The organism is Streptomyces sp. NPDC059957 (assembly GCF_042730015.1).
In the GTDB taxonomy this organism is placed as follows: domain Bacteria; phylum Actinomycetota; class Actinomycetes; order Streptomycetales; family Streptomycetaceae; genus Streptomyces.
In genome coordinates this window covers 1-50684 of record NZ_JBHWMB010000029.1, presented here as the reverse complement: position 1 = coordinate 50684, position 50684 = coordinate 1, and the positions used below count along the sequence as shown (strand labels likewise).

General features: G+C 69.9%; 47 protein-coding genes and 3 pseudogenes. 17 read left to right on the top strand and 33 right to left on the bottom strand.

Translation table 11 applies throughout. The features are described from left to right. Window positions 1-107: 107 nt before the first annotated feature. Window positions 108-800: an N-acetylmuramoyl-L-alanine amidase gene (locus tag ACFWBW_RS20675; protein ID WP_385374459.1), complete on the bottom strand. Its 693-nt coding sequence runs from the start codon at window positions 798-800 to the stop codon at window positions 108-110. A 1525-nt stretch (window positions 801-2325) separates the two neighbouring features. Here ACFWBW_RS20675 and ACFWBW_RS20670 point away from each other — a divergent pair. Next, window positions 2326-3666, top strand: coding sequence for a D-alanyl-D-alanine carboxypeptidase family protein (locus tag ACFWBW_RS20670; RefSeq protein ID WP_385374457.1), 1341 nt, complete (start codon window positions 2326-2328; stop codon window positions 3664-3666). 30 nt (window positions 3667-3696) lie between these two features. Here the strand turns inward: ACFWBW_RS20670 and ACFWBW_RS20665 are convergent, their stop codons facing one another. The 8 genes from ACFWBW_RS20665 to ACFWBW_RS20630 form a co-directional block, all read right to left on the bottom strand. Next, complete coding sequence (locus ACFWBW_RS20665) at window positions 3697-4794, bottom strand: sensor histidine kinase (protein WP_385374455.1); 1098 nt, start codon at window positions 4792-4794, stop codon at window positions 3697-3699. Further along, entirely contained in the window at window positions 4787-5494 is a 708-nt protein-coding gene (locus tag ACFWBW_RS20660) for a response regulator transcription factor (protein WP_385374453.1), read from the bottom strand. The genes ACFWBW_RS20665 and ACFWBW_RS20660 overlap by 8 nt, the downstream gene beginning before the upstream one ends. Before the next feature lie 63 nt (window positions 5495-5557). Further along, window positions 5558-6280 (bottom strand): VanZ family protein, encoded by a 723-nt coding sequence (locus ACFWBW_RS20655; RefSeq protein ID WP_385374451.1) that lies wholly within the window; start codon window positions 6278-6280, stop codon window positions 5558-5560. 64 nt (window positions 6281-6344) lie between these two features. Next, on the bottom strand, window positions 6345-7088 hold the full coding sequence (locus ACFWBW_RS20650; RefSeq protein ID WP_385374450.1) for a class I SAM-dependent methyltransferase: 744 nt from the start codon (window positions 7086-7088) through the stop codon (window positions 6345-6347). A gap of 24 nt (window positions 7089-7112) precedes the next feature. Further along, the gene (locus tag ACFWBW_RS20645; RefSeq protein ID WP_385374448.1) at window positions 7113-8060 is read right to left on the bottom strand and encodes an ADP-ribosylglycohydrolase family protein; all 948 of its coding nucleotides are present in this window, start codon (window positions 8058-8060) and stop codon (window positions 7113-7115) included. 118 nt (window positions 8061-8178) lie between these two features. Then, a complete protein-coding gene (locus ACFWBW_RS20640) occupies window positions 8179-8460 on the bottom strand; it encodes a hypothetical protein (RefSeq protein WP_385374447.1) in 282 nt (93 codons plus the stop codon). Window positions 8461-8497: 37 nt separating this feature from the next. Next, entirely contained in the window at window positions 8498-9238 is a 741-nt protein-coding gene (locus ACFWBW_RS20635) for a DUF2993 domain-containing protein (protein ID WP_385374445.1), read from the bottom strand. Continuing rightward, window positions 9235-9909 (bottom strand): TetR/AcrR family transcriptional regulator, encoded by a 675-nt coding sequence (locus ACFWBW_RS20630; protein WP_385374444.1) that lies wholly within the window; start codon window positions 9907-9909, stop codon window positions 9235-9237. The genes ACFWBW_RS20635 and ACFWBW_RS20630 overlap by 4 nt, the downstream gene beginning before the upstream one ends. Window positions 9910-10122: 213 nt before the next feature. Here ACFWBW_RS20630 and ACFWBW_RS20625 point away from each other — a divergent pair, with 213 nt between their 5' ends. The 8 genes from ACFWBW_RS20625 (at window position 10123) to ACFWBW_RS20590 (ending at window position 20230) form a co-directional block, all read left to right on the top strand. Next, entirely contained in the window at window positions 10123-12324 is a 2202-nt protein-coding gene (locus ACFWBW_RS20625; RefSeq protein WP_385374443.1) for an MMPL family transporter, read from the top strand. A gap of 7 nt (window positions 12325-12331) precedes the next feature. Further along, complete coding sequence (locus ACFWBW_RS20620; protein WP_385374442.1) at window positions 12332-13084, top strand: ribonuclease H; 753 nt, start codon at window positions 12332-12334, stop codon at window positions 13082-13084. Between the two features lie 133 nt (window positions 13085-13217). Continuing rightward, on the top strand, window positions 13218-14345 hold the full coding sequence (locus ACFWBW_RS20615; RefSeq protein WP_385374440.1) for a substrate-binding domain-containing protein: 1128 nt from the start codon (window positions 13218-13220) through the stop codon (window positions 14343-14345). Window positions 14346-14460: 115 nt separating this feature from the next. Further along, window positions 14461-15768: an ABC transporter substrate-binding protein gene (locus ACFWBW_RS20610; RefSeq protein ID WP_385374438.1), complete on the top strand. Its 1308-nt coding sequence runs from the start codon at window positions 14461-14463 to the stop codon at window positions 15766-15768. A gap of 108 nt (window positions 15769-15876) precedes the next feature. Next, window positions 15877-16806: a carbohydrate ABC transporter permease gene (locus ACFWBW_RS20605; RefSeq protein WP_385374436.1), complete on the top strand. Its 930-nt coding sequence runs from the start codon at window positions 15877-15879 to the stop codon at window positions 16804-16806. Beyond that, the gene (locus tag ACFWBW_RS20600; protein ID WP_385374434.1) at window positions 16803-17786 is read left to right on the top strand and encodes a carbohydrate ABC transporter permease; all 984 of its coding nucleotides are present in this window, start codon (window positions 16803-16805) and stop codon (window positions 17784-17786) included. The genes ACFWBW_RS20605 and ACFWBW_RS20600 overlap by 4 nt, the downstream gene beginning before the upstream one ends. An 86-nt stretch (window positions 17787-17872) precedes the next feature. Further along, window positions 17873-18850, top strand: coding sequence for a hydroxyacid dehydrogenase (locus ACFWBW_RS20595; RefSeq protein ID WP_385374540.1), 978 nt, complete (start codon window positions 17873-17875; stop codon window positions 18848-18850). Window positions 18851-18964: 114 nt separating this feature from the next. Further along, on the top strand, window positions 18965-20230 hold the full coding sequence (locus tag ACFWBW_RS20590; protein WP_385374432.1) for an alpha-L-fucosidase: 1266 nt from the start codon (window positions 18965-18967) through the stop codon (window positions 20228-20230). Here ACFWBW_RS20590 and ACFWBW_RS20585 read toward each other — a convergent pair. From ACFWBW_RS20585 to ACFWBW_RS20560, 6 genes are all read right to left on the bottom strand, one after another. Continuing rightward, window positions 20227-20640, bottom strand: a complete 414-nt coding sequence (locus ACFWBW_RS20585) for an SgcJ/EcaC family oxidoreductase (RefSeq protein ID WP_385374431.1) — start codon at window positions 20638-20640, stop codon at window positions 20227-20229. The two genes, ACFWBW_RS20590 and ACFWBW_RS20585, sit on opposite strands and share 4 nt — an antisense overlap. A gap of 105 nt (window positions 20641-20745) precedes the next feature. After that, window positions 20746-21792 (bottom strand): hypothetical protein, encoded by a 1047-nt coding sequence (locus ACFWBW_RS20580; protein WP_385374429.1) that lies wholly within the window; start codon window positions 21790-21792, stop codon window positions 20746-20748. Next, complete coding sequence (locus ACFWBW_RS20575; RefSeq protein WP_385374428.1) at window positions 21789-23150, bottom strand: MFS transporter; 1362 nt, start codon at window positions 23148-23150, stop codon at window positions 21789-21791. Before ACFWBW_RS20575 ends, ACFWBW_RS20580 begins: the two co-directional genes overlap by 4 nt. Then, window positions 23150-24496, bottom strand: coding sequence for a discoidin domain-containing protein (locus ACFWBW_RS20570; protein ID WP_385374426.1), 1347 nt, complete (start codon window positions 24494-24496; stop codon window positions 23150-23152). The genes ACFWBW_RS20575 and ACFWBW_RS20570 overlap by 1 nt, the downstream gene beginning before the upstream one ends. Before the next feature lie 274 nt (window positions 24497-24770). Further along, window positions 24771-25496, bottom strand: coding sequence for a hypothetical protein (locus ACFWBW_RS20565; protein WP_385374424.1), 726 nt, complete (start codon window positions 25494-25496; stop codon window positions 24771-24773). A gap of 78 nt (window positions 25497-25574) precedes the next feature. After that, window positions 25575-26144, bottom strand: a complete 570-nt coding sequence (locus ACFWBW_RS20560) for a DinB family protein (RefSeq protein WP_385374422.1) — start codon at window positions 26142-26144, stop codon at window positions 25575-25577. A gap of 189 nt (window positions 26145-26333) precedes the next feature. Between ACFWBW_RS20560 and rox the strand changes: the two genes are divergently transcribed. After that, a complete protein-coding gene (gene rox / locus ACFWBW_RS20555; protein ID WP_385374539.1) occupies window positions 26334-27758 on the top strand; it encodes a rifampin monooxygenase in 1425 nt (474 codons plus the stop codon). Window positions 27759-28176: 418 nt separating this feature from the next. After that, window positions 28177-28503 (top strand): hypothetical protein, encoded by a 327-nt coding sequence (locus ACFWBW_RS20550; protein WP_385374420.1) that lies wholly within the window; start codon window positions 28177-28179, stop codon window positions 28501-28503. 275 nt (window positions 28504-28778) lie between these two features. On the opposite strand, the gene ACFWBW_RS20545 is transcribed toward ACFWBW_RS20550, so the two are convergent. Beyond that, complete coding sequence (locus ACFWBW_RS20545) at window positions 28779-29135, bottom strand: hypothetical protein (protein ID WP_385374418.1); 357 nt, start codon at window positions 29133-29135, stop codon at window positions 28779-28781. Window positions 29136-29220: 85 nt separating this feature from the next. On the opposite strand from ACFWBW_RS20545, the pseudogene ACFWBW_RS20540 reads away from it, so the two are divergent. Then, a pseudogene (locus ACFWBW_RS20540) lies at window positions 29221-29499 on the top strand (pyridoxamine 5'-phosphate oxidase family protein); the annotation flags it as partial. A 123-nt stretch (window positions 29500-29622) separates the two neighbouring features. On the opposite strand, the gene ACFWBW_RS20535 reads toward ACFWBW_RS20540, so the two are convergent. The 3 genes from ACFWBW_RS20535 to ACFWBW_RS20525 all read right to left on the bottom strand — a co-directional run bounded on the left by ACFWBW_RS20535 (window position 29623) and on the right by ACFWBW_RS20525 (window position 30891). After that, complete coding sequence (locus tag ACFWBW_RS20535; RefSeq protein WP_385374416.1) at window positions 29623-29790, bottom strand: hypothetical protein; 168 nt, start codon at window positions 29788-29790, stop codon at window positions 29623-29625. Further along, window positions 29787-30284, bottom strand: coding sequence for a GNAT family N-acetyltransferase (locus tag ACFWBW_RS20530; protein ID WP_385374414.1), 498 nt, complete (start codon window positions 30282-30284; stop codon window positions 29787-29789). The genes ACFWBW_RS20535 and ACFWBW_RS20530 overlap by 4 nt, the downstream gene beginning before the upstream one ends. 109 nt (window positions 30285-30393) lie before the next feature. After that, window positions 30394-30891, bottom strand: coding sequence for a hypothetical protein (locus ACFWBW_RS20525; protein ID WP_385374412.1), 498 nt, complete (start codon window positions 30889-30891; stop codon window positions 30394-30396). A 368-nt stretch (window positions 30892-31259) separates the two neighbouring features. Between ACFWBW_RS20525 and ACFWBW_RS20520 the strand changes: the two genes are divergently transcribed. Next, a complete protein-coding gene (locus tag ACFWBW_RS20520) occupies window positions 31260-32060 on the top strand; it encodes an alpha/beta fold hydrolase (RefSeq protein ID WP_385374410.1) in 801 nt (266 codons plus the stop codon). A 121-nt stretch (window positions 32061-32181) separates the two neighbouring features. Beyond that, window positions 32182-32381: pseudogene (locus ACFWBW_RS20515) on the top strand (ABATE domain-containing protein); the annotation flags it as partial. Between the two features lie 114 nt (window positions 32382-32495). Here ACFWBW_RS20515 and ACFWBW_RS20510 read toward each other — a convergent pair. From ACFWBW_RS20510 to ACFWBW_RS20495, 4 genes are all read right to left on the bottom strand, one after another. Then, window positions 32496-33764 (bottom strand): DUF2716 domain-containing protein, encoded by a 1269-nt coding sequence (locus tag ACFWBW_RS20510; protein ID WP_385374408.1) that lies wholly within the window; start codon window positions 33762-33764, stop codon window positions 32496-32498. An 835-nt stretch (window positions 33765-34599) separates the two neighbouring features. Beyond that, window positions 34600-35796: an SAM-dependent methyltransferase gene (locus ACFWBW_RS20505; protein WP_385374407.1), complete on the bottom strand. Its 1197-nt coding sequence runs from the start codon at window positions 35794-35796 to the stop codon at window positions 34600-34602. Window positions 35797-36405: 609 nt separating this feature from the next. Further along, complete coding sequence (locus tag ACFWBW_RS20500) at window positions 36406-36828, bottom strand: hypothetical protein (protein WP_385374405.1); 423 nt, start codon at window positions 36826-36828, stop codon at window positions 36406-36408. A 29-nt stretch (window positions 36829-36857) separates the two neighbouring features. Continuing rightward, window positions 36858-38495, bottom strand: coding sequence for a cell wall-binding repeat-containing protein (locus ACFWBW_RS20495; RefSeq protein ID WP_385374403.1), 1638 nt, complete (start codon window positions 38493-38495; stop codon window positions 36858-36860). Window positions 38496-38965: 470 nt separating this feature from the next. Between ACFWBW_RS20495 and ACFWBW_RS20490 the strand changes: the two genes are divergently transcribed. Beyond that, window positions 38966-39202 carry a hypothetical protein gene (locus tag ACFWBW_RS20490; RefSeq protein WP_385374401.1) on the top strand — a complete coding sequence of 79 codons (237 nt, stop codon included), beginning with the start codon at window positions 38966-38968 and terminating at the stop codon, window positions 39200-39202. Between the two features lie 157 nt (window positions 39203-39359). On the opposite strand, the gene ACFWBW_RS20485 is transcribed toward ACFWBW_RS20490, so the two are convergent. The 8 genes from ACFWBW_RS20485 to ACFWBW_RS20450 form a co-directional block, all read right to left on the bottom strand. After that, window positions 39360-39872, bottom strand: coding sequence for a TnsA-like heteromeric transposase endonuclease subunit (locus ACFWBW_RS20485; protein WP_385374399.1), 513 nt, complete (start codon window positions 39870-39872; stop codon window positions 39360-39362). 283 nt (window positions 39873-40155) lie between these two features. Beyond that, the gene (locus ACFWBW_RS20480; RefSeq protein ID WP_385374397.1) at window positions 40156-41304 is read right to left on the bottom strand and encodes a TniQ family protein; all 1149 of its coding nucleotides are present in this window, start codon (window positions 41302-41304) and stop codon (window positions 40156-40158) included. Further along, complete coding sequence (locus ACFWBW_RS20475; protein ID WP_385374396.1) at window positions 41301-41873, bottom strand: hypothetical protein; 573 nt, start codon at window positions 41871-41873, stop codon at window positions 41301-41303. Before ACFWBW_RS20475 ends, ACFWBW_RS20480 begins: the two co-directional genes overlap by 4 nt. Then, the gene (locus tag ACFWBW_RS20470; RefSeq protein ID WP_385374394.1) at window positions 41870-42238 is read right to left on the bottom strand and encodes an AAA family ATPase; all 369 of its coding nucleotides are present in this window, start codon (window positions 42236-42238) and stop codon (window positions 41870-41872) included. Before ACFWBW_RS20470 ends, ACFWBW_RS20475 begins: the two co-directional genes overlap by 4 nt. A gap of 324 nt (window positions 42239-42562) precedes the next feature. Further along, window positions 42563-42718 carry a hypothetical protein gene (locus ACFWBW_RS20465; protein WP_385374392.1) on the bottom strand — a complete coding sequence of 52 codons (156 nt, stop codon included), beginning with the start codon at window positions 42716-42718 and terminating at the stop codon, window positions 42563-42565. A 7-nt stretch (window positions 42719-42725) separates the two neighbouring features. Next, window positions 42726-44792 carry a transposase gene (locus tag ACFWBW_RS20460; protein WP_385374390.1) on the bottom strand — a complete coding sequence of 689 codons (2067 nt, stop codon included), beginning with the start codon at window positions 44790-44792 and terminating at the stop codon, window positions 42726-42728. Window positions 44793-44836: 44 nt separating this feature from the next. Then, entirely contained in the window at window positions 44837-45673 is an 837-nt protein-coding gene (locus ACFWBW_RS20455) for a TnsA-like heteromeric transposase endonuclease subunit (protein ID WP_385374388.1), read from the bottom strand. 239 nt (window positions 45674-45912) lie between these two features. Then, window positions 45913-46422, bottom strand: coding sequence for an SUKH-4 family immunity protein (locus tag ACFWBW_RS20450; protein ID WP_385374386.1), 510 nt, complete (start codon window positions 46420-46422; stop codon window positions 45913-45915). A 286-nt stretch (window positions 46423-46708) separates the two neighbouring features. Between ACFWBW_RS20450 and ACFWBW_RS20445 the strand changes: the two genes are divergently transcribed. Further along, window positions 46709-47149, top strand: coding sequence for a transposase (locus ACFWBW_RS20445; protein ID WP_385374384.1), 441 nt, complete (start codon window positions 46709-46711; stop codon window positions 47147-47149). Between the two features lie 83 nt (window positions 47150-47232). Here the strand turns inward: ACFWBW_RS20445 and ACFWBW_RS20440 are convergent, their stop codons facing one another. Together ACFWBW_RS20440 and ACFWBW_RS20435 are read right to left on the bottom strand one after the other, a co-directional pair. Then, on the bottom strand, window positions 47233-49212 hold the full coding sequence (locus tag ACFWBW_RS20440; RefSeq protein WP_385374538.1) for a WD40 repeat domain-containing serine/threonine protein kinase: 1980 nt from the start codon (window positions 49210-49212) through the stop codon (window positions 47233-47235). Window positions 49213-49538: 326 nt separating this feature from the next. Continuing rightward, window positions 49539-50122 (bottom strand): annotated as a pseudogene (locus ACFWBW_RS20435) (IS630 family transposase); the annotation flags it as partial. Between the two features lie 258 nt (window positions 50123-50380). On the opposite strand from ACFWBW_RS20435, the gene ACFWBW_RS20430 reads away from it, so the two are divergent. Further along, on the top strand, window positions 50381-50684 hold a 304-nt coding region (locus ACFWBW_RS20430; protein WP_385374382.1), incomplete at its 3' end, for a PHP domain-containing protein.

Sequence of the window (50684 nt, the reverse complement as noted above, 5' to 3'; positions counted from 1 at the left end):
GGGGGGGGGGTATTGCGGGGGTTGGGGATTGAGTTCCGGGGTCGGGGTGCGGGTCCCTCCCCCCGCCCCCTCCTGTCCGCGGCCCTTCTCCTCCCCCCCGGGCCGGCTCACTCCACACCGGGCAGCCTCTCGCGCGCCCGACGCATGATCTCCGCGCGCTGGCCGGACCGGAGGGTGCCGGGGCATTCGTGCCCGCCCCATGCGGCGCCGCCCATGGCGTGCACCCCCAGACCCGGTTGGTCCGGGCGTTCGCTGACGGCCGGCGGCCAGCCGTGCGAGCCGGCGCCCCAGGCGTAGATGCGGGCGACGGCGTCGACCTGCGCCTCGGTGAGCGACCGGGTCGCGAAACCGGAGGTCTCGACCGAGGCCCACGACCCGTTGCCCTCCACCTGAGCCCAGGCCCGGTCCAGGACGGACACGTACTGCTCCGTCTCCCCGTCCCGGGAGACCCAGAAGTGCGAGGAGGTCTTGATCCCGGGGGTGTTGAACCGCTCGTACAAGGAGCCCTCGCCCTCCTGGACATGGAGCACGAGCCCGCGCTGCGCATCGCGGTCGCCGGGAACGAAGTTGCGCTCCAGGGGGATCTTCGACACCCCGGGCATCCATCCGGACGCGGGAGGGACGGTGGGCGAGGCCGCGGGCGGTCCCGCCCCCGGGTCGCGCTGGTCGCCGGGCCGTCCGGAGCCGCCGGACCGGGCGGCCAACAGGGAGCCGGCGGTCGTCGTGAGGAACAGGGCGCTGCCGCCGGCGAGCAGACGTCGCCTCGACGGAGCCGGGGGGCCGGGGGTGGTGGGGCTCATGAGCGGTGTCCGGTTCCTGGTGGTGCCTTGCGTGGGGGAGAGGGTGATTCTTCGGGGCGCTCATGATGGAGGCGTGATCGTTTGATGATCGTTTGACTACGGGTGCCCACCCGGGCCGCGCCGGACGGATTGTGACCAACTGGTCATCCAGTGCGCATCACCTGCGCATATGAGGCACGGAGACTGGCTGGTGATCCAGAACGGCAAGAGCAAGGCGGTGTACGGCATGACGGCGGTACCGGTGGAGGGCGAGACGCCCGGCGCGACGAAGGACGAGCACCCGGCGAGGACGCCCGGCGCACACACACCGCCCCCCGCCCAGCAGCCCACACCCGACCCCGCACCCGCGCCCCGGCCGGGTCCGGAGCCGCGCAACGTGCCCGCTCCGAGGGCGGCTCCCGGGTCGCCGACCGCGCCCGACGCCGCGCCTGCGACCACTTCCGAGCCGGATCCCGCGCCCGAGCCCCTGTCCGAGCCGGCACCAACGCCCCGGGCGGCGCGCACGACTTCGTCATCCCCCGTGTCCGCGCCTCCGGCGATACCCAAGCCCCCGGCCGGGGCTGGACCCGCAGCTGAGGCCGCGTCCGGGCCCGAGCCCATCCCACCGGTCAGGGCAGTGCCCGCGCCTTCGTCCGCTTCCGAGCCCGCGTCTGGCGGCGGGCCCGAGGCTGCGTCCGACCAGGAGCCCGTGCCCACGTCGGAGGCCGTGCCCGCGGATGAGACCGTGACCGGGGGCGAGCGCGAGACCGCGTCCGAGCCGGCGCCGAATGCCGATCCTGAGGCTGCGTCCGCTACCGAGTCGGAGCCTGGGGCCGAGGCGAAGGCAATGCCTGCGTCTGCGTCTGCGCGTGCAGCCGAGGCAGAGGCCATGCCTGCGCCTGCGCGTGCAGCCGGGGGCGAGGCCGAGCCTGTGTCTGGGTCCGGGGCCGTGCCCGTCTCGGGTCGCGTGTCGTGGCCGGTGCGGGAGTCCGGATCGGATCCGCGAGTCGTTGAGGAGGGGGCTTCTCGGGGCTTGCCCGCTCCCGGCCCGCTGTCGCGGCCGGAGGCGGAGGCGGAGTCCGGTCCGGGTTCCGGCCCGGTGCCGGACGCGATGACGGCAGCCGGTACCGGTACAGGTACCGGGGTCCCTCCTGAGTCGGACTCCGAGAGGACGAGCACGTTCATCGCGCTCAAGCCGCTGGACGAGGCCCCCTCGCCTTCGGTGCCGGCATGGGCGTCAGGGGCGGTGGCAGCGCCAAGGCCCGCGCCGGTACCGGTACGACCCGCCCCGGCTCCGGGAACCGTGCCGGCTCCGGGTGCCGTCCCGGTTCAGGGACCGGCGCCTGTCCAGGCTCCGGGAGCCCTCCCGACTGCTCCGGTAACCGCCCCGGCCTCAGACTCCGCGTCGGTTTCGGGAACGGCTACCGGGTCGGGAACCGCGGCGGCTCCGGTAGCGGCTCCCGCCTCGGGAAGGGCTCCCGCGCCAGGGGCCGCCCCCACCCAGGCGCTCGCCCCCTTCCCGTCCCCCTTCCCGTCCCCCTCCCCCTTGCCCGCCCCCGAGGGGACCACCGAGCAGCCGTTGCCCGCGCTCGATCTGCTCGCGCAGCTCACCAACACCCCGCCGCCGCCCGCGACCCCCGGTCGGACCGTGGCCCGGCGGGTGCGGATCTGGGTGCCGCCGCTGCTCCTGCTGGTCGCCGTACTGGCCGTCGTACAGGCGCTGCGGCCGCTGCCCGACGCCGTCCTCACCCGTGGGGGCGCCGCGTCCTCCGTCACCCTCGACGGGCGTTTCGACGTGCCCTGGCCGGAGAAGGGCCAGGCCGCCGTACGGATCGGCGGCGCGGGCGACGTCGGCACGTTCGGGGAGCAGAAGCCCGTGCCGACGGCCAGCGTCGCCAAGGTCATGACGGCCTACGTGATCCTCAAGAACCACCCGCTGAAGAAGGACGAGGACGGCCCGCAGATCGAGATCGACGCCAAGGCCGTCGCGGACGGCACCTCGGTGAGCGAATCGCGCATCCCGGGTCTGACGGCCGGTACGCGCTTCTCCCAGCAGAACATGCTGAAGATGCTGATGATCCCCTCGGGCAACAACATCGCTCGCCTGCTGGCCCGTTGGGACACCGGAAGCGACTCCGAGGCCGCGTTCGTGGAGAAGATGAACGCCGAGGCCAAGGCGCTCGGCATGACCTCCACCACGTACACCGACCCGAGCGGGCTCGACGCCAAGACCGTGAGCACCGCCGTCGACCAGCTGAAACTGGCAGAGGAGGTCATGAAGTTCGACGCCTTCCGGGCGATCGTCCACCTTCCCAACGCCACCGTACCGGGGCTGCCGGACAAGCTCATCAACAACAACGACGACCTGCTCATCGCCGGACTCAGCGTCAAGGGCATCAAGACCGGCTCCAGTTCGGCGGCCGGCGGCGCGCTGATGTGGGCGGCGTACAAGACGGTGGGCGACAAGACCCCGATGATCCTCGGCACGATGCTCGACCAGCACGTCACCGGCGCCGACCCCGACGGCGCCAACAGCCTGAAACTGGTCAAGCGGAACAGCAAGAAGGTCATCGAGGCCGTCCGTGAGGCACTGACTTCGGCCGGCGCGGTCAAGAAGGGCCAGGTCGTCGGCTACGTGGACGACGGGCTCGGTACCCGGACCCCGGTGGTCGCCACCCGGGACGCGGCCGTCGTAGCCGTGCCGGGCCAGCAGCTCGAACTGACGCCGGCCGTAGGAGAGAAGGGGCTCCCCGAGGAGGCGCGGGCCGGCACCGAGATCGGGGTCCTGACCATCGGCACCGGGCCGGGCGCCCAGACGGTCCCGGTGGCACTCCAGACGGACCTGTCGGCCCCGTCCCTCGGCGCGAAGCTCGTACGCCTGCGCTAGTGCAGTGGCCGTCCCGCGTACGGGCGTTGCCTACCGGGTGCCGGGGAGGCGGACCGTGACCAGGAGGCCACCGGCGGGGCCGGGGGCGAGGTCCAGGGTTCCGGCGTGGGCGCGGACGATGCTGTGCACGATCGCCAGGCCGAGGCCGACACCGGCGTGCTCGTCGGTGCGTACGCGGTCCGCCCCGCGCCGGAAGGGTTCGGTGAGCGTCGGGAGCAGTTCCGGTGGGAGCCGGGGGCCCGTGTTCTCCACCCGCAGCACGCTGGTGTCGCCGTGCTCCTCCGTGTGGACCGTCACGGTCCCGCCGGTGGGGAGGTTGTGGACGACGGCGTTCTGGACGAGGTTCGTCACCATCCGCAGCAGGAGCTCCGCGGAGCCGTCGGTCCGGGCCGCCCCGCCGGTGACGTCGAGGGTGATCCGGCGCTGCTCGGCGAGGGGAAGCAGGGTTTCGGCCGCTTCCTCGGCGAGGAGCGAGAGGTCGACGCCCTCGCGGGTGAAGTCCGCGCGGTCGCCGTGGCTGAGCAGCAGGAGCGCCTCGGTGAGGTCGATCGCCCGCGCGTTGACGGCGTGCAGGCGTTCGATGAGCTCGCCCCGGTCCCGCGTCGGGTCCCTGCGGGCGACGTCGAGGAGCGTCCGCGAGATGGCCAGGGGGGTGCGCAGCTCGTGGGAGGCGTTCGCGGCGAACCTCTGCTGCTCGGCCACGTGGGACTCCAGCTGCTCGAGCATGGAGTCGAAAGCGTCGGAGAGTTCACGGAATTCGTCCTGGCGGCCCCGCATGCGGATCCGGTGGGACAACGACCGGTCTCCGGCCGTCCGCGCCGCATCCGTGATCCGGTTGAGGGGGGCGAGCATCCGGCCGGCGAGGACCCACCCTCCCACGAGGCCGAGCACCAGCAGGAACGCCAGTACCGCGGCCGCCCTCGGCGCGAAGACGCGCAGGAGGTTGGACCGGATCGGAAAGACGTCATGGATGGGCTTGTCGGCGGAGACGATGAGCGCCCGGTCGGGGACGTACCGCAGGAGGAACAGCCATACCGCGGCGAGCAGCAGGACGCCGGCGACCATGAGGAATCCGGCGTAGCTGAGGGTGAGTTTGGCGCGAACGCTCAACCCGGGTGCCCTATCCACGGGCTGCTCGCCGGTTCGTGTCCTCGTGTCCGGCATCGGGCCGGGTGTCGATCCGGTAGCCGACTCCGGGGACCGTGGCGATGATCCACGGTTCGCCGAGCCGCTTGCGCAGGGCGGAGACGGTGATGCGCACGGCGTTGGTGAAGGGGTCGGTGTTCTCGTCCCAGGCCCGTTCCAGCAGGTCCTCGGCGCTGACGACCCCGCCCTCGGCGGCGACGAGGACTTCCAGCACGGCGAACTGCTTGCGGGTCAGTGCCACGTAGCTGCCGTCCCGGAAGACCTCCCGGCGGAAGGGGTCGAGCCGCAGGCCCGCGATCTCGCGGACCGGCGGCCGGGCGTACGCGCGCCTGCGGTCGAGCGCCCGCAGCCGCAGGACGAGCTCCCGCAGCTCGAACGGTTTGGTGAGGTAGTCGTCGGCGCCGAGTCCGAACCCGGAGGCCTTGTCGTCGATCCGGTCGGCAGCGGTGAGCATGAGGATCGGGATGCCGCTGCCGGAGGCGACGATGCGGCGGGCGACCTCGTCACCGGAGGGGCCGGGGATGTCGCGGTCGAGGATCGCGAGGTCGTAGGAGTTGACGCCGAGCAGTTCCAGGGCGGAGTCGCCGTCGCCGGCGATGTCGGCGGCGATCGCCTCCAGCCGCAGACCGTCGCGGACGGCCTCGGCCAGGTAGGGCTCGTCCTCGACGATCAGTACGCGCATGCCCGAAGCCTAGACACCAGGACATATCGCCGCCGTATGCAACGTGCGCAGCGGGTACGCGAGTCAGCCGGCCGGTACCAGCGCGGGGCCGGGCCGGTCCGACGGCTCCGGCGCCGCGGTGCGCCACCAGCGGGGCGAGGCCAGCGCGGCCAGGGCGGCGCCGGTCGCGTTGACCAGGACGTCGTCCACGGAGGACACCCGGTCCAGTCGCAGGACGTACTGCGCGGTTTCGACCAGGACCGAGCAGCCCGCCCCGAGGGCCAGGATCCGCGGCACGGAGGCGAGCGCCGCCCACCGCATGGGGGCGAAGAACCCCAGCGAGGCGAAGACGAGCAGGTTGCCGGCGATCCCGAGCGGCCCCATCACGAGCAGGTCCCGTAGCGGTACCAGGCTGAACCGGCCGGGGACGATCCCGGCTCCGGAGCCCGGCATCATCGTCATCCACACGAACGGCAGCGTCCCGTGCACCATGCCGACCTCGGCCAGTGACATCCGCCAGGCCGATCCGGTGCCGACGCCGCCGGCTGCGCGCCGACGGCGGGCCAGGGCCCACGCCACCAGCACGGCCAAGGGCAGGGTGACGAGGGTCATGAGCACCACGCCGTTGAACGTGTCCAAGCAGCCGTGCCACTGCCCGGCCATGCACCTCGGGGCGGACATCATGAGCGGCCCCCGCACGGCGTACAGGGCGCCCGCCAGGCCGAGGGCCGCCAGGACGAGGAGCACGACCCTGCGCGTGCGGCGGCGGGGCTGCGGCGACGGGGATGCGGTGTGGTGGTGGTTCATATCCCCAGGGGAGACGGTGGGCCGTTGCGGCGGCGTATGCGGTTTCCGATACGGCAGCGATATGTCAGCGCACCGCAGCGGACAGCGGTACCTCTACGACGAAGAACAGGAAGCAGGTCTTGCTCGAAAGGTCGCGGAAGCCGTCGGGGAACAGCTCACGGGCAGCCGGGTCGGGCTGCGGTTCGCTGATGACGGAGAGCCTGAATCCGGCGGTGGTGAAGGCATCGGCCATCGCGTGCAGGGGCTTGCGCCAGAACTTCATCGGAACGGACGTCCCGCCGAACGTCCAGTCGAAGGCATAGCTGCTGCTCGCGAAGTAGTCGGGCCGGGGATCCTGGATCGTGTAGGCGACGAACGGGTGGTCCACCGACGCGATCAGCCGGCCGCCGGGCCTGAGCACGCGCCGCAACTCGGCCAGCGTCGGTCCCCAGTCCTCCAGGTAGTGCAGCACCAGCGAGGCGACCACATCGTCGAACGCACCGTCGGCGAACGGCAGGCGGTCGCGGAGGTCGACCACGTGCAGGGCCGCGTCCTCACCCAGCCGCCGCCTTGCCAGCGCCAGCATCCCGGCGCTGGCGTCGACGCCGGTGACGACCGCACCGCGGTCGCGCAGGGCAGCGGTCAGGGGGCCCGAGCCGCAACCGGCGTCCAGGATCCGACGGCCGGCCACCTCTCCGGCGAGGGCCAGCATCGCGGGTCGCTCGTAGTAGGCGTTCACGAGGCTGTTCTCGTTCTCCGCCGAGTAGGCCTCGGCGAAGCTGTCGTAATGATTGCTCCCGGGTACGGCGGCTACGCGTTCACGGTCCATCGCCGCAGCCTAGTAGTCACATGATCATCCGGATAGTGATCGGGGAGCCGACCGCTCGGGCGTCCACCCGCTCCACGCCGCAACGGCCTCGCGGACGGCGAGCCAGTCGGCCGGAACGCCGCCGGTGCCGGTGCGGGCCGCGACGACCCCGCCCGTGATCGCGCACGTGGTGTCGCGGTCGCCCCAGCCGCCGACGGTCTGCCACAAGGCCTCCGGCAGGTCGTCCATGTGCCCCGCGGCGGACCACAGGGCGAACGGCACGGTGTCCGGGGCCGAGATCCGCCACCCCGAGCCCAGTACGGACGCGGCACGGCCCGCCGACGTACCCGCGGGGAGGTCTGCGGCCACCCGCAGCCCGGACCCGACATCGCTCCCCGGTACGTACCCGGCGACCTCCCGGAGGAACTCGGCGCGGCACGGAACGTCCCCGCCCGCACTCGCCGCCGCCAGTGCGGCGGCCACCGCCACGGCGACGGCGCTCGCGGCGGCCTCCGGGTGGGCGTGCGTGGCCTGCGCGGACAGCCGGGCCTGCGCGGCGGCTTCCTTCGGGTCGCCCCGGAACCAGGCGCCGAGCGGGGCGACCCGCATCGCGGCGCCGTTGCCGAAGGAACCCTGCCCGCCGAACTGCTCGGTGGTGACGCCCCGCCAGTCCTCGCCCGCGCCGATCCGCCCCAGCACCTCGTGCATGGACGCCCCGTACTTGCGCCCCGGATCCCGCGCGTACTCGGCGGCGAACTCCCGCGCCAGAACGCCCGGCCGGACCTCTCCGTGGGCCGCCAGGTGGGCGAAGAGCACGAACGCCATGGCGGAGTCGTCCGTCCACCGCCACGGCGTGGGCCTGAGCGTGCGAGCCGCCCACTGCTCCTCGACGTTCTCGCCGGAGAGCGTGAACCAGCTGTCGCCGAAGGCATCGCCCATCACCAGCCCGTCCAGGGAGGCATGGGCGGATCGGGCGTACGGCGGGCTGCTCATCGGAGTTCCTTCGAACGGCGGACGGGTCCGCGCCATCCTCTCCGTCCGTGGGCGCCGCTCGCGAGCCGATTAGGCCTCGTCCCAGGTCTCGTCGACTCCGGGGGCGTCCACTCAGGGCTTACTGGGCGGTGATCGGGGACACCGCGACGCAGCCGCCGGCCGTGGCCGCTTCGCCCTTGGCCTCCTTGATGACCTTGCCCTTGTAGATGACCTTGCAGGTGAGGTCGGCGGTGTTGTCCACCGAGCTGGGGGAGACGGCCGCGGGCATGATCCCGCGCAGGGTGACCGTCTTGGTCCAGGTGGTACCCGGCTGCTCGGCGGTCGCGAGGTTCGGCGCGGTGGCCGTGCCGCCTCCGTCGTGGAAGGAGATCGAGTCGCAATGTGAATGAGTTGGGGTCAATTCGGGCGTTTGTGAACCGGAAGGTGAGGAGGGTGGTCTATACCGCCTTGCAGTCCTTCTCGTCGGTCTCCGATGTGACGGACTTCGCGAGGGAGGCGTCCAGGGTGAGGCCCGCGCCGGTGGCCCGGGCCCCGGTGAGGCTGACCCCTTCGGGCAGCTCGCCGACGTCCACGGTCCGGGGTGCGAGCCGCTCGGCCAGGCCGGCCGCGCCGGGCAGTCCGCTCACGGTGGCTATCGGCAGCTCACGGCCCAGCACGGTGACCGTCGTCGGGGTGATCGTGAGGCCGGTCGCCGTGGCGCTGGTGCTCGCGTGCACGGTGACGGGGAGGCCGAGGCGTCCCACGTTCCCGGTGAGGGTGAGCCCCTTCGCGTCGCCGCCCACCGTCAGCCCGTCGGTGTCCGCCGCGGCTTCCCCCGAGTCGGCCAGGCGCTTCTGCAGGGCCTCGTAGGGGATGGTGGCCGTCGCCCGGCCGCCGCTGATGCCGCCGTCGCGGGTGACGTCGTACAGGTCGGCCCTGATGTCCATGTCGGTGTCGGCGCGGCGCACGCCCTCGGCCGCCAGATGTACGGAGCCCAGTCGGCCGGTCAGCGCGCGGAGTCCGGCGAAGGTCCCGGAGAGCTCGGCGGTGACGGGTCCGCGGGCCTGGAGACGGCAGCCCGCAGCCCGTGCGATGCGGTCCTGGGCGGTGTGTTCGACGACGGCGTCGGCCACGAAGACGCCGGCGAGGGCGACGGCCGCGGCGGCGGTGACGAGGACGGGGGTGCGTCGGAGCTTCATGGCGCGGTGGATCCGATCTGCTTCAGCATTCCGAAGGCCTCCAGCAGGAGCGCGGAGGGCGGGGTCACGGTGAGGGTGCCGTTCGCGCGGCGCCGGCGCTGGGTGCGCAGGACGGCGCGGACGGCGGACAGGGCGGCGCCCGCGATCACCCCGGCGCGCAGGTCGGCCTCGGGGGTGTCGGCGGGGAGCCGGTCCAGCACGATGAGCGTGAGCCGGTTCTCGAAATCGGCGAAGAGCTGGACGAGTTGGGCGGCCACCACGCGCTCGTCGCCCGCGATGGCCACGGAGTGGGTCAGGGCGGTGAGGCTGGACGCCGCGAACGGGGCCACCGCGGAGATCAGGGCGTTGCAGACCGCATCGAGCGGCTCCTCTTGCGGCGGGCGCCGGGCCAGTTCGGCCTCGACGTACGCGAACAGGTCGACGCTGTCGGGCAGGAGCAGGGCTTCCTTGCTCTCGAAGTAGCGGAAGAAGGTCCGCTCGGACACGTTCGCGCAGGCGGCGATGTCCGCGACCGTGGTGCCCGCGAAGCCGTGCTCGGCGAACAGCGCGGCGGCGCCCTCGCGCAACAGCTTGCGGGTCCGCTCCTTCTTCCGCTCGCGCAGACCGTGCTCCGGCTCCGGCTCGGTGTCGGGCGCGGCCGTGGAGGGGTCAGTGGCCGGATCTTGGTTCACGGCCGAAGCCTAGCAATGGCGTCACCCCTGTCAATTGTCGGGACTGACAATTGTCACCCCTGCCATTTTCTGCCAAGGTGCTTCGTGTCAGTCCTGCCACTTTTTGGAGGCGTCGTGCATTCCCCCCTCGGACGAACGGGTCGCAAGGGCCGCCCGGGCCGCCCGGGCCGCCTGGGCCGACTCGGAGCCTTCTGTGCCCGGCACCCCGTCTGGGTGATCGCGGCCTGGCTCCTGCTGCTGGCCGGCGCGATGGCCGGCAGCAGGCTCGCCGCCCCGGTCTACAGCGACCAGATCAGCCTCCCCAGCACGCAGTCCCGTACCGGCGCCGATCTGCTGGCCGCGTCCGCCCCGGGGGTCGGGGACCCCAACGGGCGCGTGGTCTTCCACGTGGATTCCGGCTCACTGGCCGGACACCGCGAGGCCCTCGACGAGAGCGCGGCCCGCCTCGCGCGGATGCCCCACGTCACCGCCGCCTCCCCGGTCGTGACCAGCGCGGACGGCCGTACCGCCTACACCACGGTGTCCTTCGACCGACAGGTCAAAACCCTCGGGCACGCCTACACCGGCACCCTCGACACGGCCACCGCCGCGGCTCGCGCCTCGGGCGTGGAGGTCGCGTACGGCGGGGACCTGAACCAGGTCGTCCGGCCGCCGGCCGACGACAGGGCCCGCGAGGCGGCGGGCGTCCTCGTGGCCCTGCTGATCCTCCTGCTCGCCTTCGGTAGCGTCGCCGCCGCCCTGCTGCCCCTGCTCACGGCGGTGGTCAGCGTCGGCGTGGGCCTCGGAATCGTCGGCATCGTCGCGGGCGTCGTCAGCTTCGCGACCGCCGCCCCCACCCTGGCCACCATGATCGGCCTCGGCGTGGGCATCGACTACGCGCTCTTCCTCACCACACGCTTCCGCCAAGACCTCCTCGACGGGCGTGATCCGGTCGACGCGGCCGGCCGTACCGCCGCCACCAGCGGGCGCGCCGTCGTGGTGGCCGCCGTCACTGTCGCGGTGGCCATGCTCAGCCTGTACACCTGCGGACTGACCTTCATCGGCCGGATGGGGCTGGCCGCCACCATCGTCGTGCTCGTCACCGGGGCGGCCGCACTGACCCTCGTGCCGGCCGCCCTGGGCCTGGTGGGGCGCCGGATCGACCGGTTCGCGCTGCGCCGCCCGGTCGCCGAGACCTCCGGCGACCACGACGGCTGGCACCGCTACGCCGGCCTGGTGGCACGGCACCCGTGGAAGTTCCTGACCGCCGGCACCCTGCTGCTCGCGCTGTGCGCCGTACCGCTGTTCTCGCTGCGCCTCGGCCACGTCGACGACGGCGCCGACCGGGCGGGGAGCACCACGCGCACGGCCTACGACTGGATCGCCGAGGGAGAGGGACCCGGCTTCGGCCCCGGGGCCAACGGCCCCTTCGTCCTGGTCGCGGACCTCCACGACGCCACCGTCCCGGCGGACCGGATCGGCGCCGAACTCACCGCGGCGCTGCGGGACACCGCCGGGATAGCCGGGTTCACGCCGGTCGCGCCGAGCCCCGACGGCCGTCTGCTCGTCTCCACCGTCACCCCGGCCACCGGGCCGCAGAGCGCCGGCACGGGCGGCCTGTTCACGACGCTGACCACCACCACCCTGCCCGACGCGCTCAAGGGAACCGGTGCAGAGGGCTACCTCACCGGATCCACCGCCGGTCAGCTGGACTTCCGCGACACCGTCAAGGACCGGCTGCCGCTCATCATCGCCATCGTGCTGGCCGCCGCGCTCGTGCTGCTGACCTTCGTGTTCCGCAGCGTGGTGGTCCCTCTCAAGGCGGTCGCGCTGAACCTGTTCACCACCGCCGCGTCCTACGGGGTCCTCGTCGCGGTGTTCCAGTGGGGCTGGGGGAGCGGGCTGATCGGGGTGCCGGAGCCCGTGCCCATCGAGTCCTTCGTACCGATGATGATGTTCGCCATCGTCTTCGGCCTCTCGATGGACTACGAGATCTTCCTGCTCTCCGCCATCGCGGGCGCCTGGCACCGCACCGGCGACAACACCCTCGCCGTCGGGACGGGCCTGGCGGCCACCGGCCGGGTCATCTCCAGTGCGGCGCTCATCATGACCGCCGTCTTCCTCTCCTTCGCGGCCTCGCCCACCGTCGTGGTCAAGATGCTCGCGGTGGGCCTGGCGGTGAGCGTGGTCCTGGACGCGACCGTGGTGCGGCTGGTGCTGGTCCCGTCGGCGATGTTCCTGATGGGCCGCGCCAACTGGTGGCTGCCGCCCTTCCTGGACCGGATCCTGCCGCGGCCGCACACCGAGGAGCGGCAGGAGGTGCCGGCGGAGCCTGGCGCGGCCATGGCCATGGCCGCGGGCGGCGGCCACGGGATGGGCAGCAGCCGCGGCACGGGCAGCGGTCAGGGCACGGGCAGCCATCGGGGTGAGGCATGATCGGGGGATGTCTGATCGCATCATCGCCGCCTGCGACGGGGCGGCCAAGGGAAATCCCGGGCCTGCCGCATGGGCCTGGGTCATCGCCGACGTCCACGGGCACCCCGAGCGCTGGGAGGCCGGGCCGCTGGGCCGGGCCACCAACAACGTCGGTGAACTCACCGCTCTGCAGCGGCTGCTGGAGGCCGTGGCCCCCGGCACGGCCGTGCAGGTGCGGATGGACTCCCAGTACGCCATGAAGGCCGTGACCCAGTGGCTCCCGAACTGGAAGCGCAACGGCTGGAAGAACGCCGCGGGCAAGCCGGTGGCCAACCGCGAGCTCGTCGAGAGCATCGACGCCCTGCTGGCCGACCGGGACGTGGAGTTCCGCTACGTCCCCGCGCACCGCGAGGACGGCGACCACCTGAACGCGATCGCCGACCAGGCGGCCAGCGACGCGGCCGTCAGCCAGGGGCATGCCAGCGCCGCGCTGGGCCACGCGTCCATTCCCTGCCCGGCGCCGGCCCGCAGCACCCCGGCCCGCAGCACCCCGGCCCGCAGCACCCAGGCCCGCAGCACCTCGGCCCGCCATACGGCCGGAGCGGCGTCGGCCGCAAGCGCGTCGGCCAAGGGCGCGACCGCCGGCCGGGCCGGGGTGACGATCAAGGCCAAGTTCCCCGGCACCTGCCCCTGCGGGAAGCAGTACGTGGCGGGGGAGAAGATCAGCAAGCTCGGTTCGCGCTGGGGCCACCCCGACTGCGGCGGCGCCGACGCCGGGTAGCTCGACGGCCGGCCGACGGGCAGCTTTCAGCCTCGCTCGCTATGCAAAGCTTTCGTTCGAAAGGAAACGGAAGTTTTGGCTTTCGCGCGCTACGCTGACCTCGACCAGGGACGCAGTCGAGGGGAGCTCCACCGTGCACGCAGAGGAACGACAGCAGGCGATCCTGCGCCGGGTCCGCGAAGCGGGATCGATGCGCGTCACGGACTTCGCGGCGGAGCTCGGCGTGTCCGTGGTGACGGTCCGCAAGGACGTCGAAGTCCTCGCGGAGCGCGGCCTGCTGGCCCGGGTGCACGGCGGCGCGATGCTGCCCGAGGACTGGGCGGAGACCGCTCCCGCGACCGCCGCCCCGGCGGCGGCCCGCGGGAACCCGGCCGCTCCCGCAGCAGGGGTCGGGCCCGGAGCGGGCCCCGGAGCGGGCCGGCCGCTGGTCCTCGGGCTGATCGTGCCGTCCTCCGCCTACTACTACCCCGAGGTGATCAAGGGCGCCCGGGAAGCGGCTGACGCTCTCGGCGTGCGGCTGACCCTCGCCGTGTCCACGTACGACGTGGAGACCGAGAAGACGCAGGCCGCGCGGATGGTCGCGGACGGCGTCGACGGGCTGCTGCTGTCGCCCTCCGCCGCCGACGGGAAACCGGGCGGCCAGTGGTACGAAGAGCTGGGCGTGCCCGTCGTGCTCATCGAGCGCCGCCCCGAACAGCAGGGCTCCGCCGCCGAGCACGTCGGCACGGACCACGGGTACGGAGCCAGGCTGGCGGTGCGCCACCTCCTGGACACGGGGCGCAGCAGGATCGCCCTGGTGATGCGCGGGGGTACCCCCACCGCACCCTGGATCAAGAAGGGCTACTACGCGGCGGTGGAGGAGGCCGGCCCCGAGGTCGCCGAGCACGCGCTCTTCCTCGACCTCGCGCAGTTCGGGGCGGGTGACGCCGTCTACGAAGAGGTGATGGCCTCCTTCGTGGAAGCGGTCCGGGAGGGGCGCGTCGACGCCGCCCTGGTCCATCCCGACCACGAGGCCATGGTGCTGATGCAGCGGCTGCGCGGTGCCTCGCTGGCCGTGCCGGGCGATGTCGCCCTGGTCTCGTACGACGACGAGGTGGCCTCCCTGGCGGACCTGCCGCTGAGCGCGGTGGCGCCCTCGAAGCACGAAGTCGGGGTCACAGGCGTGGAGTTGCTCGTACGACGGCTGCGCGAGCCGGGCCGGCCCAGACGGCGGATCGCCATCCTCCCCGAGCTGCGCGTGCGCGCCTCCAGCAAGGCCTAACCGTTACTTGGCTTTTCTTTCTCAAACTTTCCTTCTCTATTGACTCCCTTCTCCTCTGGCCGAATGATGTGCATCACCTCGCCGCATCGCCGGCTCGCATCTGAGGAGCAGAGCAGTGAAGCTCACTTCCCGTACCTCCCGCGCCGCCCTCGCCACGCTCTCGCTGGCCCTGTTCGCCACCGCCTGCGGTGGGAGCGAGGGCGCCGCTCCGAAGGCCGACGCCCCCAAAGAGCCGGTCAACCTGACCTACTGGGGCTGGACCGGCGGTGCCCAGCAGGTGGTCGACGCCTTCAACGCGTCCCACCCGAACATCAAGGTCACCTTCTCGGCCATCACCGGCGGACCGGACGGGTACGCCAAGATCAGCAACGCGATCAAGGCCGGGAACGCCCCCGACGTCGCGGGCATCGAGTACCCGACCCTCCCGGAGTTCGTCAGCCAGGGGTACCTGGCGGACATCACCGGCCCGGCCGGCGCCGCCGTGAAGGCGAAGTTCCCCCAGGGCATCCAGGACCGGGTGACCCTCGGCGGCAAGACCTGGGCCGTGCCCTACGACGCCACGCCCAACCTCCTCTACTACCGCAAGGACCTGTTCAAGGCCGCGGGCGTCGAAGTCCCCAAGACCTGGGACGAGTACAAGACGGCCGCCGAGAAGATCAAGGCCGCCGACAAGAACGTGCGCATAGGCGGCTGGGGCAACGACGACGCGCCCCTGCTGGCGGCCCTCTCCTGGCAGGCCGGTGCCAAGTGGTACGGCACCGAGGGTGACGGCTGGAAGGTCAACATCAACGACGCCCCCTCGCAGAAGGTGGCCTCGTACTGGCAGGGCCTGGTCAAGGACGACCTGGTGATGAACCTGAAGATCAACGGCCCGGAGTTCGCGAAGGCCAAGGCCGACGGAGTCATGGCCAGCTTCATCGGCGCCTCCTGGAGCGCGGGCGGCACGATGACCACCCTGGCCAAGGACTCGGGCAAGTGGGGCGTCGCTCCGCTGCCGCACTGGGGCACCCCGGCCACCGGCATGTTCGGCGGCACCAGCTACGCCGTCACCAAGGGCAGCAAGCACGTCAAGGAAGCGGCGGAGTTCGCCACGTGGGCGGCGACCAGCCCCGAAGGCGTCAAGGCCCGCCTCAGCAGCCTGAAGGCGCCGAGCAGCAGCCTGCCGGCCAGCCCCGAGCTCCGTCCGATCGCCGCCGCGGCCTTCGATGACAAGGGCTTCTTCGGCGGCGACAAGGTCTACGAGATCTCCGGCGCGCAGGTCGACACCATCGTCCCGGGCTGGGTCTGGGGCCCGGTGCAGACGGCCACCAACACCGCCATCCAGGACGCGGGCCTCAAGAGCACCCTGAACGACGGACTCGCGGCCGGTCAGAAGGCCGCCGAGGAGGCCATCAAGGGCCGGGGGCTCAACCTCGTGAAGTAGGCGCCGCGGGGGGGGCCGAAGCCTTCCCGGCGCCCGGGCCCCCCCCGCCCCGCCCCCGTCCGAAGTCCCCTGTCCGTTCCTCCGTAGCGCACCCACCAAGGAGATCCGGTGGCAGCACCACTCACTCGTTCAGCGCGCGGCACCGCGCCCGTGGGCCGGCCAGGCCAGGGCAGGGCGGTGCTGGTCTTCCTCGGCCCGTTCTTCCTGCTCTTCACCGCGGTCCTGATCCTGCCCGTCGCGTACGCGCTCTGGATGAGCTTCTTCACCGAGAAGTCCTCCGGTCTCGGATTCGGCGGCACCGAACGGGTCTTCAGCGGGCTCGGAAACTACACCAAGGCGCTCGGTGACCACGGCTTCACCTCCTCCTTCCTGCACGTGGCCGCGTATTGCGCCGTCTACATCCCGGTGATGATCGGCGCGGCGCTCGCCCTGGCCCTGCTCGTCGACTCGGCCGCGGCCAAGGCCAAGCGCCTCGTCCAGTTCGCCGTCTTCATGCCCCACGCGGTCCCCGGACTCATCGCGACGATCATCTGGATCTACCTCTACACCCCCGGCCTGAGTCCGGTCCTGGAGTGGATCGAAGCGGCGGGCGGCCACTGGGACTTCTTCGCTCCCGGCAGCGTCCTGCCCTCGCTGGTGAACGTCGCCGCCTGGCAGTGGATCGGCTACAACGTGATCATCTTCTTCGCCGCCCTGCAGGCCGTGCCCCGCGAGGTCATCGAGGCGGGCGTCATGGACGGCGCCGGTGAACTGCGCATCGCCCTGCAGATCAAACTGCCGATGATCCGCTCCGCCGTGTTCCTCACCCTCCTGTTCACCTGTGTCGGCGTCGTCCAGATCTTCAGCGAGCCCATGCTCCTCTCGGCGCGGGCCGGCTCGATGGGCACCGACTGGTCTCCGATGATGTTCATCTACAAGGCGGCCTTCGAGCGGCACGACTACGGTCTCGCCTCCTCCGCCTCGCTCCTCATGGCACTCGTCGCCGGCACCCTCTCCTACGTCGTCACCCGGATCGGAAAGCGAGGTGGCTCGGCATGAGCATCCGTACGGTCCCCTCGGCCCCGTCCGAGACGACACCCGGCAGCGAGCCGGCGGCCGCGCACGCGGCGGCCCCCGGATCCGACACCGGATCCGCAGCCGCCCGGCAGGGCGCCCGGAAGCCGGCCAAGAGGCCGCGCCGCGGGGCCCCGACGGCCTCCAAGGTGGCGGTCAACGCCGTGCTCCTGGTCGCGGTCCTCTACACCCTGATGCCGCTGACCTGGCTGGTGATCGCCGCCACCAAGAACCACGCCGACCTCTTCGGGACGGCCGGCTTCGGCTTCGGCGAGTTCCACCTCTTCGACAACCTCAGGTCCGTCTTCACCTACGACGACGGGATCTTCGGCCGCTGGCTGCTCAACAGCCTCCTCTACTCCGTCATCGGATCGCTGGCCTCCTCGCTGATCAGCGTCGCGGCCGGATACTGCTTCGACAAGTACGAGTTCCGGGGCAAGGGGCCGCTCTTCGGCCTCATCCTGATCGGCACTCTCGTCCCGGGCGTCGTCATCACGCTCCCGCAGTACCTGCTCGCCTCCGAGACCGGAATTGTGAACACCTACTGGGCGATCCTCGTTCCCGCGCTCGTGAACCCCTTCGGCGTGTACCTGGCGCGGGTCTTCTCCGAGGGTTACGTGCCCGGCGAGGTCATCGAGGCCGCCCGCATCGACGGCGCGAGCGAGCTGCGCGCCTTCCGGTCGGTCTCCCTGCCGATGCTCCTGCCCGGCTTCATGACCCTCTTCCTCTTCTCCTTCACCGCGAGCTGGAACAACTTCTTCGGCCCGCTGGTCATGCTCAACGACCACCACCTGTACCCCGCGGTGCTCGGCATCTACAACTGGAACCAACTCGTCGTGCAAAACCCGGAGTTGTACTCGCTCGCGATCACCGGTTCCCTGGTGGCCGTCGTCCCGCTCGCCCTCGCCTTCATCGGCCTGCAGCGGTTCTGGCGCTCCGGACTCTCGGCGGGAGCGGTCAAGTGACGAACCTCGACCCGGCCCGCAACCCCGACCCGAGGAAGAACCACCACGTACCCGGCGGACCCCGCAGGCCCCGGACCCTCCTCGTCATGAGCCCGGAGACGAAGGCGGCTCTGCTCGACGAGCAGGCCCTCGCCCGGCTCGGCTCCACCGCACTGCTGGACCCCGACCTCCTGGTCACCGACTTCGCCGCGGCCGATCCCGCGCGGCTGCGCGAAGCCGAGGTCCTGCTCACCGGCTGGGGCTGCCCGCCCCTCACCGAGCAGGCCCTCGAACTCCTCCCGTCCCTGCGCGCGGTGGTGCACACCGCCGGAACCGTCAAGGGGCTGATGACGGAGGCCGCCTGGCGGCGCGGGCTGTCCGTCACGAGCGCGGCCGAGGCCAACGCCCGGCCCGTCGCCGAGTTCACGGTCGCCGCGATCGTCTTCGCCAACAAGCGCGTCCTCACCACCGCCCGGGCCTACCGGGAGTCGCGCAGCCAGCTGAACCCGCTCACGCTCTACCCCGGGATCGGCAACTACGGCAGGACCGTCGGCATCGTCGGTGCCTCGCGCATCGGCCGCCGGGTCATCGAGCTGCTGCGCTCCTACGACGCCCACGTGCTGGTCCACGACCCTTACCTGGACGGGGACGAAGCGAGAGCCCTCGGGGTCGAGCCCGTCGACCTGGACGAACTGATGGGCCGCAGCGACGTGGTGAGCGTGCACGCGCCGCAGACCCCCGAGACCCTTCACCTGATCGACGCCCGCCGCCTCGCCCTCATGCGCGACGGAGCGACCCTGGTCAACACCGCACGCGGCACGCTGGTCGACACCGAGGCGCTCACCGCGGAACTGGTCCCGGGCCGGCTGCACGCCGTCCTCGACGTCACCCACCCCGACGTACTGCCGGCCGGGTCACCGCTCTACGACCTGCCGAACGTGCTGCTCACCCCGCACATCGCCGGGTCCCTGGGCAACGAACTCGGACGTCTCGCGGCCTGCGCGGCCGAGGAGTTGGAGCGGTACGCCCGAGGACTCCCCTTCGCCTACGCCGTCCACCCGGCGAGCCTGGCCCACTCGGCCTGAAGGCCCGCCGTCCGCAGTCCACTGTCCGCCGCCCACTGTCCGCCGCCCACTGTCCGCAGTCCACTGTGCGCCGCCCGGCACCCCGCCGCCCGCCGCCGAACCCGGAAGCCCCTCATGACGCTCGGTCCCCCCTCTCCCCCCGCCGGCCCGGCCGAGACCGCCATCCTGCCCACACCGGGTCAACTCGCCTGGCAGGAAGCCGGGTTCGGGATCTTCCTGCACTTCGGCATCAACACCTTCAACGGCGCCGAGTGGAGCGACGGGACCCTGGACCCGGCCACCTTCCGGCCCGCGCAGCTCGACGCGCGCCAGTGGGTGCGTACCGCCACCCGGGCCGGAGCGAAGTACGTCGTGCTGACCGCCAAGCACCACGACGGCTTCTGCCTCTGGCCGACCGAAACCACCGCCTACTCCGTGGCCTCCTCCCCCTGGAAGGACGGAGCGGGCGATGTGGTCGCCGAACTGGCCGAGGCCTGCGGGGAGGCAGGTCTCGGCCTCGGGCTGTACCTCTCCCCCTGGGACCGCAACGCGGACTGCTACGAGCAGCCCGGCGAGTACGACTCCTTCTACCTCCGCCAGCTCACCGAACTCTGCACCCGCTACGGCCCGTTGTGCGAGCTGTGGTTCGACGGCGCGGGCTCCGAGGGGCGCACGTACGACTGGGACGCCGTCATGGCCGTGATCGGCCGGCACCAGCCGGACGCCATGGTCTTCAACATGGGCCGCCCCACGATCCGCTGGGTCGGGAACGAGGAGGGGCTCGCCGCCGACCCCTGCCGCTACGTCACGCACTCCACGGGCATCAGCCTGTACGACGAGCGGCAGGCCGAGCTCGAATCGGCCGCCTACCTGCCGCCCGAGTGCGATGTCCCGCTCCGCGCCGACTGGTTCTGGCAACCCGGGAACCACGACACCCTCAAGAGCCGCGAGGAGCTGCTGGAGATCTGGTACTCCTCGGTGGGGCTGGGCGCCGGCCTGCTCCTGGGCGTCCCGCCCGACCGTCGTGGACTGATCGACGACGCAGACCGTGCCCGACTCCTCGAATTCGCGGGCGAGTTGGAGCGGCGCCTCGGTGATCCGCACTCCGCGGTCCTCACGGCTGACGGGCACGACCTCCTCGCGGACTTCGGCCGGCCCGTCCGTGTGGACCACGTCGAACTGCGCGAGGACCTCACCCGGGGCCAGCGCGTGGACGGCCACGAGGTCTGGGCGGACGGCCGGCTGATCGCCTCCGGCCACACGGTGGGAGTCCGGCGCGTCCACCGGGTGGAGCCCCTCACCGTGCGCGAGCTGCGCATCCGGCTGACCGGAACCGGGGCCCGGCTGGCCGCGGTGACGGCAGCCGGACCCCAGCAGCCCGGGCCCGGCGGGGCGGGCTAGCCGGCGACGACCCCCGTGTTCTGGCAGGCGGTCAGCAGCCAGCGTCCGTCGTCCTGCTTGGAGATCACGTACAAGGGGGCGCCTTCGCTTTCCTCGACCGGGGACAGGTACCGCTGGCGGACCTTGACCGCCGCGACGTCGGGGCGGATGAAGAGCACGTGGGCCACCTCGTAGGTGACCTCGCCGTCCCAGTTCGCCGCGGGGAGGACCTTGCGGGTGAACTCCGAGATCGCGTCGAGGCCGATGAGGACCTTTCCGTGGGCGGTCGTCCATATCGCGTCCGGGTGGAAGAGGCCGAGGAACGCCTCGGGGTCCTTGTTCCGCTGGGAGTGCTCGACGGTGGCGACGAGCTTGCCGATGGCTTCGATGTCTGCCGCGTGGGACATGGATTCCGTGGTCATGTGGATCATCCTCATACCTCAAGCGCGATTGAGGTCAAGGGTGTGATCACATCGCGATACGAGTTCACAACGGCGTCTGCCTCCAGGCGTCTGTCTCCAACCGGCCCGCGCCCGCTACGGCGCGCCGGCCGAGCCCGCCACCGCGACGGGCGACGACGCGCCGGCGGCGGACATCCGGGGCGAGCCGGTCCCGTCCGCGGGGACGGTCCAGACGTCGCTCGCGCGGCCGTCCGCGCCCGGCAGGGCGTAGGCGACCGTCGCGTCGTCCGTCCAGGCCGCCTGGTCGTCCACGCCGCGGGTCTCGGCGAGCGGGGTCTCGGCCATCGTCCGCAGGTCGAGGACGTACAGCCGCCAGGGTGCGGCCGGGTCGTCGGACACCTTCTTCTTGAAGGCGACCCGCGTGTTGTCGGGAGACAGGGAAGGGCATTCGACGTTCTCCCGCAGCGTCCGCGCCGACCAGTCGCCCATGTTCCCCTCGACGAGGTACGTACGCCCCTTCGTGGAGACGGTCGCGTAAAAGCGGCTGTCGTCGCGGGCGAAGCTCACGCCCCAGTAGTTGACGTCGGGGGAGTGGTAGCGGACACCGTCGATGGTGAGCGGTATCTCCTCCAGGGACTTCACCAGGTACCCCGTGCGCAGGTCGAGGACGGCGGTCCGGGTGGAGAAGCCGGTGGTGGAGTACGAGTCCCCGGTGGCGAACACCGTCCAGGCGAGCATCCGGCCGGACGCGGACACCCGCGCCCGGGTCGGAACCCCGGGCACGGTCTTCCGGCTCACTTCGCGCAGTTGCCGGTCGAGGACGACGGCGTACGTCTTCGGCAGCACCCCGGGCTCGGCGCGCAGGCAGAGGGCGGTGCCCCCGGCGGCGTGGAACCGGTCGCAGACGGGGCCGCCCGCGGTGCGCTCTGCTCCGCCCCCCGTCGCGGGCAGGGGCTGGTGCGCCACCCGCCCCGTGGCGCTGTCCCGGAAGTACAGGGCGGGACCGTCGAGGGCGAAGGAGGCCTCGGCGGCGCCCCGTTGACCGGCCGGCCGGTTCCCGGCGTGCACGGCGTACCCGGTGGCGGAGCCCGCGAGGAGGAGGACCGCGGCGGCCGTGACGGCGGTGCGGGCCCGGCCGCCGAGCCGCCGCGCGGGCGCCGGGGTGGTGAGCGGTGTGGTCATGAGGTGCTCCTCTCGCTGGTGGGGGATGGCGCCGGCCCCGGGGGCGGGGTAGCCGTATCGCCCGGAGCATGCGCATCGCCGGCATCGCCCGGGGCACCCGGATCGCCAGGCGTGCCCGGGTCGCGCGGCAGCAGTGCCCAGCCGCCCGCCAGCGCGGCGAGCAGCAGCGCCGCGGCCCCCCAGAGCGCGGGCCGCGGCCCCCACACCGTCCACGCGGCGCCGAATCCCGCCGCGGCGAGCATCCGGGCCAGGGCCTGGCCGGTCTGGAGCACGGCGAGCCCGCCCGCCCGGCCCCCGGCGGGCAGTACCGGCCCGGCCAGGGCCATCAGCACCCCGTCGGTGGCCGCGTAGAAGATCCCGAGCAGCGCGAGGACGGCCGCGAGGAGGAGCGGGGCCGGCCCGCCGGCCGGAGCGAGCAGGACGAGGTAGGCGCCGAGCAGGGCGAGGTGTCCGTACAGGAACGGCCGCCTGCGCCCGACCCGGTCGGCGATCCGGCCCACCGGGACGGCAAGGAGCAGATAGCCGGCGGCCGCGCCGAGCGGCAGCAGCGGGAACCAACCGGGGTCCAGGCCCAGTCGGCGCTGGAGCAGGAGGTAGACGAAGGCGTCGCCGATGGTGGCGCCGCCGAGCAGGGCGGCGGCCCAGAGGATGCGCCGGAAGGCGGGGTCGCGCAGCGCCCCGAAGGCCTTGGTCCGGGGCGGAGGCGGGCCGGGCACGGGGGTCGGGCGGCTGTTGCCGGGAACGTAGAGGACCAGGAGCAGCACGCCGAGCAGGCCGAAGCAGAAGCTGGCGACGAACACCGCGTCGTACGCGCCCGCGGTGGCCCAGAGCAGGGCGAAGGCGGCGAGCGGGCCGAGCAGGGCGCCGGTGGTGTCCATGGCCCGGTGCACGCCGAAGGACCGGCCGAGTTCGCCGGGAGGGCTGTTGAGGGTGATCAGGGCGTCGCGGGGCGCCGTACGGATGCCCTTGCCGACCCGGTCGGCGGCCAGGGCCGCCGCGATCCCGCCGGTGGCTCCGCCCGCGAGCAGCAGGCCGAGCCGGGAGCAGGCCGAGACGGCGTAGCCGATCCCCGCGACGTGCTTGTACCGGTGGCCGCGGTCGGCGAGGTGCCCGCCGAGGAGCCGTACGACCGCGCCTGCTGCTCCCATCAGCCCGTCGAGGAAGCCGAATTGGAGGGGGGAGAGGCCGAGTCCGAGGACGAGGTAGAGCGGCAGCACCGCGCTGACCATCTCGGAGGAGACGTCCGTGACGAGGCTGACCGCACCGAGCGCGAGGACGGCGGCGGGGACGCGCCGGCCCGCCCCCGTGGTGGGGGGCGGGGCCGGAGCGGCCCGGCGGCCTGTGGTGGCCAGGTACATCAGTGGCAGGTGTACTTCGGGCTGGTGTCCTTGGTCGTCCCGTCGGTGGCGACGTAGCTCCAGCTGTAGGCCGAGTCGGTGAAGTCCAGCTTCAGGACCCCGTAGGTACCGCTGATCCGCTTCTGGCTGTTGGGCTGGACGTCCTCGATGTCGTACGGGTCGGCGCCGCCCATGCCGCCGACGATCTCGGTGATCCCGTCGGCGGTGGCGTTGCCGTTCGGGTCCTGCGGGGCGAACCGCTCGTAGTGGTGGTCGTGCCCGCCCAGCACGAGGTCGGCCTTGGCGCCGTACAGGATGTTCCAGACGGGCTTGCTCACCGGGTCATTGCCGTGCCCGCCGGAGGAGAACAGCGGGTGGTGCCAGTAGGCGGCGATGCAGCCCTTGGTGTTCGCGGCGAGGTCGGCCTTGAGCCAGTCGATCTGGGCCTTCTGGTCGAAGGAGTTGGAGTCGAGGGCGATGAAGTGCCAGTTGCCCTCGTTGAAGCTGTAGTAGCTCTTGCCCTGGGGGTAGGCGACGGCCCCGAAGTAGGCCTTGTAGCCGGCGAGCGGTCCGGCGGGGTCGTAGGTCTCGTGGTTGCCCGGGACCGGGCGGGTCTTGTCCTTGAACGCGCCCCAGGAAGTGTCGTAGTAGTTCCGGTAGTCGGAGAGCCGGGCGTCGTCGTACTGGTTGTCGCCCATCGTCAGATAGAACTTCGGGTTGATCTTCTGAGCCTGCGCGGCGGTCTTGGGATGGGCGCAGGAGCTGTCCGAAGCGGTGCACTGGGCGGCGATGTCACCGGCGGCGACCACGGTGAAGGCGCCGGTCGGCGGGGGAGTCCCGTCGAGGGTGCCGTACACCTCGACCTCGTACAGGGAGTACCCGTAGGAGGTGCCGCGGGCGGTTCCGTACACGCGCAGGTAGCGGCCGCTGCCGGAGAGGCCGGTCCAGTCGTCGGTGCCGCCGTTCCCGGCGGTCTCGTTGGCGAGCCGGGTCCAGGTGGAGCCGTCGGCCGAGATCTCGACCCGGTACGTCTTGGCGTACGCGGCCTCCCAACGCAGCGCCACCCGCGTGACGTTGGCGTTCGCGCCGAGGTCGACGCGGATCCACTGCGGGTCCTTGCCCTCGAGGCTGGCCCACCGGGTGGTGGAGCTGCCGTCGAAGGCGTTCTGCGGACCGAAGCCCGAACCCTCCACGGAGGACGCCGTGGCGGTCTTGCCGCGCGAGATGAGGGGGTCGGCGGCGGCGCCGGCCCGCTCGGGATAGGCGAGCAACAGGCCGCCTACGAGAAGGAGTACGGCGGTGATGACCACACCGATGGTGCGGCGTGGTGTGTGAACATGAGGCGTGCTTGGGGTGTTCAGGCGCATTCCTGACTCCCTGGCCTGGTGGGTGGCGAGAGCTGGCACCGGTACGAGACCCCGTGTCCCTGCCCGGGTGCGGGCAGGGACGGGCGTGGTCACAGCGGCCGGGTCAGAGCTCTCGCTGAGCGCGTCATGCCCACGGGTACGGGCACCGCGCCGAGCCGCCGAAGCGGGATGCTAGCAAACAGGAAACTTTCCTACCAGTCATTCGCGGCAGGAGAATTCGGCCTGCGGCAGGAGACTTGGCCTGCGGAGGAGACCGGGTCTGCGGCGGGAGCGTTCAGGAGATCGCGTACCACTGGCTGGCCCAGCCGGTGTTGATGGTGCTGGTGGACTGCTCGGCGAGGTTCAGGCCGGCCGGGAGCGAGGTCTGACCGGTCAGGACGGTGCTGTAGCGCAGGCTCGGCGGGTTCAGGCCCGCGTTCACCGAGATCCCGGCGCCCGTGGCCTTGAGGGTGAGGGCGTTCGTGGCCCAGTCGCCGTTGAGGAGGAGGGCGACGAAGTAGGTGCCCGGGGCGGCGGAGAACGGCTTGGCGAGGGGGAACGGCTTGGCTATCGCGTCGGTCATCAGCAGCGGGGAGATGTCCGCGGTGGACGCGACCAGGGTGCCCTTGGCGTCGTACACGCCGAGGTAGCAGTCGGACAGCCGGGCGTTCGGGTCGATGCCGGCCAGGCCCAGCCAGATGTTGGACCAGGTGAGCTGCTCGCGCAGCACCATCCGGACCAGGGTGACCCGTCCGCCGACCCCGGCTGCGGACTGGGCGGTGACGTGCCCCGCGTCGTTCGGATCCCCGGTCCAGGCCAGCAGGTTCTGGTCCTGCGGCCGGGGGGCCTCGTACCCGGCGCCCCCCGGCACCGGCGCGGGGGAGGAAGGCGCCGACGGGGAAGCGCCGACGGCCCCGTTCCCGGCCGTGCTCCCACGGGACGCCGAGCAGCCGGACAAGACGAGGGCCGCCGCGAGCATGGCGGCGAGGCCGGCCGAGGCGGTGGTGGTACGGGTGCGCATGGTCCCCCCATGAGGTGCCGAGGTATGAAGGAAGCCATGGTCACACGGGCTGCCCCGGTCCCGGACAGGCCGCCCCCGCTACTGGCCCACCCTCCCGTCGACGCATTCGCGCAGCAGGTCGGCGTGCCCGCAGTGACGCGCGTACTCCTCGATCCGGTGCACCATCAGCTCCCGCACCGCGATCCCGTCCTTCGCCAGCCGCTCGCCCAGATCAGGGTGCGCGGCCAGCGCGTCGTCGGTCGCGGCCTGCTCGCGCTCCAGATCGGCGTACGCCCCGTCGACCACGTCCTGCTCGGCGACGGCTCCGTCGAAGTCCCCGTCGCGCCGGCCGTACAGCTTCGGCAGCGGCTCGCCGCCGGTGATCCAGTTCTGCCAGTCCCGTTCCACCTCGGCGAGGTGGCGCACCAGGCCGAGCAGCGACATCGTCGACGGCGGGACCGACCGCCGGGCCAGCTGCTCCGGATCCAGGCCCTCGCACTTCATCCGCAGGGTCAGGCGGTAGTCCGTGAGGAAGTCCTGCAATGTGGCGAGCTCACCCTCCGCACCGCTCTCTCCGCTGTTACGGGGGTCGTCGTCCGGGTCCGCCCACATGTCGGGGTAGATGGTCGCCCGGGTCCATCGCTCGCCTTGATCACTCATGCGTCCCATGTTCGTCCGCAAGGGACCGCTCTCGCCAGCGGGTTTCTCCTGGAACGCAGAATGGCAAGGAGGTGTCTGCACTCCTTGCCACTCTCAACTTATAACGCACCGGGGGGCTTGCGGCAAGGCCCCGGTGGTGACGCAGAATCACTGGCCGAAGGCGGAACCTGCGGAAATGGTGATTGCGTGACGAACGAAGTGCCCGACGTGACCGTTGTCGGCGGTGGACCGACCGGTTTGATGCTGGCCGCCGAATTGCGCCTGCACGGCGTCCGCGTGGTCGTGGTGGAGAAGCTGACCGAACCGACCGGAGAATCCCGCGGACAGGGCCTGCACACGCGCAGCGTCGAGCTGATGGACCAGCGCGGCCTGCTGGACCGGTTCCTCGCCGCCGGCGAGAAGTTCCAGGTCGGCGGCCTGTTCGGCGGCATCATGAAGCCGTGGCCGGACCAGCTCGACACGGCGCACCCGTACGGCCTCGCCGTCCCGCAGCCGGTCACCGAGCGGCTGCTCGGCGAGCACGCACTCGAAGTCGGCACCGAGATCAGGCGCGGCTGCGAAGCGGTCGGCCTGAGCCAGGACGAGGACGGGGTGACCGTCGAGCTGGCGGACGGCACGCGCCTGCGCTCGCGCTACCTCGTCGGGTGCGACGGCGGCCGCAGCACGGTGCGCAAACTCCTCGGCGTCGGCTTCCCCGGCGAGCCCGCCACGGTCGAGACCCTGTTGGGCGACATGGAGGTGACCGAGGATCCGGAGACGATCGCCGCCGTCGTCGCGGAGGTCCGCAAGACCCAGCTGCGCTTCGGCGTCAGCGCGGGCGAGAACGGGACGTGCCGCATCGTCGTACCCGCCGACGGCGTGGCCGAGGACCGTACCGCGCCGACCCTGGAGGAGTTCAAACAGCAGCTACGGGCCTTCGCGGGCACCGACTTCGGCGCGCACTCGCCGCGCTGGCTGTCCCGCTTCGGCGACGCCACCCGGCAGGCCGAGCGCTACCGGGTCGGCCGGGTCCTGCTGGCCGGCGACGCGGCACACATCCACCCGCCGACCGGCGGACAGGGGCTCAACCTCGGCGTCCAGGACGCCTTCAACCTCGGCTGGAAGCTCGCCGCCGCGGTCAACGGCTGGGCCCCGCAGGACCTCCTCGACAGCTACCACGCCGAACGCCACCCGGTGGGCGCCGCCGTACTGGACAACACCCGCGCCCAGATCACGCTGCTCGGAACCGAAGCCGGTCCCACCGCGCTGCGGGAACTGTTCGCGAAGCTGATGGACTTCGAGGAGGTGAACCGGTACGTGACGGGGATGATCACCGCGGTCGAGGTCCGCTACGACTTCGGCGAGGGTCACGAACTGCTCGGCCGCAGGCTGCGGGACGTGGAGCTGAAGCGCGGACGCCTCTACGAACTGATGCACACGGGCCGCGGAATCCTGCTCGACCAGACCGGCCGGCTCTCGGTCACCGGGTGGGCCGACCGGATCGATCACGTCGTCGACGTCAGTGGGGAACTGGACGCGCCCGCCGTACTGCTGCGCCCGGACGGCCACGTGGCATGGGTCGGCGAAGACCAGCACGACCTCGACGCCCACCTGCCGAAGTGGTTCGGCGCCGCCACGGCCTGAGCGCGCGCGGCCGCTTCCCGGTTCCCTACCGGTACTGGTTCCTGTACTCCTCGCCCGACGGGCCGAAGTCCATGAAGGGGGTGGCGAGGAACGCGATGAGGAGGAGCACGCCGACGATGCCCGAGGACAGGGGGAGGATCCCCGGTATCCACCGCCCCTACCGTCGGCGCGAACGGCCTTGCCGGGGTCGTGCGGGTCGTAGCTGACCTCGACACTGGGGCGGCCGCTCGAGTCGAGGAACCTCCGCGCGTTCCCGTCCAGGTCCGAGTACAGGTAGAGCCAGGGCTGCGCTGAGTCGTGCGCGTAGTCGGCCGTCACCGTGATGCCGTGCCGGGGCAGGCGCCAGGGCCTGAGGCCCTCCGGGGCCAGCAGCCAGGCCGCGATGGTGAACGTGAAGCCGATGCCGCCGGAGAGGACGGTGAAGACGACGTTGACGGGGTCCGCGAAGAGCGCGACGACCACGCTCATGGCGATGATGGCGAGGAAGGACCCCGCCACGAGCCACTTGAGCTTCCGGTACACCGCTTCCCTCGGGGTCCTGGTCTCCGGCTCGCGCTCGGTGGTCCGGGTGATGACGAGGGCGGAGCCGTCGACCGTGACGGAGCCGTCGACCACGGGGGAGCCGACGACCACGGGGGAGCCGACGACCACGGGGGAGCCGACGGCGGCGCCCGACGCAAGCGCGGCGTTCACCGCCCGGGCGAAGGCGGTGGCCGCTGCCTCGCTGACGTCCTCGATCCGGTAGACGGTCGGCGCGGTCGCGGCGGGTGCCGTGAGCCTGACCTCGACGGTCCGCCCTTCCGCGTGGACGCGCGCGATCGCCGCGAAGGGGATGCGGTGCTCGTGGGGTGCCCTGCGCAGGACCAACTCCTGCTCACAGACGCGGAGATCCGTCCCGTTCCTGCCGTGGAGGACGGGTATGGAGGGTGTGATCGACATGGCCGGATTCTATGCACGCGCCGCACCCCCTCAATCATCCATTGCGGCACCGTATGCGGGGCCGCTGCCACCCGATCCGCATCAGCTCCGTCGGGCGAGCAGCTGCCGCCGGCGCGGTTGCTCGGCGATCAGGCTGGCTGAGGCCAGCACCGTCACGGAGACAGCGGCCCACGTCGGCCAGACCGCCCAGGAGGAGGCGACGGCCGCGACCAGGTGGAGCAGGACCAGACCGGCGGTCACCACGCCGGGGACGGGTACGAGGATGCGCTCCCGCGGCACCCCGTGGTCACCGGGCGTACCGAAGAGGGCCACCGAGGCGAGAAGGAGGACGGCCGACGCCACGGCGAGCGGCACGGAGTACGGTGCGAGCGCCCAGGGAGTGGCAACCCAGGCGGCCAGCATGCTGAAGAAGCGGAGCGGGTCCGCCAGACGTGTCACACGCCGACCTTCCCACACGGTGCAGCGGTGCGGGACACTTCTGACAGCCTGGAATGCCGTCCTGTGTAAGGGAGTTGGTCACGGCATGACTCAAAATGCCGGTCCCCGCGCCCTGTCCGACGAACCTCTCTCCCAACTGCTGGGTACGTAGCAGTTCGGCACGTTCGCCAACAGCAAGAGCAGCGGTCACCCCCACCTCGCCACGATGCTCTACAACGGGGACGCCGAAGCGCGCATCGTGCAGTTTTCCACCACCGCCGACCGCATCAAGGTCCGGCAGCTCAGGCGTGATCCACATGCGGCCGTACATGTCCCGGGCGGCGACGTGTGGTCGTTCGCCGTGGCCGAAGGCGAAGCCGAGGTCGGCCGTAGGAGCTCCGGATCTCGTCTTCGGTCCGGGTGAAGACCTCCTCCAGCACATCGTCGTCGGCCGTGAGATCGAGGTCCGTGTGATCGCGCCTGGCCCGTCGGCGCAGAGGAAATAGGTTCAGCCGGTGCCGTCGCCCGCCACGGCCCTCAGCGGCGCCCCGCTCGCCAGACGGACCTCTGCCGCGTGCTCGGCCCGGTCGAGATCGAAATCGAAGGATTCCGCGGCCAGTCTCGCCAGATCGCAATCCCGGCGCAGGACGGCGAGTACGCGGGCGGGGCGTGTCATGGCCGGACCCAACTCACGGCGTAGTACAGCAGCCGCGCGTCCTCACCGACCGGGAGCATGCCGGCGGCCGTCATGACGTGCTGCGAAGCCGTGTTCTCGCGGTCGGTGTCGCCCGACACCGAAGCCGCCCCGTGAGCGCGGGCGTGTTCCAGCAGGGCCCGCAGGGCCTCGGCGGCGTAGCCCCGGCCCCGCACGGCGGGCACCAGCCCGTAGCCGGCGACCACCCGGCCCTCCTCGTCGGCAGGGCCGTGGAAACCGGCGCCGCCGATCAGCAGCCCGTCGGAGCGGCGCTGGATCTCGAACGCCCCGTACGGTGCGGGGTCGCCCGTGCCGGCCAGCACCCGCAGGTACCGCTCGGCCCCGGCCCGGTCCCCGGCGTCCGGATACCCCTCGGCCCAGCGGTCCTGCGGACCCGGCGTTCCGGCAACGAGCCGCCGGGCCCGGTCCGCGTCCAGCGGGAGGAGGACGAGGCGTGGGGTCTGCAGAGGGTCCATCCTCCAGGAGATAGCAGGCCCGGTCCGCTCACCGCATCCGGATATCCGCTGCTGCCCCAGGGGGTTGCGCCGGCCGGCACCCAACGGCCGCTCCTGCGGGGCGGGGTGTTCAGTCGTCGTCGATCTGCAGGGCCAGCGCGAAGTGCGCGCCGTCCGTTCCTGCGAGCAGGCTGTCGAACAGCGGGGTGAGCCCGTTCACGGCGCCGCAACCGGCGTCGTGGTTGGTCCACCAGCTCGCCTCCGGCCCGAGGAGGGACACCACCCGGTCCGCCGCGCGCCCGGCGGCATCGAGGGGCAGGTGCCGGTGGTCCGGCCAGACGAGGTCGACGGTCGCGACCCGGACGAGGAACGCTGCGGCCTCGTGGGCTTCCACCGGTTCCAGTGCGGCGCAGATCTCGGGGACGGACTGCGGAACGTACCCGGGCAGGAAGCGCCGCCAGGCCTCGTCCACCGCGACCTCGGCCAGCAGCGTGCGGATCCGGGCCGCCAGCTCCGGCAGGTCGGGGTCCGGCTCGGCGAACCGCCCGGTCGCCACGTACACCCGCATCGGCGTCGACAGCGCCGCCATGCCGGCTTCCAGCTCGGTGAGGACCCCCTCGAACGTCACACCCGGATTCTGCCGCACGCGCCCCCGCTCGCCCCCCGGGCCCTCCTTGGCCTCCCCGGTCCGACCAGTGTGCCTGAGCGCCGTAGTTCCGGTGTAGCCGATGGCGAGCAACTCGCGGCAGCGGGTTGCCGCCCACCCCGAACGCGTGGCGACGTCCGGTTGCTGTGTGGTGGTTTGACCAGGTGGCCGGCGCGTGATCTTGGCTGTCTGTACAGGTCACCGCAGTACGTCCCGGATCTACCGTACTGGCAGGGCCGTTGACCGCTCGGGGCCGCACCGCCGGCCGGCCCAGTGCCGCGTCAGGCCCAGGACAAAAGCCCGACGGCGGGCGTGAGGCCCGAGCGGCTTCAAGAGCAGGGGGATTCGACATGTTCAAGGTGGTCTCGTCTGACGGCACGGCAATCGCCTGTGAGCTTCACGGCGACGCGGGTCCGGCGGTGATTCTCGTCGGCGGCACCTTGATGCCCCGGGTCCGGCACACACCGCTCGCCTCGCTGCTGGCGGGCAACTTCAGCGTCATCAACTACGACCGCAGGGGCCGCGGTGACAGCGGTGACGGCCCCGTCTACGACGTTCAGCGCGAGGTCGACGACCTGGACGCGCTGATCGAGCGGGTGGGCGGGCCGGTGCTGCTCTTCGGGATGTCCTCCGGAGCCGTCCTGGCATTGGAGGCCGTGGCCAGGGGTAGCGCGGTGTCCGCCCTGGCGCTGTACGAACCGCCGTTTATCGTCGACCACGCCCGCCCACCGCTGCCCGCCGACTACGTCGACCGTATGAAGGCGATCGTCGCTCGGGGGGATGTAACCGAGGCCCTTACCTACTTCCTGACCGTGGGCCTGGCCATGCCGGACGAAGCCATCGCCCAGATGCGGAACACCCCAGTCTGGGCCGCGTGGGAGGCCGTTGCCCCGACCCTGCCCTACGACGGTCAGCTGATGGCCGACACCATGTCTGGCCGGCCGCTGCCCACCGACCGCTGGCGGTCCGTGAAGGTGCCCGTTCTCGTCGGCTACGGCAGCGCGGGCGAGAGGTACATGGCCAACGGGGCGAAGGAACTCGCCGCCCAGGGGGACAACTACACCCTGCACGCCTTCCCTGGCCAGACCCACAGCGTCGACCCACACGCCCTCGCGCCTGTGCTGACCACGTTCTTCACAGCGGTGCGATAGATCTCGGTCGAGAACGGACCTCGCGATCAGCGCGTCCAACCCCGCCTGGGGTCCCTCAATCTGCCGTCGTCCGGGTACGCCGGGCGTACGAACGTGCGGCGCGGGCACGTTTGCCGCAGCGGGTGGACTCGCCCCGGCTGACGCCGGGGTGCGGGAGATGTGCGCGACGCACAGCGCTCCCTGCGCGAACACCTCAGGTCGTTGTTCGCCGCCCGCGTCTGCGGGCTGCACGCCCTGCCTGCGGCGCTGTCCGCCGTCAACGACGCGCTGAGCATGGCTCCCACGGCCGGACTGCTCTACTGGGACGAGAAGAACGGCCCCTTACCGCGCGGCCTACGAGACCTCCGCCGCTCTTGCGGCGGTCGGAGGCGGCGTTGGACGAGGTCGCCTTTCAGCCGTAGGCGTCACGGAAGAGCGGTCAGACCTGCTTCGTACTCAGTCGCGGCGCCTGACCGGTTCACCGAGCAGGTCGGTCAGCTCCGCCTCGACGGCTGGCAGGAGCGATATTCCCCAGACGGTCAGTGTTTGCTCCCAGGGATGCCCGAAGGTGCCCAGCCGCAGGTCATGAGTGACGTGGAGGTAGTAGTCGCCGTTGGGGTAGGCGCCGTAGCCCGGGACAGGGGGACGACCGGGTACACCGACGCGGCGGGGGTCATAGCGGTAGCCGTCGTGCTGCCAGTCCAGCCAGTGCACGAACTCCCCGGGCTCGGTGGCGGCGAGCAGTCCTCGCCGGACGATCGCATCGAGCTCCCCGGGGAGGTCAGGGACGAGCCGATGGTGGGAGTGCAGGTTCCAAACGGCCGAGGGGGAGGGGTCTGTGATCGCGGGCCGGTAGGTGGTGCTCGGTTTGAAGTCGAAGTCCGCGTAGAAGCGGTCCCACAGAGGACCATCGTCGTGGAGCCAGTCGAGGAATTGTGCGGGGCGGGTGGTCTCGGGGGTGCCCGGCGGGCGCCAGTGGTAGGAGCGGACGGTGGTGGCCTCGGTGAATCCGTTCTCAAGGAGCCGCTCGCGCAAGGGGCCGTCGGCCTCGGCGAGGACGGGCCTCCCCGGCCAGGTCCGCCGCCGCCAGCTATCGGTGCAGGCCTTGACGAAGTTGGCGTCGTTGCTGCTCAGGCCCCCGATGAGGGTGAATGGGTGGGACGTGTCGGGGTGGGCCCAGGCGACCGCGACGACGAGCCCGTCCTCCAACAGGACCTCGGCGAAGACATCGCCGTCTTCCGAGGCGCCGTCCGCGACCATCTCGATGTACGGCGTCCCATGCGGGCCGGGTGCGCCGACGGCGATCTCCCGGGCCCGGTCAGCATGGCTCCGCACCGCGTACAGGTTGTGGACCCCGTCCTGGGGGTCCTTCTGCGATGCGGACACGGGCCCCGTCTCGGGCAAGACGCCTGCGATCAGCACGGAACGGTCCCACCGTACGGTGAAGCCTGCCGCGGTCAGCGCCGGTCCTAGCTCCTCGGAGTCGTGCCCGTACACCTTCCACTCCACCGGCTCGCCGCGCTCCGCGAAGGCCTCCTGCTGCCGAGTCACCAGCGCAACAAGGTCGGTCCCGGGCGCGATGGGGACGTGCTCGGCAGTGCCGTGCGTCCCGTAGTGCCGACGCACGACCGGCCCGTCGGCCGCGACCACCACGCCAACCGGATGCCACGCGGGAACGCGCCCCCGCAGCCTGTTCCACTCCGCCCACCGCTCGCCCGTATCCATGATCGGGATCCTAGGCGAGCTTGAAGGCGCCCCGGCAACGGGTTTCACAAGCCCCGGGAAGCCGGAAGAGAACCTGATCCGCACGCTCCCCTGCGGGCCGACAAGCACGCTCAGGTGCCAACCACGGCGCTGAGTCACAGCTGTGACCGTGCACGCTTGGCCCGAAGGGCCAGGTCCGCACGCACCACCACGGGGCAGATCCCGCAGCGTCCCGACAGGTCAGGGTGTGGGCGAGGCCTCGGTAAGTGCCGTCCAGTCTCGGACCGTCTCCTGGTGCGAGCCGCTCCCCGTTGCTTGCAGCCACTGCTTCAGCGTCCTCGACGGAGCACGGCGTCCCTGCTCGGGTGAGCAGGACGAGCGGCCCGGCAGACGTCTCCAGCCTTCAGCTGTTCGGGCGGAGGGTCCGTTCGGAGCAGTTCGGCCTCCACCTCAGGCGCGGCGTGCCCGCTGCCGCCCACGCCGAGGGTGACGATCCCGTTCCAGTGCGCGAACTCGTTGTCGCCGTCGATTTCCCACCACGGCCACCGCACAGCCACGCAATCCCACGTGACACCATGCTCCACCCTGGTGACCGTGAAGGGCACGCGACCGACAGCACGTCACCGACCCGGAAGTCCCCCTCAAGGGCCACCTATCGCGCACAGTCACAGGACCCGGTCGAAGGCGCTGTGACTGTCCAGTTTTGTTTGCGAGCGTCCTGCGCGATGTGCCAGGTCGGGGATGGATCGGACGGAACGTCTTGCGAGGACGAGCGATGAGATCTTGCGAGTCCTGCGATAGGTCGGTCACCGTCTGTCCCCGAGTGGCGACCCCGAGGAGCTCTCCTGTCACCAGGTCACGGCATGCTGCATCTGCTGGCGATCAGAACCGTGGGGCGGTCTGTGGTGCCGGTGATGAACACCGTTGCCGCGTCGGGGTTCTGTGGGGCGAGTTCGTGCTGGAACTCGCCCGGCTCGGTCCCCAGGCCCCGCGCTGCTACCGCCACCCGGCCGACCGCGCGCTCGCGCAGTGTTGCCCTCAACGCCGCTCTGTTGAACGGCAGTATGTCCGTTATCTCGTACGCGGTCGCGAAAGGGGTGTGGTGCAGCTCGTTGGCGGTGATGAGCGCACCGCCTTCATCGACGAGACCACCGGCGACGTCCTGGGCGACTTCGGCAACCAGGCGCGCATAGACGACGGCGGGGTCAGGTTCGTAAAGGTAGCGGCCGACCGGTCTCATGGCCGGCTCCGGCAGGCCGCGGCCGGCGAGCGAAGCACCGCAGGGCAGCAGGGTGGCTTTGCGCACCGGGGCGGGCAAGGGTGTCCGCCGTCGGAGCAAGCCGAACCAAAGGACCGCTTCCTGGATCTCCCCGTCATAGGAGATCCATTCGGCCTCGTCGGCCTGCCCGAGATCGGGAACGGCCTCGTCCGGGAGACTCGCTGCGAGCCTGATCCAACCGGCCCCGGTCGTGCGCACCCGGTCCAACGCCCAGGACAGCGGTGGGTCGTACGCCTCGGGGTCGCGCCCCTCGCCCGGTCCGACCCGCCGCATCAGGTCGATGAAGACGGCCTCGCCCTGGCTGTCGAACCCCGTGATGTCCGCGCAGTTCAGCTGAAGCATCGGCTCATCCATCACCTGCCGGTTCGCCGCGGTGATCTCGATGGTCAGCGGATCCTTATCGACGGCCTCGGTCATGTGCGACCAGCTCAGTACGAGGGCGTCGACACCGCTGCCGAGACTCATCGCGTCGATCAGCACGACACCGACCTCGTCCAGGACACGGTTCAGTTTGTACTCGGACACGGCCAGGTGGGACGACAGCTCCAAGCTGTCCGGGGTGAAGTACAGACGAGGCGCGAGCTCCCCGAACTTCGCCGCGGCCTGCCGCCGCAACCGCACCTGCTCTACGGCCGCGGAGACCAATTCGGCAGGACGCTCCCGCCGCAGATCGGCGACCGTCACGGACTCCAAGGCCGGTTCGATGTCCTGCAGTACGGCCAGCAGGGTCTGGCCCTCGTTCGTCAGCAGGGCCCGGAACGTCTCAAGATCCACCCGGACATTCAACCAGGCGCCGCCCTCCCCCGGGAGCCCGGCCTTGCACCGAAAGCGTTGGCACGACGACCGGCCGGCCAGTTCGTCGTGGCCGCGTGGGACAGCGGGGGCGGACGCCAGAACGTCAAGCTCAGCGGTCGGTGTTTCATTCAGCTGAACACCCATCGCTCTGGGTAGCGGAAGTCCTCCATCGGTGCCGATCACAAGAAGCCGTGGGCATTCGCAACCTGTGCTGGCTGATCCGTCGCAGCGAAGGTTGAGCAGTTTCACCGAAGGTTGAGCACCGAACTGCACGTGTGTGCACACCATCCGGCTCCGGCCGTCAAGATCGGCCGCGGAAGGCATCGATGACAACGCTGAACTTGATGGTCAAGCAGCACCTGGCCCCGTTGATGAAAGCAGCCGGAGTAAGGAAGTCCGGCCACACCTTCTGCCTCACACCAGTAACGGCGATCAGGCCATCCTGGAGCCTTCCCATCTCTAGCACCGGATGGCTTCGGGTCGGTGGCTGCTTGTACGGATTGAACTGTGGTCTGTGCTGACGCTCGGGCCTCCGCGAGGTCGCATATGCGTGTGGGTCCCGGAGGTGCCGTCCGGGACCCACGAGTGTCAGGCCGCTACTGCCCTGTGGCTTCGGTCGGCTATGCGGGCCGAGACCATGAGGAGCAGCAATGGGGCGGTGATGATGATCAGCGGCGCCATATCCACCACGATGGCGCCCACGAACAGAAAGGCTTGGAGAACGCACGCCACCTGAGCCCGGCGGCCGGGCAGCACGCCCTTTAGGAACGAACGAATCAGGCCAAGCAGATACCAGGCACTCGCGATGAGGAAGATGAGACCCGCGACTACCGCCACAACAAGGTAGCCGACCCTCTCACCGGTTCCGGCGGTACCTTCTTCGTAGGCATGCGGACCGAGTCCGCCGATCATCAGCGGGGCGAAGATAAAGCATATTCCAGCAACCAGGATTGCTTGGAGAAGGACCACAACCGACTCCACTATCAGAAGGACCTTACGGGATCGGCTCATGGATCTCCTAACTCATAGTTGCGGGGAGTCTAGTACCACAGGTGCTGCAGGGCGCCATCGGGGACCAAGTCGATCTTGCACCAGGTGTTGAAGCTTTTGGTCGCCTCAGATCCGGTCAATCCTTGATCCCGCGCATGCTGTCCGAAGAACCTGCCGAGGGCGTTGTTGTGATAGTCCATGGCATGGTGACGATTAGCGAGCTCCTCAGACATGTTCGGCGGCTTGGGGCCCATTTCGTGGCGATCGGCAAACCCCTTTGCCGTCTTCGATCCCATCTGCCATGCCATGTACGCGTTCCACGAGCAGTGGCGAAATGCATCGACCGTTCCACCATTCGATTTGCTGCCGGGCCAAATTCCGTCCGGCTGCTTCTCGCGATCCGAAACTTCTCGTGCGTTCTGAGATGCGCTCCAGGCGTTCTCGCAGATGTCCCAACGGCTGGGCCATGCACAGAAGTCGCTTTCGGCTTCGTTCATATATCCGCTGTAGGCGAGGGTCGTCGGAGATCCGCTCTCTACCCAGTCAGGCTGAATGGCAATCTTGGACAGTTTCTCATCGGTCACTGACTGCTGTTCCCCTGCAGGCACAATCTCACCGGGGATGAACTTTTCGGTGGCAGCGTCCTGCGCCTGCTCGCCAACCGTCTCGGAAAGTGCGACCTTGCCACCGAATAGAGTGACCGACTTGGTCGTGGCACTGTGATCCTCAGCCGACCAGTTGGTCGCAAAGTTGATCGCCTCTGGCGGGTTCAGCAACAGAGGCATTCCCACCGTGGCAGCAAAGGCGCCTCCGCTCATTGCGTCATAGAACGCCTTGGACGTGGCAACTCCGACCCGCACCGGCTGCGGAGTAAACTTTTCCGCAACGAGGGCGGCGGTTTCATAAGCATCCTGGCCTACCAGGGACCCATGGCTACTGGCATAGGATCCACGGGCAGGACCACCGACCGTTGTCTTGGTCACGCCGGCCGGAAGACCATCGAGCCAAGTCTTCACCGCAGGGCTGATGGTCTTGTCCGTGCTGTAGACGAAGGCACCGCCGGTAACGGCGGCGGCCGTCGAGGCAGTGACAGCGTCGTACCAACCAGTGTGGGTGGCGATGGTGACATGCTTCGGCAACGGCACATTCTTGGCGATGCTCAGGGCGGTCGCCGAGGCATCCGACCCGGAGAACCGATTAACTTGGTACCCGAGATCTTTTAGGCTCTGCTCGGTGGCGGCGCTTACGGCGACCGTTCCGCCGACAATGTAAATTGTCTTTCCGGCAGGCAGAATTCTTTTGATCTCGGCAGCGACTCGTGAGTCAAGTTCACTTGTGCCAGTCAGTAGAAGAGGAGCCTTCTTGGCTTTCGCCAGAGGGATGGAAGCAATGCCGTCATAATATGCGTCTACCCGTGCCACGACTACCGACTGTGCACTGAATCCGGAGGCGCTGGAGACGCTCTTCCAGTGGGCGCGCGAAATTTCGATTGACGTCCCAACCGCATCCGGTCCCTGAAGTCGCTGCAAAGCAGCCTCAGAACCCAAGGTTGCAGCGAACTGCATTTGCTTTCCGGGAGTCGGATACGGTGCGGGGGCAGCGGTCACCACAGAGGCGCTAACGAGTTGCCCGAGTAGCAATCCGCCAAGAATTCCACTTATGGCGAACTTTTTGTTTCTGATATTCAAGATACCCCCCAAAAAATACAGAAAGGTAGGGGAATGACCCTTCCTTTGCCGCAAGGATACCCCACGGTAAGGACATTCCTGGAGGGGTGAATTGAGTGGTGTCGGGCGCTTCAATCCTTGCGTCCGGTATTGCACTATTTCAGATCTAGCGCGATGTTGACTCTGGGTCAGCTCCCACAGGCTGCGAGCGCACGTGGTCAGCACAACCGATTATGCGGAAGCCTGCTGATAGAGTCGACGTGCTCTTGAGCGTGGTTCAGCCGCCTGTAGATCGGCCTGGTAGCGGCCATGGCGAACAGAGGCAAGAGCTGTAGGGAGCGCTCTGGATGGGCGGGAGGGGCTCGCGGTTCCGGTCCAGTTCACGCTTGCAAACACAATAGGCGAGCGCGGGCCAGTGGATCATGACGTCGTGCTCGTCGATGAGGTGACCCCAGATCTCAGTCTTCTGTAACCCCTGCTCGAGCAGGGCTGTGATTCAGATCCTTGACGGGCTTCGTCAGGCGGGCTTGCCGTGCGATCAACTCGCTGGGGTGAGGGCGCGCGGCATCCAGTGCTCGGCGGACGACGCGGCGGGAGACCTGATGGCGTTGGGCCAGGATGCGGATGGTGAGTCCTCGTCCTTGGGCATCACGCTGGATCCGGAAGTCCCGTTGCCTCTTGGCGTTCTCATCGTCGTCGCCGTGCAGGGAAGGCTTGACCTGCAGTAACAGTGCGGCGTCGTTGACGAGGGTCCGTTCGAGGATCTCCGCGGACGTTCCTGCCAGGATGGCCAGTCGGTCGCGGTGGAACCTGCCGAATGAGGGTCCGGCCCCCTTACAGATTCCGTGCAGGAGGCTGGGTCTGACGTGGTTGGCGCGGGGCCTCTCAAATTCGCCATGACCACCGGATCAGGACGCCGACCTGCGCAAACTCCCAGCCAACGGCCGAGCAAGCTCGGCTGGTCGCGGCGAACGCCTCCGCCGGAGGTTCGTCGACCTGGTCCTCGGTCCGCACATCGACCACCCGGGCACGTCCGTCGGCGAGCCGGACAAAATAGTCGGGCCCGTGGCGGCGCTTGCGTTCACCGTCATGCCAATGCAGCCAGAACGGCTGGGAGGCAATGCCCACAACGTCCGAAGCGAAGTCCAGCTGGATCAGACGGTCCCTCTCCAGCCACGACTCGTAGCCGACGTGTGTACCGGTCGTCGCCGCGTAGTACCAGCCGGGGAAACTGCGATCGCCCTTGTTCCACCGGAACCCACGGACAGGCGGGACGGCCTCGAACCGAACGTTCCATCCGGCACCCAACGCGACACGGCCACGTCGCCCAGCGTCGAGGAAGTCCAGGTCAAAGGCGCTAAGCAGGGGATCATCGTGCGCGTGAACCGATTCCCCCACCAGCTCCCCAGACAGCCGCGCCTAAACGATCACTCAACTTTCGGTGACACAACCTAGCGGTCACCAGACTTCGGTGACAACGCTCAACCTTCACTGCGACGGATCACTGGCCGGTCGCAGCCACTGTGACTGTCCAGTTCTGTTTGCGAACGTCCTGCGCGATGTGCCAGGTCGGGGATGGATCGGACGGAACGTCTTGCGAGGACGAGCAATGAGATCTTGCGAGTCCTGCGATAGGTCGGTCACCGTCTGTCCCCGAGCGGCGACCCGAGGAGCTCTCCTGTCACCAGGTCACGGCATGCTGCAGCTGCTGGCGGAGTGGTGCCGAGCAGTGTTCGAGGTCTCTCGAGTTCCAGAGGCGGCCCCAGCGCGCATGGGCCGGGTCCAGGGCGTGTGCGATCAGTTCGATGAGGTGGTCAGTTAGGTCTTGGGCAGGTAAGCGCTGGCAGTAGGTGGCCATGGCCAACAGGGCGGCGGCGGCCGGTGCGGGCCGTGGCAGGTTTCTCCATGAGGTGTCCATCCGGGGTGGGCCCTTGATCTGGGGTTCCCTCCCCTCAGTGAGCATGAGGTCCTTGTCGTGGTGTGCATGGAATGCGTCGAGGAGTTCTTCCCGTCCTGGGAGGTGCGGATGGCGTGGCCACGCGGCCGCGATGACCGTCGTCAGGACGCTCAGGTCGGTGAAACGCGTGCGCGCGTGGGCGGGGTCCGGGGACTGCAAGAGGTCGAGGAGCTCTTGCTGGATGGCCGCGATATCGGGAGTGAGGTCGGGGAAGGGCTGTGCGGGGTAGTCGTGCGGTTTATCGAGGCGGGCCCCGCAGATCCTCTTTTCTGCAAGGGGGGTGGCGGCCCGGCACTGGGCCGGGTGGAGGCCGACGGTTCCCTGAGCGGGGATGATCGCGCCGCTGCCCGGGGTCAGGCGCATAGGCGGCACGACGCAGGCTGGGCAGGAATCGCGGAGGTAGGTGTGGTGCTCAAGACAGGCGAACACGAACGGCAGGTGCCAGTGGAGCCTCCACGCTCCGCCGTACCGGTTTTGGATGGGCGATCCGTTGCCGGCCAGGCAGGCGGGGCAATACCGGGTGGAGTCGAAGCGGAGCCAGGGCGGCCGGGCCCTCCGGGTGAGAGCGTCGGCGAGCGGTGGGTAGAGGATGGAGAGGGGCAGCAGGGTGAGGTTCTCGGCCTGCTCCGTCGTGATCCGGGTGCTCCGTGCGAAGGTCTGCAGCTGTGGGGGATCCAGCCGCAGCAGGAGCTTGGTTGCGGCTGCGTAGGTGCCACGACTGCCGGGCGGGCGGATGGCTCCGGTGCGTCGGGCCACGCGCAGTGGGCTTTCGTCGAGGCGGTAGGCAAGCCGGAGTAGGAGTCCGAACAGGCTTTCGCTCTCCAAGGGGACGAGGCTTCGGGGCAGCGGGCCCTTGTCGGGTGGCCATGTCACCCGGTCGCGGTGTGCGGGCTGGGGCCGCGGTCGTCGAAGACGGCGTTGCGGCCTGGGCGCCGTCCGGCACGCGGTTGCCGACTGCCGGTGCCGGGCGGGTCGGCGTCGCCGGCACTGTCGATGGGGCGGTCCTGCCTGCCGATGACGATGCCATCCAGAAGGGCTTCGTCGAGGGCTTCGCGGCCGTTGTCCATGGCTTCCTGAGCACCGTCGGAGATGAGCCGGCCGAGGATGCCAGCGACGCCATCGCAGCGCCGGAACAGGTACTCGGGCATGGTCCCGCCGGTGAGGGCACCGGGGCGGGCGTTCATGAGACGCATGTGGTTCTCGATCCCGCGGAGATGGTCGGTGAACGCCTCGATCTCGCCGCTGGTGCCGTAGCGGAAGCGGTCCATCTCGACCATCTCGAAGCGGCGTTCGGTCTGAGTGACCTCCAGGCCGTGGACCCTGGTGCTCTCCAGCGGCGGCAGGATCCACTGGCGCTTTTTGGAGTCCCACCTCGCCTCGCGCAGCAAGCCCATGCCGGGGATGTTGACGCCGGTCAGGATCAGGGTGACCTGCAGGCTCATGAGTGGTCGGAGAGGTCCAGGACGTCCTGGTCGTCGGCTCGGTGCATGCGTAGCCGGTTGATGTCGTCGAGGATCAGCGCGCGGACGCCGTGGTCCCGCAGTGAGGCGGCAACCTGCCGGATCAGCTGAGTAAGGGTGCGGTGCGGGGAGGGAGGCCCGAAGAAGTTCAAGATCGACTGGCAGAGGCCCTTCGGGCTGGCGGTCACGGGAGTCTGGACGTAGACGACCGGGGCGTGCAGGTCAGCTGTTCCCTCGATCGCGGTCGGATTGAGGTGGTTGTGCAAGTCGAGCCAGGTGTCCTCGAACGCCGCGGTGACGGCGCAGACCGTCGCGGTCTTGCCATGGTTGCCGGAGCCGATGATCATGATCCCGGAAAGGGTAGGGGTCGTCCTGTTTGAGGACGTTGCCGTTCAGCCGTCGGGTGATTAGACGGGAGACCTTCGCGGACATCGGAGTCTGCTGGATGGGCAAGTTCACGTTCGTCAGCCGGCGCAAGAGCTCATAGTCCGCTCTGCGGCCTGGCGGCAGATATCCCCACTGGCTCGCGGTGAGCATCGGTGGCGGCTTGAGGTTGCCTCGGCTGGTGCGGAAGTGCTGCCAGCCCTCGAAGGTGTCGCGGTGTTGGCGGGGCCGCAGGACAAGCTCGGCGAGTTCGGCCCGCGTAGGCAGTCCGTCCAAGGGGTCCTGGCTCATGCACCTTCCTCGGCGGTGGTCGGGGCTTCGTCGTCCAAGCCGCCCGGCAGCAGGAACAGGTTCCGCTGGCGCAGGACGTCGTCCAGGAGCGGCGGAGCGACCGGCTCGCGCCGCTGGGCCGCTTCCCTACGGCGTCGGCGGGAGGTGTCCACGGCCCGCTCAAGGGCCGGAAGCAGGACGGGGGCCGGTTCCTCGGTTTCGGTGTGCTGGCCGGCGGTGCGGTCGGCCGCCGCGGAGCGGCCTCGGGACTCCTCTCGGGCCTGGGCCGCTCGTGCCCGATTTCTGGCAGGCGGCTTGGTCTTTCCGTTCTTCTGGGTGGGCCACTGCGTCACCGGGATGGTCGCCGTGAGGAGTTCGACCAGGACGGGCAGCAGGTCCTCGTCTGAACGCGGCGCCAGCCCGTGCCGGCGCACGTGTTCCAGAAGGAAGGTTCGCCACGGTCGCGTCGGAGAACGCTGGGACCTCGCCCTCGGGCGGCAGGCCTGTCCAGCGCAGGGTGTGCCAGGTTTCGTGGTCGTCGGGGTCCTGGAAGAACACTGTCCGGCGGTCTTGCCGGTCGCTGTGGATCACCCACTTCCCGGCCTGCCTGCCGCCCCGTCCGGATAGGCCGCGAAAGCTGTCCAGATCGAGGATGTCGTCGTGATACCAGAGCCCGAGGATCTTGACCCCGCGGCGTGGGTGGATCTTCACGTGGTGCTTGCGTAGGACTTGGTAGTAGAGGTCCGGCCTGGGGATCTGCATGGCCCAGCCACCCTGATGCATCGCGGCGGCGAACAGCGAGTTGGGGCTGTGGACCTCTCCAGGCGCCCAGGCGGGCGCGTACTCGCCGAGGATGCGGTTCTGCCACACCTTCACGATCCACGTCGCGATCACATGTTCTATCTGGGCAAGGGTGAGCACCGCGTCGCCCTCCGGGTCGGCACCGCGGTCGGCGACGTCGGTGCCGGTGAAACCCAGCAGGTGCTCGAACAGCATCGTCTTGACCGCGGCGAACGCCCGCTCGACCGGGGCCTTGTCGGTCGGCCGGAACGCGCGGGCCGGCAGAATGTTGCAGCCCAGAACCCGCTCGGCCTCCACCACGTCGTGGTTCTTGTAGAGGCTTCCGTGATCGGTGGTCACCGTCTCGGGCGAGAAGAACGGCAGGGCAGCGACCTTGCGCCCGGCGAACTCGGTGATGATCTCGGCAGGGACGCCCGGATAGGGCCACTCCATGTCCTTGCCCCACCCCTCGCGCATGGGCAGCGGCAGCATCACGTTCCGCAACAGCATCGCGACATCCACCGAGGTGTCCGAGGCGAGGGTGAGCCGGAACGCCGGGATTGAGTGCGAGTAGAGGTCCAACGCCAGGGCCAGGGTCGCCGACACCGCCTGGCCGAATACGCCCTCCCGCAGCTTCACCGGCAGCGGCGTCGAGTCCAGCGCCAGGACCTGCCCCGGCCGGTGGACCACCAGGCGACGGCCGACCCCCGCCTCCTCGGCCGCAGCCGCCGACCGCTGGTAGCGGGCCCTGGCGCCACCCGGGCCGAACCACTCCTGCCAGACCCTGCCGAGCGTCTGCCGGCTCGGAACCCGCGCGGCAGGAAAGACGGGAAACGTCTCGGCAATGTACTGGTGCACCAACCGGTGCCGGGCCGCCATCGTGATCCGCGAGCGGCCCTCGCACTCCTTCCTGACCGCGAAGATCGCCTCCCTGACCTCCTCGGTGACGCTCCGCCTTCCCGGGCTGCGACGGGTCCACCGCCCATCGGCGCAGGCCAGCAACAGGCTCTCCCCGCTCAGCACCGTCAGCCCCTCCAGCGTCCGCTGCCCCATACGGCTCAGCCCCAGCAGCGCTGACTCGCGAGGATCCATCCTCTTCAGCTCAGCGACCTTCGCCCGGCGCCGCTCCGTCAACGTCGTCCGCTGCGGGTCGTAGGCCACTCGCGGCTCGCCGGGCCGTGCCCGCTCCGGCCTGCCGTCCCGGAAGCCGGTCGCCGCCTCCAGCACGTGCTCGGCTCGGATGCGGGCCCGCTCCAGCTGGGCGGCCGTCAGATCGGTCAACGACCGCGGATGTTGCCCGCCGTCCCTGAGCGAGACCTGCCGAGGTGCATCGACAGCCTTGGCATCCCGGTGGTGCATCAGCCAACTGATCGGCCGCCTCTCGCACCGGCCGTCCTCATGCGCGAGGACGAACCGGCCCAACTGCGACTCCACTGCATCGACCCGCCACTTGACACCGTTCAGCACCAGAGCGGCGCCCGGCGCCAGAGCGAGTAGCCGCGCCGCCGCCATCACCACTGCCCACGCGCGCCGAGGCCCTGCCCGATCACCGAGGAGTCTCCCAGCGGCCGCCCCAGATCGACGGCCAGGCGGCGGTGCCAGAGCAGATGAACGGCATGCGCGCGCGCCACCACAGGCAACCGGGTTCGTGCCGCCATCTCACCGAAGGTGACGTGTCCGCTGGCGGCGGCTTCCAGCAGTTCCGGCTGGAGCCCCAGATGGTCTTCGAGCGGCCGACGTTGCGACGACAGGTGGTCCAGCACGCTGTGCACGTGCGGGCGCCAGCCGGCCACCACCACGTACTGCCAGCCGCATGCAAGGGCCGCCTCCCCGGTCGCGGCGAACTTGAGGGCATCGAGCGCGCCAATCCGGTCCGCCGGGCGGACGTCCAACACGACCACGGCACCGTCCGGCCGAACGGCCAGAAAGTCCGGGACGTGCTGGACCCGCCCTCTCTCATGCTCGAAGTCCAGGCGAAACGGCTGCGGCAACACCTCGACCACAGTGAGGAAATCCAGTGCCAGTAGGAGCCGTTGTTCCTCCAGCGAATCGAACCCGTGATGCCGGCCTGTCGAGACCATGAACTGCAGCCCCGGTCGATGGCGCTGTCGCGCTTGCCACGTGAAGCGGCGTACCGGCTCGGAGCTTGCCACCTGAACCGAGGCCATGTCGCGGACCGGCCAGACCACCTCACCACCGCTGATCTTCCAGGCCGTAGACCATCGCCTCGTCCACGAATCGCCCAGCACCAGCTGGCGGCGTATGGCATCACCGGGACCGTACGGAACCAGCAGTTCATCCAGCCCGGCCACGTCGGACCGGATGTTGAACCCGACCTGAGACTCCACCGCGCCAGAACAGCATCAAGAGCCGTTCGACGCGTACAGGTCTTCGCACCTGACCACAAACATGCGAGGACTGGACCACCTGTGACCGAGCCTGAGAACACCGAGGGACGAAGAGGCGCGTGCCTCGGAGCGTGCGCTGGGTCGATAGCCACCAACCAGCGAGCCAACCATCAAGGACGGGGCAGCAGGGGTGACCGACCCACCGGCTGTGGCTCCGCCCGTGACCGTACAGTCCTCGGCTACTCGTCTTCTGGCACCAGGACGCCGAGCTCGACTTCCTCGAAGACGCGTGACCACCAAGCTTCCTCGTCCGCGAACACGCTCGGATCGCTCTGCCGGGCCTGTTCGACCATGCTTTCGGCGAAGTCCTCGTAGTCGTCGTCCGCGTCGCTCTTTCCCGAGCACGCGAATGCCTCCCACACCTCCAGGACCTTCTGCAGACCCGCAACCGAGGAGTTGACCAGCCCACCCTGCTGGTCCCCATCGCCTTCATAGCCGCGGACCATCCACACTTCGCCACTTTCGATCAGCAGCCAGTACGTGTTGACGCCGTCCTCGAATGCACCGAGGAACACTGCCCGACCCGACGGGAGCTCGCGGACATCCAGCTCCCGGGCGGAATCCCGCACGAACATGCGCGCGCAGTCGACCGGCAACCCTCGCTCGATCAGCCCAAACGCCGCCTCGCCGCCCACACCCAGGCGCACGAGAGAACTCGCGTCATATGGCAGCCATAGTGCACTCGGCAACCGGCACCCCCGAACTCGATTCGTCCATCCGATCTGATCCTCTCAAACCACGAGGGACGACACATCGGACAGGACCTAGTAGGGCTTTGTTAGCTGGTCTTGTCACGTCGGGTGTGCGGTAGTTCTCTGGTGGTATGAGGGCTGGGGAGCTTGCCGCGGTTCGGGTCCGGTTGGAGGAGTTCGCCTCCGAGGTGTTCGCGCCGCTGGTGCGACGCGACCAGCGTGAGAAGGGCTTGCTCTATCTGCGGGGGCTGTTGCTCGACGGCCGACGCAGTCGATGCAGCCGATGGCCGAACGCCTCGGCGTCGACCACCAGCGGTTGCAGCAGTTCATGACGTCCTCGACCTGGCCGGTCAAGGACGTGAGGGCCCGGCTCGCATGGCGGGCCGTGGCCGCGGTGCGGCCCGAGGTGTGGGCCGTGGACGACACCGGATACCTAGCCCAGACAGGCAGAGGCGTTCACCGTCTCCTGAGCCTCGACACCCGACCGCTGTCGGCTGGTGGCGGGTCGATGGAGGCCATTGCTCCGTGGCTCGCCGCCTTCGAAGCCGCGGGGCAGGGCATCGCGCACGCCGCACAGAGCGGCAACCTCCAGCGTGGTCCCCGCCGCGTCCTGACGCACCACGTCATTTTCCACTGGAACCGACACGGCCTGCCCGCCCACACCCAGGCAGTCCTCGCCCACGCCGCCCGCGCCGTGATCTTGGCTCCCACCGCGACTACCTGACCAGCAGACGGTGAGGTACGCCTTCTTCCCTGGACATCTGGCCCCGGCGGGGCCCAGGCCCTCGACGAAGCTGCTGATCAGGTCTAGCTGAATTGCCAAATTTGGACGGCATTGTCGGGCGCGGCGCTGGCAGTCGCTAGATACTTCCCGCTCGGGCTGAATACCACCGAGGTGATGTATTCCGCGTGGCCGTCAATGGTGGCAGTGTTCTCGCCGCTGGTGACGTTCCAGAGCTTTGCGTGCGTGTCCCATGACCCGCTGGCGAGGGCCTTGCCGTCCGGACTGAAAGCCACCGCGCTGGGCTTCTTGGTGTGGCCGGCAAGGGTGGCGATGGTTTGGCGGGTGGTCAGGTCCAACAGGCGCACCGTGTTGTCCTCGCAGCCTACGGCGAGGATCCTCCCGTCCGGGCTGAGCGCCATCGTCTCGATCACGGCTGGCTGTTTAAGGGTTGCGATGGTTTTTCCGCTTCCCGCATCCCATAGCCGTGCGAAAACCCCGTTCGCGCCAGCGATCGTGCTGCCGTCCGGAAGAAAGGCGACGAGCGGCATGTTCCAATTGACGCTGTCTTGTAGGGTGCGTTTCATCATACCGGTGGATATATCCCAGATGACGCAACCGCCCTGTGATGACGAGCTGACAACAGTGCTTCCATTCGGACTGAGGGCTGCGCTCCAGACCGTGCCGTCGCTACCAGTCAACTTGGTCAGCGGTCGGCCCGTTGCCGTTTCCCACAGCCGGATCGTGGTGTCCTGGCTGGCACTCAGAAGTGTCCGGCCATCCGCACTGAACATGACGGCGAACACCTGATGCGTGTGTCCGGAAAACACTGCCGTCCGTTGCCGGGAGGCCACATCCCAGATTTCCACACCGCCATCTGGGCCCTGCCCGCCAGCCAGTGTCTTGCCGTCCGGGCTGAAAGCCATACTGCGAAAACCTTTGGTGTCCAGCTTCTCCGACCACCAGGATTGACTGGGCGCGGGCAGCGAAGGACCCGATCTGGAAGGTGAGTCGCCCTCGGACCGCGATTGCATCAGATGGACCCCAAGGGGCATGCCGCCCGCAGCGACCGCTGCGATCCCCAACCCGGCCAGGAGGACACCACGTCGTTGATTCAAGGGGCGACCCGGGTCGCGGGTTTCGGGAGGTTCCTCAGTTTCTGTCGGCCTTCCCGCGGCCACTACGGGCTCACGGATAGTGGATGGCGGGCCGGCAGGCGCGCGGAAGACCTCCGGCAGTTCCTCGGTTCCCGCTGCGGTTGGTGAAACGGCTCGATCCAGGCCGGAAAGGGCAGCGGCCACATCGTGCACGGTGGCGCGCCGGGCTGGGTCCCTGATCAGCAGGCCCGTGAGTACGGGCGCAAGTACTCCGGCTCCGTCGGCGACCGGGATCTCCTGAGTGAGGATGGCGACGTACAGGGCGGTGAGGGTGTCCGCACGGAACGGGGGCACGCCTTCGACGGCCGCGTAGAGCGTGACACCCAGAGACCACATATCGGAGGCGGGGCCGACTGCCTTGCCCTCCAACTGTTCAGGAGATAGATAGGCAGGCGTTCCGATGACCGTCCCCGTGCTGGTTAGCGTCACCGTCGCATCCGCCACACCGGCTATGCCGAAGTCGGTCAGAACTACCCGGCCTCCGGAAAGTAGGACGTTGTCGGGCTTCACGTCCCGATGGACCACGCCCGCGGCATGCGCGGCAGCAAGGGCATCGGCTACGGCTGCACCAATTGCCATCACCTTCCGGACGGGTAGCGGGCCGCGCTCTCGGATCTCCGTCGCCAGCGATCGACCTGCGATCAACTCCATGACGATCAGCGGGGCGCCGTGGTGCTCCACCGCATCGTGAACCGTGATGATGTGCGGATGGCTGAGCCTCGCCGCAGCGCGGGCCTCTCGCATCACGCGCCCGACGATCAGGTTCCGCTGAGCGTCGTCCAGCCCAAGCGGAACGAGGACTTCCTTGATCGCCACGTCGCGTCTCAAGGTCTCGTCCCAGGCGCGCCACACCCGCCCCATACCGCCTTGCCCTAGGAGCTCAACGAGCCGGTAGCGGCCAGCGACCACGTCGCGATCTGGATCCAACACAGCCGACACACTACCGATCTAGTGCGTGTTAGCCTCGCGCTTCCGCAAAGCGGGCTGTCCGGCAGGTGGCCAACCAAGCGAGAAGCACCTCTGACCAGGAAGTCCCCCGGACCAGATGGGGCACATCGGCAGACCTCCACTCACCCGCCCCCATCTCTTCCCGTTCTCTCACCGGCAAGCATCTGCTGTGACTTAGTAGCTGTTGTCGTTCCGATCTTGAGGGGTGGGTGTCGAACGGGAGTCTCGATCGGGTGATCGCGGCTGACCGTGGGCATGAAGGCATGGCCTCTTGGTAGCTCGGGGCGGGGCAGCACCGGCTGGGACCGGTCCAGGGCCTGGATCTGGGACTTCTCGTCCACGCAGAGAACCAGAGCCTTCTCCGGCGGATCGAGGTAGAGGCCGACCACGTCGCGGACCTTGTCGATGAACAGCGGATCCGTCGACAGTTTGAACGTCTGCGACCGGTGCGGTGCCAGCGCGAACGCCCGCCAGATCCTCGAGATCGTCGATTGCGACATCCCCGTGGCCGCGGCCATCGATCGGGTCGACCAGTGCGTCGCGTCTTCGGCGTCTCTTCCAGAGTTGTGACGATCACCCGCTCGACGTCAGCGTCGGTGATCTTCCGCGGGACACCCGGCCGCGGCTCGTCGCCCAGCCCGTCCAGACCGTGCTCGAGGAAGCGCCGCCGCCAGGTGCGGACCGTGTCCGGAGCGATCCGCAGCCGCCGCGACACTTCCATGACCGAGTGCCCGTCCGCGCACTCCAGCACGATCCGCGACCGCTGAGCCAAGGCCTGGGCCGTCGTGCGACGACGTAACCAGCCCTCCAGCACTGCCCGCTGGGCATCAGTGACCGACAACGGCGGAATCTTCGGACCCGGACGACTCAGACCGAACTAACGACAAACCTCAGACTCAGGTCACTAGCAGTCGGCGTTTCATCCAGACGCACACCCGTCACCCTGGGTAGCAGCAGGTCCCCCTTCGGCGCCGGTCGCAAGAAGCCGTGGGCATTCGCAACCTGTGCTGGCCAGTCACAGGGCGCTGGGCTGTGTCGGGAAGTCGCGCTGTTCGAATTATGTTCGATACGGTGGTTGTATCTGGTCAGGGTGGCTGGAAAGGGGTGGTCAGCCGATCGGAGGTGGCTCATGGGCGTCGGTGCGCACCTGCATGCCGCGAGTGGCTACTCGGCCCGGTACGGCGCCTCGCACCCCTCTGACCTGGTGAAACGGGCCGCCGAGCGGGGGATCGGGACGCTCGCGCTCACCGATCGCGACACCGTCGCGGGGACGGTCCGGTTCGCGAAGGCGGCTGCTGGGGCGGGGGTCCGTCCGGTCTTCGGCGTCGACGTCGCCGTCGCCCCCGTCGTCGGATCCGGCGGCCGGGCCGCCCCCGCCGGGGCGCGGCCGCGGACGCCGGCGCGGGGTGGTGCGTACGTGGTCGAGCCGCCCC

Excerpts from the sequence above, each read along its gene's own strand:
- ACFWBW_RS20675 (WP_385374459.1), bottom strand. The coding sequence starts at position 800 with ATGAGCCCCACCACCCCCGGCCCCCCGGCTCCGTCGAGGCGACGTCTG.
- ACFWBW_RS20660 (WP_385374453.1), bottom strand. The coding sequence starts at position 5,494 with ATGCGCGTACTGATCGTCGAGGACGAGCCCTACCTGGCCGAGGCCGTC.
- ACFWBW_RS20655 (WP_385374451.1), bottom strand. The coding sequence starts at position 6,280 with ATGAACCACCACCACACCGCATCCCCGTCGCCGCAGCCCCGCCGCCGC.
- ACFWBW_RS20650 (WP_385374450.1), bottom strand. The coding sequence starts at position 7,088 with ATGGACCGTGAACGCGTAGCCGCCGTACCCGGGAGCAATCATTACGAC.
- ACFWBW_RS20645 (WP_385374448.1), bottom strand. The coding sequence starts at position 8,060 with ATGAGCAGCCCGCCGTACGCCCGATCCGCCCATGCCTCCCTGGACGGG.
- ACFWBW_RS20635 (WP_385374445.1), bottom strand. The coding sequence starts at position 9,238 with ATGAAGCTCCGACGCACCCCCGTCCTCGTCACCGCCGCCGCGGCCGTC.
- ACFWBW_RS20620 (WP_385374442.1), top strand. The coding sequence starts at position 12,332 with ATGTCTGATCGCATCATCGCCGCCTGCGACGGGGCGGCCAAGGGAAAT.
- ACFWBW_RS20600 (WP_385374434.1), top strand. The coding sequence starts at position 16,803 with ATGAGCATCCGTACGGTCCCCTCGGCCCCGTCCGAGACGACACCCGGC.
- ACFWBW_RS20595 (WP_385374540.1), top strand. The coding sequence starts at position 17,873 with ATGAGCCCGGAGACGAAGGCGGCTCTGCTCGACGAGCAGGCCCTCGCC.
- ACFWBW_RS20590 (WP_385374432.1), top strand. The coding sequence starts at position 18,965 with ATGACGCTCGGTCCCCCCTCTCCCCCCGCCGGCCCGGCCGAGACCGCC.
- ACFWBW_RS20585 (WP_385374431.1), bottom strand. The coding sequence starts at position 20,640 with ATGATCCACATGACCACGGAATCCATGTCCCACGCGGCAGACATCGAA.
- ACFWBW_RS20580 (WP_385374429.1), bottom strand. The coding sequence starts at position 21,792 with ATGACCACACCGCTCACCACCCCGGCGCCCGCGCGGCGGCTCGGCGGC.
- ACFWBW_RS20575 (WP_385374428.1), bottom strand. The coding sequence starts at position 23,150 with ATGTACCTGGCCACCACAGGCCGCCGGGCCGCTCCGGCCCCGCCCCCC.
- ACFWBW_RS20570 (WP_385374426.1), bottom strand. The coding sequence starts at position 24,496 with ATGCGCCTGAACACCCCAAGCACGCCTCATGTTCACACACCACGCCGC.
- ACFWBW_RS20565 (WP_385374424.1), bottom strand. The coding sequence starts at position 25,496 with ATGCGCACCCGTACCACCACCGCCTCGGCCGGCCTCGCCGCCATGCTC.
- ACFWBW_RS20560 (WP_385374422.1), bottom strand. The coding sequence starts at position 26,144 with ATGGGACGCATGAGTGATCAAGGCGAGCGATGGACCCGGGCGACCATC.
- ACFWBW_RS20535 (WP_385374416.1), bottom strand. The coding sequence starts at position 29,790 with ATGACACGCCCCGCCCGCGTACTCGCCGTCCTGCGCCGGGATTGCGAT.
- ACFWBW_RS20530 (WP_385374414.1), bottom strand. The coding sequence starts at position 30,284 with ATGGACCCTCTGCAGACCCCACGCCTCGTCCTCCTCCCGCTGGACGCG.
- ACFWBW_RS20520 (WP_385374410.1), top strand. The coding sequence starts at position 31,260 with ATGTTCAAGGTGGTCTCGTCTGACGGCACGGCAATCGCCTGTGAGCTT.
- ACFWBW_RS20510 (WP_385374408.1), bottom strand. The coding sequence starts at position 33,764 with ATGGATACGGGCGAGCGGTGGGCGGAGTGGAACAGGCTGCGGGGGCGC.
- ACFWBW_RS20500 (WP_385374405.1), bottom strand. The coding sequence starts at position 36,828 with ATGAGCCGATCCCGTAAGGTCCTTCTGATAGTGGAGTCGGTTGTGGTC.
- ACFWBW_RS20475 (WP_385374396.1), bottom strand. The coding sequence starts at position 41,873 with ATGAGCCTGCAGGTCACCCTGATCCTGACCGGCGTCAACATCCCCGGC.
- ACFWBW_RS20470 (WP_385374394.1), bottom strand. The coding sequence starts at position 42,238 with ATGATCATCGGCTCCGGCAACCATGGCAAGACCGCGACGGTCTGCGCC.
- ACFWBW_RS20445 (WP_385374384.1), top strand. The coding sequence starts at position 46,709 with ATGGCCGAACGCCTCGGCGTCGACCACCAGCGGTTGCAGCAGTTCATG.